At 73.1% G+C, this 42,378-nt stretch carries 44 protein-coding genes; 24 read left to right on the forward strand and 20 right to left on the reverse strand.

Annotation, left to right across the window (positions count from 1 at the left end; translation table 11 throughout):
* Window positions 1-553 precede the first annotated feature (553 nt).
* Entirely contained in the window at window positions 554-946 is a 393-nt protein-coding gene (locus ACFUC1_RS08070) for a VOC family protein (RefSeq protein WP_379118441.1), read from the forward strand.
* Here the strand turns inward: ACFUC1_RS08070 and ACFUC1_RS08075 are convergent.
* Entirely contained in the window at window positions 889-1,230 is a 342-nt protein-coding gene (locus ACFUC1_RS08075) for an ArsR/SmtB family transcription factor (RefSeq protein WP_379118443.1), read from the reverse strand. The genes ACFUC1_RS08070 and ACFUC1_RS08075 overlap by 58 nt on opposite strands.
* Before the next feature lie 77 nt (window positions 1,231-1,307).
* Between ACFUC1_RS08075 and arsM the strand changes: the two genes are divergently transcribed.
* Genes arsM through ACFUC1_RS08090 form a run of 3 tightly spaced genes read left to right on the forward strand, consistent with a single transcriptional unit; the run spans window position 1,308 to window position 3,696 of the window.
* A complete protein-coding gene (arsM, locus tag ACFUC1_RS08080) occupies window positions 1,308-2,183 on the forward strand; it encodes an arsenite methyltransferase (protein WP_379118444.1) in 876 nt (291 codons plus the stop codon).
* Complete coding sequence (gene arsB / locus ACFUC1_RS08085) at window positions 2,180-3,277, forward strand: ACR3 family arsenite efflux transporter (RefSeq protein ID WP_379118446.1); 1,098 nt, start codon at window positions 2,180-2,182, stop codon at window positions 3,275-3,277. Before arsM ends, arsB begins: the two co-directional genes overlap by 4 nt.
* The gene (locus ACFUC1_RS08090; RefSeq protein ID WP_379118448.1) at window positions 3,274-3,696 is read left to right on the forward strand and encodes an arsenate reductase ArsC; all 423 of its coding nucleotides are present in this window, start codon (window positions 3,274-3,276) and stop codon (window positions 3,694-3,696) included. Before arsB ends, ACFUC1_RS08090 begins: the two co-directional genes overlap by 4 nt.
* A 92-nt stretch (window positions 3,697-3,788) precedes the next feature.
* Here the strand turns inward: ACFUC1_RS08090 and ACFUC1_RS08095 are convergent, their stop codons facing one another.
* Both ACFUC1_RS08095 and ACFUC1_RS08100 read right to left on the reverse strand, forming a co-directional pair.
* Window positions 3,789-4,316 (reverse strand): DinB family protein, encoded by a 528-nt coding sequence (locus ACFUC1_RS08095; RefSeq protein WP_379118450.1) that lies wholly within the window; start codon window positions 4,314-4,316, stop codon window positions 3,789-3,791.
* A gap of 123 nt (window positions 4,317-4,439) precedes the next feature.
* Complete coding sequence (locus tag ACFUC1_RS08100) at window positions 4,440-5,069, reverse strand: hypothetical protein (protein ID WP_379118452.1); 630 nt, start codon at window positions 5,067-5,069, stop codon at window positions 4,440-4,442.
* 224 nt (window positions 5,070-5,293) lie between these two features.
* On the opposite strand from ACFUC1_RS08100, the gene ACFUC1_RS08105 reads away from it, so the two are divergent.
* A complete protein-coding gene (locus ACFUC1_RS08105) occupies window positions 5,294-5,608 on the forward strand; it encodes a hypothetical protein (RefSeq protein ID WP_379118454.1) in 315 nt (104 codons plus the stop codon).
* A gap of 51 nt (window positions 5,609-5,659) precedes the next feature.
* Here ACFUC1_RS08105 and ACFUC1_RS08110 read toward each other — a convergent pair whose 3' ends face one another.
* The 5 genes from ACFUC1_RS08110 to ligD all read right to left on the reverse strand — a co-directional run bounded on the left by ACFUC1_RS08110 (window position 5,660) and on the right by ligD (window position 9,822).
* On the reverse strand, window positions 5,660-6,706 hold the full coding sequence (locus ACFUC1_RS08110; RefSeq protein WP_379118456.1) for a sulfate/molybdate ABC transporter ATP-binding protein: 1,047 nt from the start codon (window positions 6,704-6,706) through the stop codon (window positions 5,660-5,662).
* Window positions 6,703-7,488 (reverse strand): ABC transporter permease, encoded by a 786-nt coding sequence (locus ACFUC1_RS08115; protein WP_379118458.1) that lies wholly within the window; start codon window positions 7,486-7,488, stop codon window positions 6,703-6,705. Before ACFUC1_RS08115 ends, ACFUC1_RS08110 begins: the two co-directional genes overlap by 4 nt.
* A 1-nt stretch (window position 7,489) precedes the next feature.
* On the reverse strand, window positions 7,490-8,335 hold the full coding sequence (gene modA, locus ACFUC1_RS08120; protein WP_379118460.1) for a molybdate ABC transporter substrate-binding protein: 846 nt from the start codon (window positions 8,333-8,335) through the stop codon (window positions 7,490-7,492).
* Complete coding sequence (locus ACFUC1_RS08125) at window positions 8,332-8,736, reverse strand: molybdopterin-binding protein (protein WP_379118462.1); 405 nt, start codon at window positions 8,734-8,736, stop codon at window positions 8,332-8,334. Before ACFUC1_RS08125 ends, modA begins: the two co-directional genes overlap by 4 nt.
* A 114-nt stretch (window positions 8,737-8,850) precedes the next feature.
* Window positions 8,851-9,822, reverse strand: coding sequence for a non-homologous end-joining DNA ligase (gene ligD, locus ACFUC1_RS08130; RefSeq protein ID WP_379118464.1), 972 nt, complete (start codon window positions 9,820-9,822; stop codon window positions 8,851-8,853).
* A gap of 138 nt (window positions 9,823-9,960) precedes the next feature.
* Here ligD and gabT point away from each other — a divergent pair, with 138 nt between their 5' ends.
* Window positions 9,961-11,292, forward strand: coding sequence for a 4-aminobutyrate--2-oxoglutarate transaminase (gene gabT, locus ACFUC1_RS08135; protein WP_379118466.1), 1,332 nt, complete (start codon window positions 9,961-9,963; stop codon window positions 11,290-11,292).
* 76 nt (window positions 11,293-11,368) lie between these two features.
* On the forward strand, window positions 11,369-11,914 hold the full coding sequence (locus ACFUC1_RS08140; protein WP_379118468.1) for a GNAT family N-acetyltransferase: 546 nt from the start codon (window positions 11,369-11,371) through the stop codon (window positions 11,912-11,914).
* 333 nt (window positions 11,915-12,247) lie between these two features.
* Here ACFUC1_RS08140 and ACFUC1_RS08145 read toward each other — a convergent pair whose 3' ends face one another.
* The 6 genes from ACFUC1_RS08145 to ACFUC1_RS08170 form a co-directional block, all read right to left on the reverse strand.
* Window positions 12,248-13,012, reverse strand: coding sequence for an SDR family NAD(P)-dependent oxidoreductase (locus ACFUC1_RS08145; protein WP_379118470.1), 765 nt, complete (start codon window positions 13,010-13,012; stop codon window positions 12,248-12,250).
* A 6-nt stretch (window positions 13,013-13,018) separates the two neighbouring features.
* Window positions 13,019-14,203, reverse strand: coding sequence for an acyl-CoA dehydrogenase family protein (locus ACFUC1_RS08150; RefSeq protein ID WP_379118472.1), 1,185 nt, complete (start codon window positions 14,201-14,203; stop codon window positions 13,019-13,021).
* A gap of 225 nt (window positions 14,204-14,428) precedes the next feature.
* Window positions 14,429-15,259 (reverse strand): SGNH/GDSL hydrolase family protein, encoded by an 831-nt coding sequence (locus ACFUC1_RS08155; protein ID WP_379118474.1) that lies wholly within the window; start codon window positions 15,257-15,259, stop codon window positions 14,429-14,431.
* A complete protein-coding gene (locus tag ACFUC1_RS08160) occupies window positions 15,256-15,933 on the reverse strand; it encodes a uracil-DNA glycosylase (protein WP_379118476.1) in 678 nt (225 codons plus the stop codon). Before ACFUC1_RS08160 ends, ACFUC1_RS08155 begins: the two co-directional genes overlap by 4 nt.
* 117 nt (window positions 15,934-16,050) lie before the next feature.
* Window positions 16,051-16,356, reverse strand: a complete 306-nt coding sequence (locus ACFUC1_RS08165; protein WP_379118478.1) for an ArsR/SmtB family transcription factor — start codon at window positions 16,354-16,356, stop codon at window positions 16,051-16,053.
* 10 nt (window positions 16,357-16,366) lie between these two features.
* The gene (locus ACFUC1_RS08170) at window positions 16,367-17,338 is read right to left on the reverse strand and encodes a DUF389 domain-containing protein (protein ID WP_379118480.1); all 972 of its coding nucleotides are present in this window, start codon (window positions 17,336-17,338) and stop codon (window positions 16,367-16,369) included.
* Between the two features lie 33 nt (window positions 17,339-17,371).
* Here ACFUC1_RS08170 and ACFUC1_RS08175 point away from each other — a divergent pair, with 33 nt between their 5' ends.
* Window positions 17,372-18,034 (forward strand): HAD family hydrolase, encoded by a 663-nt coding sequence (locus tag ACFUC1_RS08175; protein WP_379118481.1) that lies wholly within the window; start codon window positions 17,372-17,374, stop codon window positions 18,032-18,034.
* A 33-nt stretch (window positions 18,035-18,067) separates the two neighbouring features.
* Window positions 18,068-19,438, forward strand: coding sequence for a pyridoxal phosphate-dependent decarboxylase family protein (locus ACFUC1_RS08180; RefSeq protein WP_379118483.1), 1,371 nt, complete (start codon window positions 18,068-18,070; stop codon window positions 19,436-19,438).
* A gap of 18 nt (window positions 19,439-19,456) precedes the next feature.
* Here the strand turns inward: ACFUC1_RS08180 and ACFUC1_RS08185 are convergent, their stop codons facing one another.
* A complete protein-coding gene (locus ACFUC1_RS08185) occupies window positions 19,457-19,963 on the reverse strand; it encodes a MarR family winged helix-turn-helix transcriptional regulator (RefSeq protein WP_379118485.1) in 507 nt (168 codons plus the stop codon).
* A 121-nt stretch (window positions 19,964-20,084) separates the two neighbouring features.
* On the opposite strand from ACFUC1_RS08185, the gene ACFUC1_RS08190 reads away from it, so the two are divergent.
* From ACFUC1_RS08190 to ACFUC1_RS08245, 12 genes are all read left to right on the forward strand, one after another.
* Window positions 20,085-21,029: an NADP-dependent oxidoreductase gene (locus ACFUC1_RS08190; RefSeq protein WP_379118487.1), complete on the forward strand. Its 945-nt coding sequence runs from the start codon at window positions 20,085-20,087 to the stop codon at window positions 21,027-21,029.
* A gap of 65 nt (window positions 21,030-21,094) precedes the next feature.
* A complete protein-coding gene (locus ACFUC1_RS08195) occupies window positions 21,095-21,631 on the forward strand; it encodes a hypothetical protein (protein WP_379118489.1) in 537 nt (178 codons plus the stop codon).
* Window positions 21,632-21,759: 128 nt separating this feature from the next.
* Window positions 21,760-22,050 (forward strand): DUF3263 domain-containing protein, encoded by a 291-nt coding sequence (locus ACFUC1_RS08200; protein WP_310150947.1) that lies wholly within the window; start codon window positions 21,760-21,762, stop codon window positions 22,048-22,050.
* A 233-nt stretch (window positions 22,051-22,283) separates the two neighbouring features.
* Window positions 22,284-22,736 carry a GNAT family N-acetyltransferase gene (locus ACFUC1_RS08205; RefSeq protein ID WP_379118491.1) on the forward strand — a complete coding sequence of 151 codons (453 nt, stop codon included), beginning with the start codon at window positions 22,284-22,286 and terminating at the stop codon, window positions 22,734-22,736.
* The gene (locus tag ACFUC1_RS08210) at window positions 22,733-23,104 is read left to right on the forward strand and encodes a VOC family protein (protein WP_379118494.1); all 372 of its coding nucleotides are present in this window, start codon (window positions 22,733-22,735) and stop codon (window positions 23,102-23,104) included. Before ACFUC1_RS08205 ends, ACFUC1_RS08210 begins: the two co-directional genes overlap by 4 nt.
* A gap of 51 nt (window positions 23,105-23,155) precedes the next feature.
* On the forward strand, window positions 23,156-24,202 hold the full coding sequence (locus ACFUC1_RS08215; protein WP_379118497.1) for a P1 family peptidase: 1,047 nt from the start codon (window positions 23,156-23,158) through the stop codon (window positions 24,200-24,202).
* Between the two features lie 121 nt (window positions 24,203-24,323).
* Window positions 24,324-27,341: an alpha-mannosidase gene (locus tag ACFUC1_RS08220; protein WP_379118499.1), complete on the forward strand. Its 3,018-nt coding sequence runs from the start codon at window positions 24,324-24,326 to the stop codon at window positions 27,339-27,341.
* 187 nt (window positions 27,342-27,528) lie between these two features.
* Window positions 27,529-27,969, forward strand: coding sequence for a phage tail protein (locus tag ACFUC1_RS08225; protein WP_379118500.1), 441 nt, complete (start codon window positions 27,529-27,531; stop codon window positions 27,967-27,969).
* Window positions 27,970-28,210: 241 nt separating this feature from the next.
* Entirely contained in the window at window positions 28,211-29,836 is a 1,626-nt protein-coding gene (gene groL, locus ACFUC1_RS08230) for a chaperonin GroEL (protein WP_379118502.1), read from the forward strand.
* Between the two features lie 190 nt (window positions 29,837-30,026).
* Window positions 30,027-31,715, forward strand: a complete 1,689-nt coding sequence (locus ACFUC1_RS08235) for an alkaline phosphatase D family protein (protein WP_379118504.1) — start codon at window positions 30,027-30,029, stop codon at window positions 31,713-31,715.
* 147 nt (window positions 31,716-31,862) lie between these two features.
* Entirely contained in the window at window positions 31,863-32,678 is an 816-nt protein-coding gene (locus ACFUC1_RS08240) for an ABC transporter ATP-binding protein (protein ID WP_379118506.1), read from the forward strand.
* 3 nt (window positions 32,679-32,681) lie between these two features.
* Window positions 32,682-35,222, forward strand: a complete 2,541-nt coding sequence (locus ACFUC1_RS08245; protein ID WP_379118508.1) for an ABC transporter permease — start codon at window positions 32,682-32,684, stop codon at window positions 35,220-35,222.
* A gap of 57 nt (window positions 35,223-35,279) precedes the next feature.
* Here the strand turns inward: ACFUC1_RS08245 and ACFUC1_RS08250 are convergent, their stop codons facing one another.
* Together ACFUC1_RS08250 and ACFUC1_RS08255 are read right to left on the reverse strand one after the other, a co-directional pair.
* A complete protein-coding gene (locus tag ACFUC1_RS08250; RefSeq protein ID WP_379118510.1) occupies window positions 35,280-35,909 on the reverse strand; it encodes a hypothetical protein in 630 nt (209 codons plus the stop codon).
* Window positions 35,910-36,022: 113 nt separating this feature from the next.
* A complete protein-coding gene (locus tag ACFUC1_RS08255; protein ID WP_379118511.1) occupies window positions 36,023-36,313 on the reverse strand; it encodes a WXG100 family type VII secretion target in 291 nt (96 codons plus the stop codon).
* A 146-nt stretch (window positions 36,314-36,459) separates the two neighbouring features.
* Here ACFUC1_RS08255 and ACFUC1_RS08260 point away from each other — a divergent pair, with 146 nt between their 5' ends.
* Both ACFUC1_RS08260 and ACFUC1_RS08265 read left to right on the forward strand, forming a co-directional pair.
* A complete protein-coding gene (locus tag ACFUC1_RS08260) occupies window positions 36,460-37,197 on the forward strand; it encodes a DUF4031 domain-containing protein (protein ID WP_379118513.1) in 738 nt (245 codons plus the stop codon).
* The gene (locus ACFUC1_RS08265) at window positions 37,194-37,703 is read left to right on the forward strand and encodes an NUDIX hydrolase (protein WP_379118515.1); all 510 of its coding nucleotides are present in this window, start codon (window positions 37,194-37,196) and stop codon (window positions 37,701-37,703) included. Before ACFUC1_RS08260 ends, ACFUC1_RS08265 begins: the two co-directional genes overlap by 4 nt.
* 69 nt (window positions 37,704-37,772) lie before the next feature.
* Here the strand turns inward: ACFUC1_RS08265 and ACFUC1_RS08270 are convergent, their stop codons facing one another.
* Both ACFUC1_RS08270 and ACFUC1_RS08275 read right to left on the reverse strand, forming a co-directional pair.
* Entirely contained in the window at window positions 37,773-38,420 is a 648-nt protein-coding gene (locus ACFUC1_RS08270) for a hypothetical protein (RefSeq protein ID WP_379118517.1), read from the reverse strand.
* A gap of 73 nt (window positions 38,421-38,493) precedes the next feature.
* The gene (locus ACFUC1_RS08275; protein ID WP_379118519.1) at window positions 38,494-39,030 is read right to left on the reverse strand and encodes a CGNR zinc finger domain-containing protein; all 537 of its coding nucleotides are present in this window, start codon (window positions 39,028-39,030) and stop codon (window positions 38,494-38,496) included.
* A gap of 63 nt (window positions 39,031-39,093) precedes the next feature.
* On the opposite strand from ACFUC1_RS08275, the gene ACFUC1_RS08280 reads away from it, so the two are divergent.
* The gene (locus ACFUC1_RS08280; RefSeq protein ID WP_379118521.1) at window positions 39,094-40,296 is read left to right on the forward strand and encodes a hypothetical protein; all 1,203 of its coding nucleotides are present in this window, start codon (window positions 39,094-39,096) and stop codon (window positions 40,294-40,296) included.
* On the opposite strand, the gene ACFUC1_RS08285 is transcribed toward ACFUC1_RS08280, so the two are convergent.
* Entirely contained in the window at window positions 40,250-42,283 is a 2,034-nt protein-coding gene (locus ACFUC1_RS08285; protein ID WP_379118523.1) for a HelD family protein, read from the reverse strand. The genes ACFUC1_RS08280 and ACFUC1_RS08285 overlap by 47 nt on opposite strands.
* Window positions 42,284-42,378 lie beyond the last annotated feature (95 nt).

Genomic DNA, 42,378 nt, shown 5'->3' on the forward strand with positions numbered 1-42,378 from the left:
CGGGGCCCCGCGATGGGGCCCCGCGCTGCGGGCGGCGCTGGCGCGCCGTCCTCGCGCACCCCACCGCACCCCACGCCCACAGCAATGAGAGCAGCGCCCCGGACCAGTACCAGGACGCTGCTCTCAGCTCAGGCGAGCGCCACCCTCTACTGCGCTGGTGACGGCAGGGGCCGGTGCGTGCCTGGCTGCCGCAAGCCCCAGCCCTCACCTCCGGGACGGCATCCGTTCTCAGACCCGTTCGGCCGGCTCCCCCACCGGCATCGCAGCCGGACACCTTCCAGCCAGACGAGGTCGAGGTCACTGCGCAGACCCGCGTGGTTGCCAGGCACCGCAACCCATCACTTTGCCCCACGCTTTGAGCCCGAAACCGACCGAGACGTCTACGTCCTGCCGCAACAAACTGGACTGATTTCGTGCTCAGGAGCATGACCAGGACCAGGATTCGAAGCCGCCAGAACCCCCGGGCAGACAAACAGGGGGTTGTGGGTTCGAGTCCCATCGCCGGCTCTCAGACCAGCCCTACGCCTCGAGGTGCTCAGGCCTAGGGGCGCACGTGGTTCGTGACGAAGGGGAGGCCGCGATGCGCATGAAGGTGGAGCTCGTCCCGCTGCCGGTGTCGGAGGTGGACCGGGCCATCGAGTTCTACGAGGGCAGGCTCGGCTTCACCAAGGACGTCGACGTCCGCCCCGCGGACGGGATCCGCGTCGTGCAGCTGACGCCCGAGGGGTCCGCCTGCTCGGTCGGGTTCGGCACCGGTCTGGAGGTGTATGCCGGAGAGCCGGGAGGCGTCCGGGGCGTGCACCTGGTCGTCGAGGACCTCGACGCCCGACGGCAACGGCTTCGAGCTGCAGGAGATGGCCTGGCGCCGCGGGGGGCAGTTCTAGGCGGTCAGGCCTTGGACAGCAGGGCAGACAACGACTCGAGGGCCTCGGGCCGGATCCAGTAGTAGACGAAGGTGCCCCGGCGTTCGCAGTCGACCAGCCCCGCCTCGCGGAGGGTCTTCAGGTGGTGCGAGATCGTCCCCGACGACAGGTCGAAGGCCGGGGTGATCTCGCAGACGCACAGCTCGGGCCTCGCCGCGATCATCGACACCATCTGGAGCCGGACGGGGTCCCCGAGGGCCTTGAACATCGGAGCCAGGCGCTCGGCGTCCACCGCCGTCACGGGCGAGGTGGCCATGCCGCAACAGCTGGCCTCACGGACCTTCGGCTCTGACTCGACAACGGCCATGGCACTATCTTGACAGATGTCGAATCAAAGGACCATGCTGGCGCTGATTCGACAATCATCAAACCAAGGAGCGCGCCATGGCACTGCAGGAGAGGACACCGGAGCAGATGGACGACGAGCAGGTCCGTGAGGCGGTGCGGGAGCGGTATGCCGCGTCGGCGACGAGCCTGCTCACCGGCCAGCCGGAGTCGGGGTGCTGTGGCGGGGGCGGCTGCTGCGGGTCCACCGCGACGGCGGTCGACCCGATCAGCTCCAACCTGTACGAGGGGACGCAGGCCCCGTCCGAGACGGCCCTTGCCGCCTCCCTGGGGTGCGGCAACCCGACCGCACTGGCCGAGCTGAACCCCGGCGAGGACGTCCTCGACCTGGGCTCCGGAGGAGGGCTCGATGTCCTGCTGTCCGCCCGCCGCGTGGCCCCCGGCGGCACGGCATACGGGCTCGACATGACCGACGAGATGCTGGAGCTGGCGCGGCGCAACCAGGCCGAGGCAGGGGTCGAGAACGCCCGCTTCGTCAAGGGCACCATCGAGGACGTGCCGCTGCCGGACGCCTCGGTCGACGTCGTCATCTCCAACTGTGTCATCAACCTGTCCCCGGACAAGGACACGGTCCTGCGCGAGGCCTACCGGGTGCTGCGGCCGCAGGGCCGGTTCGCGGTGTCCGACATCGTGCTCCTGCGCGACATCCCGCAGGAGCTGCGTGGCGTGGTCCGGCTGTGGACGGGCTGCATCTCCGGCGCCCTGCGCGACCACGAGTTCGTCGAGAAGCTCACCGCCGCGGGCTTCGAGGACGCCTCCGTCGAGGTGACCCGGGGGTACTCCCGCGACGACCTCGAGGCGATGGCCGAGGTGACCGACGTGGCCGAGCTGCCGGACGGGATGGTGCTCCCGGCGCTGGTCGACGCACTGGACGGCGCCTTCGCCAGTGCGTTCGTGCGGGCGCGCAAGCCGTGACCGCTCCCACGCCCACCACGAGCCGCCCGCAGTCCGCGGTCGCCGCGCGGCTCTCCACGCTCGACCGCTTCCTGCCGGTGTGGATCCTCGCCGCCATGGCCGCCGGCCTGGCCCTCGGGCGCCTCGTCCCCGGTCTGCCGGGCGCGCTCTCGGCGGTGCAGGTCGACGGGGTCTCACTGCCGATCGCGGTCGGGCTGCTCGTGATGATGTACCCCGTGCTGGCCAAGGTCCGGTACGACCGGCTCGACACCGTGACGGCGGACCGGCGCATGCTCGTCTCGAGCCTCGTCCTGAACTGGCTGGTCGGTCCTGCGCTCATGTTCACCCTCGCGTGGCTGCTGCTGCCGGACCTGCCGGAGTACCGCACCGGCCTGATCATCGTCGGCCTCGCCCGGTGCATCGCGATGGTCATCATCTGGAACGACCTGGCGTGCGGCGACCGGGAGGCCGCGGCGGTGCTCGTCGCCCTCAACTCGCTGTTCCAGGTCGTCGCGTTCGCCGCGCTGGGGTGGTTCTACCTGTCCGTGCTGCCGGGGTGGCTCGGGCTGGACCAGTCGAGCCTGGACGTCTCGCCGTGGCAGATTGCCAAGAGCGTCCTGGTCTTCCTGGGCGTCCCGCTGCTCGCCGGCTACCTCAGCCGTCGCCTCGGCGAGCGACGCGTCGGGCGCGACCGCTACGAGCACTCGTTCCTTCCCCGAGTCGGCCCCTGGGCGCTCTACGGGCTGCTCTTCACCATCGTCATCCTCTTCGCGCTGCAGGGCGACCAGATCACGAGACGACCGCTCGACGTGGCCCGGATCGCCCTGCCTCTGCTGGCGTACTTCGCCCTGATGTGGGGTGGCGGCTACCTGCTGGGCAAGGCCCTCGGCCTCACCTACGAGCGCACCACGACGCTGGCGTTCACCGCCGCGGGCAACAACTTCGAGCTCGCCATCGCGGTCGCGATCGCCACCTTCGGCGTCACGTCCGGCCAGGCCCTCGCGGGCGTCGTCGGCCCGCTGATCGAGGTCCCGGTCCTGGTGGCGCTCGTCTACGTCAGCCTCGCGCTGAGGAACCGCTACCCGCACGCCACCCCCGAGGAGCCGACCCGATGAGCGACCAGCGACCGTCCGTCCTCTATGTGTGCGTCCACAACGCTGGGCGCTCGCAGATGGCCGCCGCGTACACCGACCACCTGTCAGGCGGCCGGGTGGAGGTGCGCTCGGCCGGCTCGGCGCCCGCCGACAGCATCAACCCGGCCGTGCGCGAGGCCATGCTCGAGGAGGGCATCGACCTCGCCGGCGAGACCCCGAAGCTCCTCACCCCGGAGGCGGTGCAGGCCTCGGACGTCGTGATCACCATGGGCTGCGGGGACGCCTGCCCGTTCTACCCCGGAAAGCGCTACCTCGACTGGGAGCTCGACGACCCCGCCGGCCAGGGGGTCGAGGCCGTGCGCCCCATCCGGGACGAGATCCGGACGCGGGTCACGACGTTGCTGAACGAGCTCGGCGTACCGGTGGCTCACGCGAGCTGACCCGGCGCAGCCTCACGCGAGCTGACCCGGCGCAGGCGCACGCGAGCTGACCCGGCGGGTGCCCTGTGGGGCACCCGCCACGGGCGCCCCGCTCAGGCCCGGGTCGCGTCGAGGGTGAGCTGGGACCGGTGGTGGCGGTAGTGCTTCGGCGCCCACTCCAGCACGTCGAGGCGGCTCATCCACGGGAGGAAGTACGGGTCCCACGAGACCGGCACCGACATCCCGCGCCCGAGGTCCTCCTCGGTGGCGGCGTCGCCCCACCTCACCAGCCAGTCGGTGTCCTGGTGCATCCAGTGCCGGACCCGACGCAGCGGCACGACCCTCGTGCCGGCCACCGGGGCCGCGAAGTTCACCCAGTCGTAGGGGCGGGTGAGGGCGCCGAGCAGGTGTGACCAGCCGACCGACGCCCGCGGGGGCAGCCGCGAGAAGCCGCCCAGCATCGGCACGAACGCCCGCGCGATCCGCTGCCCGAACCACATGTGGAACAGCAGCTGCTCGTTCGTCCACCGCGTCCCGTCCGTCGCGCCGGCGAGCTCGTCCAGGCGCGCGCTGCCCACGAGGGCGTCGAAGTCCTCGGCGACCCACGTGAGGTCGGCGCGCTGCTGGTCCGCAAGTGCCACCTCCCCACGGTCCACCTCGAGCGCCGTCGCGTCCATCGTAGCCGTGGCGTGGCGTGGCGTGGCGTGGCGTGGCCGGGCTCGGGTGGAGTGTGTGGTGCTCGGTTCGTCAGGCTGGGGTGGGGTTCACTTGCGCTTGTCCCAGGAACCGTTGGGGGACAGGGCCCACCACAGCCCGCCGGAGGCATTGACTCCCTGGCCGTTGACGTCGCCGGGCGACGTGTCGCCGGCGTACGTGTACACGGGGTAGCCGTCGACGCTGAGCTGCGTGGTGCCGCCGGGGCGGGTGATGCTGCCGAAGGTGGCCGTGACCCCTGCAACGGTGTGCTTCGGCGCGTCGCTCGCAGGGACCGGTGGCCAGTAGGTGGCGCAGGAGCCCGTGCAGCGGGACTGGCCACGTGGGTCGATGGCGAAGACGTACATCGTCATCCGTTGTGCCGTCACGAGGATCGTGCCGACCCGCGAGGCGCCGGTCGTCGGTGCGCCCGACGCGGCAGCGGGGCCGCTCGAACCCGCCGGCGGGTTGCCGTACCGGCCGCCCCCGGCGGAGCTGCTTGACGCGGACGTGCTCCCTGTCGACGTGCTCGATGTCGACGTGCCGGACCCGGCGTTGCCGTAGAGGCCGCCGGAGGACGACGAACCGCTCGACCCGCAGGCGGCGAGGAGGAGGACGGCGGTGAGGGCGCTGCCGGCGGCTGCTGCGCGGGTGGGGGTGCGGGTGCCGGCGTGGGTGCTGGTCGTGGATGGTCTGGACATGGGTGCCTCGAGTTCTGCTGGGCTGGTACCCGTCAGGACGCAGTGGGGTCCCTCGCCGTTCACAGGTGCCGCGCCCGCGGGGTCGTGCGGCGTCCGCCGGCCGGCTGCGGGGCGAGAGCGCGCAGAACGCCTTCCAGTTGACAGAACCGGACAAAGGGGTCAACCATCGATTGGCTTCAAGCAGTCGGGGCCCCAGACATCGTCGTCTCTCCAGGAGCCCTGCCATGACCGATTTCCTCGAGCCGTCGGTCGTCGGCACGCCGCTCCCCGACGTGAAGCCGTCGTCCGACCCCGCCTCGTGGACCGTCCGTCAGCTCGTCGCCGCGCTCGCCGAGCTCGAGGACGCGCTGCGTGACCGCCACGAGCTCACGGGTTCGACCGTGCCGCCCTACCTGCAGGCCGCCCTCGACCGTGAGCAGGCCATCCTCGCTGAGCTGCACCGCAGGTCGCCGACCCCCGACCCGCTCGTGCCGGATGACGTGGTGGGTGCCGTGGCGACCGTGGACCCTGCCGTGGACGCGGAGCCGACCCCGGCCTGAGGAGGCGGTCGGCGCCGGGCTGCGTTCGGTACTCGCGGAGGTCAGGCGCGCTCAGGCGCGGTAGACGGCCACCTCGCTGGCCTTCACCGTCAGCACGACCTCGTCGCCCGGCGCGATCCCGAGCTCGGCGAGGGCGGCCGGCGTGATGTCGGCGGACAGGTGCGAGGTGTGGACTCGCACCTGGTGGCCGTGCGGCTCCAGGTCGGTCACCGTGGCGCGGACGACGTTGCGGGGGGAGCCGTGCGGGGCCTGCCGGTAGACGCCCACCGCCGAGGGGCTGAAGACCGCGACGGAGGGCTCCCCGTCACGCGGCGGCTGCTCGGCCATCCCAGACAGGTGCAGCCCGTCGGGCCCGTCGACCCCGCCGTCACGGGCGGTGCCGCGGACGAGGTTGAGCCCGGCGATCCGCGCGGCGAAGGCGCTCGTGGGCCGGGTGAGGACCCGTGCGGTCGGTCCCCGCTCCACCACGCGGCCGCCGTCGATCACGACGACCTCGTCGGCCAGCAGCACCACGTCGAGCACGTCGTGCGTGACCAGGACCGTGGTGCGCCCGCCCAGCACCCGGCGCAGCAGCTGTCGAAGTGCCGGCGCCGTCTCGACGTCGAGGGCGGACAGCGGCTCGTCCAGCAGCAGGAGGGCGGGTTCGGTGGCCAGGGCGCGGGCGACGGCGACGCGCTGCGCCTGGCCCCCGGACAGCTGGGCCGGCCTCCGGTCGGCGAGGTCGCCGGCCTCCACCTCGGCCAGCCAGTGTGCGGCGCGAGCGCGGGCCTCGCCGCGCGGCATACCCGCACTGCGCGGCCCGAACGCGACGTTGTCGACCGCCGAGAGGTGGGGGAAGAGTCGCGCCTCCTGGGCCAGCAGCCCCACACCGCGCGCGTGAGGCGGTACCTCGCGCTGGGAGCCCTTGCCGGAGAAAAGGACCCGGTCGTCGAGCACCACCTCGCCCTCGTCCGGCCGCAGGAGTCCGGAGAGGGCGGCCAGGGTGGTCGACTTGCCGGCGCCGTTGGGTCCGAGGAGCGCGACGGTGTGCCCCGTGGGGACGTTGAGGGCCAGGTCGAGGTCGCGCTCGCGGACCCGCAGCCGCGCGTGCAGGCTCACAGGGTGCTCCGCGACCGGCGGGTGAGCGTGATGACGATCGTGGCCACCGCGACGAGGACGAGGGAGAGCGCGACGGCAGCCTGCGGGTCGGTCTCGCGCTGCAGGTAGATCTCCAGCGGCAGGGTCCGCGTCACGCCCTGGAGGGACCCGGCAAAGGTGATGGTGGCGCCGAACTCGCCCAGCGCCCGGGCGAACGCCAGCACCGCGCCCGAGGCCAGTCCCGGCAGGACGAGCGGCAGGGTGACCCGCAGGAAGACCGTGGTGGGGCGAGCGCCCAGGGTCGCGGCGACCTCCTCGTACCGTTGGCCGGAGGAGCGCAGGGCACCTTCGAGGCTGACGACGAGGAACGGCAGGGCGACGAAGGTCTGGGCCATGACCACGGCGGTCGTCGAGAAGGCCACCTGCCAGCCCAGGACGTCGAGGGTGTGGCCCAGCAGCCCGCGCCGCCCGAAGGTGTAGAGCAGCGCGATGCCACCGACGACGGGCGGCAGCACCAGCGGCAGCAGCACCAGAGACCGCACGAGGGCCTGGCCCGGGAAGCGGGTCCGCGCCAGGACGACCGCCATCGGGACCCCGAGCAGGACGCACAGCACCGTGCTCGCGACGGACGTGCGCAGGCTGAGCCACAGGGCCGCCTGGGAGGAGTCGGAGGTCACGAGGGCCGCGAACCGCGACCACCGGACCTGCGTGAGCATGGCGACCAGGGGCAGGGCGACGAAGGCCGCGCCGACGAGGGCCGGCACGAAGAGCCAGGCGGGCAGCCCGAGCCGGCGGTCGCGCACGTCAGGGCTTGCCGAACCCGGCGGCAGCCAGCGCCGACTGCCCGAGCTCGCCGGTCACGGCCTGCACGAACGCGGCGGCCAACGCGGGGTTGCGGCTGGTCTTGAGGGCGGCCACCGGGTACGTGTTGACGGCGGCCGAGGACTCGGCGAAGGGCACGCCCTGGACCGAGCCGCCGGCGCCCTTGACGTCGGTGACGTAGACCAGCCCGGCGTCGGCCTCCCCGGCGGAGACCTTGCCGAGGACGTCCGTGACCGACTGCTCCTCGCTCACCGGCTTGAGGTCGACCCTCGCCGCAGCCTCGACCTTCGCCGTCGCTCCACCGCACGGGACCGCGGGCGCGCAGACGACGACCTTGAGCCCGGGACGGGCCAGGTCGCGCAGGGAGGTGACCCTGCCGGGATTGCCGGGCGGGACGGCGATCTCGAGGGTGTTGGTGGCAAAGGCGACCGGGGTCCCCGCGGTGAGGGAGTCGGCCGTGGCCTTGGCCATGTTCCGCTCGTCGGCCGAGGCGAACACGTCGGCCGGGGCCCCCTGCTGGATCTGCGCGACGAGGTCGGAGGACCCGGCGAAGCTGAAGGTGACCCTGGTCCCGGGGTGGGCCTTCTCGAACTGCGCGCCGATCTGCGTGAACGGCTTCTTCAGGGAGGCTGCGGCGAACACGGTGAGCGTGCCGGACAGCCGCCCACCGGACGAGGCCGCCCCGGACGCACCCCCGGCGGGCGCACCCCCAGCGGACGCGTCGCCGCTCGAGCCGCCGCCCTGCGCCGCGCCGGACCCGCACGCTGCGGTCGACGCCGCCAGCACGACCACGACGGGCAGGACGAGTCGGCGCGTGACGGCCCTCATGAGGCACCTCCAGGGGTCTCGACGATGACGTTGGTGGACTTGACGACCGCGATGGCGACCGACCCCAGCTCGAGCCCGAGGTCGTCGACCGCCTCACTGCTCATGAGCGACACGACCCGGAAGGGCCCGCACTGCAGCTCCACCTGCGCCATGACGGTGTCGCGCCTGATGTCGGTCACGAGGCCGACGAACCGGTTCCGCGCCGAGCGCCCGATCTCGGACGGGTCGTCCACGGCCCGGGCGTGCTCCCGGGCGAGCAGCGCGACGCGGTAGCTGTCGACGACCTTGCGCCCGGACTCGTCCGTCTCGGCGGGCAGGGTGCCCCCGTCGACCCAGCGGCGGACGGTGTCGTCGCTGACCCCCAGGAAGGCGGCGGCGTCTCGGATCCTCATGAGCGGCACGAACGAGATCGTAATGCCGCACCTGCGGCGACAGCCAGTCCTCATAGCTGCGTGTGCAGCGGTCGGAGCTGCCCGGGTGGGGGACGCCGAGGTCACCCTCCGGCCGCCCGCGGGTTAGGAGTCCTCGGGCTCCGGCGGGTCCTGCGCGCCGTCGCGCTCGTCGCGGGCCGCCCACTCCAGCAGCGGGTCGATCTCGAACACGGCGTCGTCGATCCCGGCGTGCAGGTCGCCCTTCTCGGCGTACCGGGCGGGGACGGTGGCGATCGTGAAGTCGTCGGGCTCGACGGCGTCCACCTCGTCCCAGCCGATCGGGGTCGAGACCGTGCCGATCGGGTTGCCGCGCACGGAGTATGCCGCGGCGATGGTGTGGTCGCGCGCGTTCTGGTTGTAGTCGACGAACAGGTCGGCGGGGTCGCGGTCCTTGCGCCACCACGTGGTCGTCACGTCGTCGGGGGCGCGCCGCTCGACCTCGCGCGCGAACGCCAGCGCGGCGCGTCGGACGTCCTTGAACCCCCACTCCGGCCTGATCCGCACGTACACGTGCATGCCGGACCCGCCGCTCGTCTTCGGCCACCCGACCGCGCCCAGCTCGTCGAGGACCTCGTGCGCCACGTGGGCGACGCGCTGCACCCGCTCCCACGGGCAGTCGGGCCCGGGGTCGAGGTCGATCCGCCACTCGTCCGGCTTCTCCACGTCGGCGCGACGGCTGTTCCAGGGGTGGAACTCGACGGTGCTCATCTGCACGGCCCAGATGACGTGGGCGAGCTCGGTGACGCACAGCTCGTCCGCGGTGCGGTTGTACCGGGGGAACTTCACCCGCACGGTCTCCAGCCACGGTGGTGCGCCGTTCGGCACCCGCTTCTGGTGCACCTTCTCGCCGCTGACGCCCTCGGGGAACCGGTGCAGCATGCACGGCCGCTCGCGCAGGGCGTTGACGATCCCGGCGCCGACCGACAGGTAGTAGTTGACGAGGTCGAGCTTGGTTTCCCCGCGGGCCGGGAAGTACACGCGGTCGGGGTTGCTGATCCGCACCTCGCGGTCGCCCACCTCGACCTCGACGGCGGGGGAGCTCGCCTTGGCTGCCATGCGCCCACGCTAGAGGAGGCGTGCCGTGGGGGCATGCACGCGGCATACCGCACCATTGCGGGCGCCCGCCCCGGGGGGCCGCGGCGTCGGGCCCGCCACCCCTGTCAGGCCCGCGGGAGGCGGGCCTATGCTCGGCCCATGCTCGAGCAGAAGCGCGTCCTCGCCACGTCGATCCCCGGCCCGAAGAGCCAGGCCCTCCAGCAGCGCAAGACGGCCGCGGTGTCGGCCGGCGTCGGCACGGGCCTGCCGGTCTACGTGGAGCAGGCCAGCGGCGGCATCCTGCGTGACGTCGACGGCAACCAGCTCATCGACTTCGGCTCGGGCATCGCCGTCACCACCGTCGGCAACGGCAACCCGCGGGTCGTCGAGGCGGTGCAGAAGCAGATCGCCGACTTCACGCACACGTGCTTCATGGTCACGCCGTACGAGGAGTACGTCCTCGTCGCGGAGGCGCTGGCCGAGCTCACCCCCGGCGACCACGAGAAGCGTTCGGCCCTGTTCAACTCCGGCTCCGAGGCCGTCGAGAACGCCGTCAAGGTGGCCCGCCACTTCACCGGCCGGCAGGCGGTCGTCGCGTTCGACCACGCGTACCACGGCCGCACCAACCTGACGATGGCCCTGACTGCGAAGAGCATGCCGTACAAGCACCGCTTCGGGCCGTTCGCCTCCGAGGTCTACCGGGTGCCGATGGCCTACCCGTACCGCTGGCCCACCGGCCCCGAGGCCTGTGCGGAGGAGGCGTTCGAGACCTTCACGTCGATGGTCCACGCCCAGGTCGGCGAGTCCAACACCGCCGCCGTCATCCTCGAGCCGATCCAGGGCGAGGGCGGGTTCATCGTGCCGGCGCCGGGCTTCGTGAAGATGGTCGCCGACTGGTGCCGTGACAACGAGATCCTCTTCATCGCCGACGAGGTCCAGTCAGGCTTCTGCCGCACCGGCGACTGGTTCGCCTCCGAGCACGAGGGCGTGGTGCCGGACCTCGTGACCACCGCCAAGGGCATCGCGGGCGGTATGCCGCTGGCGGCCCTCACCGGGCGCGCGGACGTCATGGACGCCATCCACACCGGCGGCCTCGGGGGCACCTACGGCGGCAACCCGGTCGCCTGTGCCGCGGCGCTCGCCTCGATCGAGACGATGAAGGCCGACGACCTGTGCGGCCGTGCCCGCGAGGTCGAGGCGCTCTTCCGCCCGCGGCTCGAGGCGCTCGCGAGCAAGCACGGCGTGATCGGCGACATCCGCGGCCGTGGCGCCATGCTCGCGATCGAGCTCGTGTCAGACCTCGAGCGGAAGACGCCCGACGCCGACCTCGCCGGCCGCGTCAACAAGGCCTGCCACGAGCGCGGCCTCGTCACGCTGACCTGCGGCACGTTCGGCAACGTGTTCCGGTTCCTGCCCCCGCTGTCGTCCTCGGACGAGCTGCTGTCGGAGGGCCTGGACGTGCTCGAGGAGGCCTTCGCCGCGTCGGTCTGACGGCCGTCCCCCTCTGCGCCCGCTGCGTCCGGGCTCTGTACCCGGTGCGTCCGGACGCAGGTGGTTGGATGGACGGATGCCCGAGCTGGTCGAGCCCGACACGCGGTTCCACGCATCGTTCCTGCGGGCGATGGCGGGGTTCGCCGCCGAGGGCCGCGGGTCGGACGACGACGACTCGATGATCGGGCGCGACCTGCGCACCTGGGCGTCGTCGTGGGCCGACCCGGAAGGCTTCGCGGCCTACGTCGAGGAGCTCCGGGCCCAGGCGCTCGCGGACACCCGGCGACCCGCGTACATGGTCCCCTCGACCACCCTGTGGTGGGTCGAGGGCGAGGAGTGGCTGGGACGGATCCAGCTGCGGCAACGGCTCAACGAGCGGCTGCTGGCCGGTGGTGGCCACATCGGCTACGACGTGGCGCCGCAGCACCGCCGGCGCGGCCACGCGACGGCCATGGCGCGGGCGATGCTGGCGATCGCCCGGACGCGGTACGGCATCGACTCGGCACTGGTGACCTGCGACCCGGACAACCTCGCCTCGCGCCGGGTCATCGAGGCCTGCGGCGGCGCCCTCGAGGACGAGCGGGACGGCAAGCTCCGGTTCTGGGTGCCGACGGAGGCGTGACCCGCCGCGGCGAGGTGCTGACGGCGCGGCGCTGACGACGCAGTGCTGACGGCGCGGCGCTGACGGCGCAGTGCTGACGACGCAGTGCTGCCGAGGTGGCGCTCGCCCGGCGACGGACGAGAGGTTCGTCACCCGTTCACGCTCAGGACGCGTGTCGGATTCGGAACCGCCCCCGTGGTCCTGTTACAAAAGGTGAGACCCGGCCAAGTATGAGTTGGCCGGGTCTCGTGTCCCCCGAGGGGGACTGGCCTCCCGGAGGAGGTCCGCCGATCGTGCACCCCCGCCGGCTCCCCGCGCAAGGGCCCGGCGTCACGGGATGTCAGTGCGGGAGCGTCAGCGCGGAGGCATCCGCAGGGCGCCGTCGAGGCGGATGACCTCGCCGTTGAGCATCGGGTTGTCCACGACGTGCCGGACCAGGCTCGCGTACTCCACGGGCTGGCCGAGCCGCGACGGGTGCGGCACCTGCGCCTCGAGGACCGCGGTCGCCTCCTCGGGCAGTCCGGCGAGCATCGGCGTCATGAACGTCCCGGGGGCGATGGTCATGACCCGGATCGCCTTGTCCGCCAGGTCGCGGGCGGCGCTCAGGGTGAGGCCGACGACGCCGCCCTTGCTCGCGGCATACGCGGCCTGGCCGATCTGGCCGTCGTAGGCGGCGATCGACGCCGTCATGACGACGACGCCACGGTCGCCGTCGAGCGGCTCGTTCTCGAGCATCGCGGCGGCGGCGAGGCGCAGGACGTTGAAGGTGCCCACGAGGTTGATCGAGACGACGTCGGCGAAGGTCTGCAGCGGCAGCGGGCCCTTGCGGCCGACGACGCGGCCGGGGGTGCCGACGCCCGCGCAGTTGACGACGACCCGCAGGGTGCCGAGCTCGCGTGCGGCGTCGACGGCGGCCTGGACCTGCGCCTCGTCCCGGACGTCGGCGGGGGCGAACCGGGCGCGGTCGCCGAGCTCGGCCACGAGGGCCTCCCCGTTCGACGACGGGAGGTCGACCACGACGACGGCGGCGCCGTCGGCGTGCAGCCGGCGGACGGTGGCCTCGCCGAGGCCGGAGGCGCCACCGGTGACGAGGGTGACGGTGTTCTCGTTGATCTGCAAGGGGTTTCAGCCTCTCGTGGACGTGTTCTGGAGCAGCTGGCGGCTGATGACGAGCCGCTGGATCTGGTTGGTGCCCTCGAAGATCTGGGTCACCTTGGCCTCACGCATGTACCGCTCGAGCGGGAAGTCCTGCGTGTAGCCGGCCCCGCCCAGCACCTGCACCGCGTCGGTCGTGACCCGCATGGCGTTGTCGGTGGCGACGAGCTTGGCGACGGCCGCTTCCTTGGAGAACGCGCGGCCCGCTTCGCGCAGCCGGGCGGCGTGCAGGTATGCCGCGCGGGCGCTCGTGACCGCGGCCTCCATGTCGGCGAGCAGGAACGCCAGCCCCTGGAAGTCGCCGATCCGGTGGCCGAACTGCTCGCGCTCCTTGGCGTACGCGACCGCGTGGTCGAGGGCCGCCTGCGCGAGACCCGTTGCGGCAGCAGCGATCCCGAGCCGACCCGAGTCGAGGGCGGACAGCGCGATGGCCATCCCCTGGCCGGGCGCGCCGACGAGCCGGTCGGCGGCGACCTCCACCCCGTCGAAGTGCACCTCGCTGACCGGGTCGCAGTGCAGGCCCATCTTCCTCTCGGGGGTTCCGAACGACAGACCGTCCGCGTCACCGGGCACGACCAGGCAGGAGAGCCCGCGGCCGCCGTCGTCGGACGTGCGGGCGAAGGTCGTGTAGAAGTCCGCGTGCCCCGCGTGGCTGATCCACGCCTTGGTGCCCTTGAGCCGGTATGCCGTGGGGGCGGCCGGGTCGTCGGGGGTCGCCCGGGTGGTCATCGAGCCGACGTCGGAGCCGGCCGACCGCTCGGACAGGCAGTAGGCGCCGAGCTGGTCGCCGGACAGCATCCCGGGCAGCAGGCGCTCGCGCTGCTCGTCGGTGCCGAACTGTGCCACCGGGTAGCAGGTGAGCGCGTGGACGCTGACACCCACGGCCACCGACATCCAGACCGAGGCGATCTCCTCGACGATCTGGAGGTACACCTCGTAGGGCTGGCCCCCGCCGCCCAGCTCCTCGGCATACGGCAGGGAGAGGAGGCCTGCGCGGCCGAGCACCCGGAAGGCGTCCAGCGGCAGCTCGGGCGCGGTGGCGGCGCGGCGCTCGGCGTCGGCCACCCTCGGGAGGAGCTCCTTGGCGCAGATCTCCCGGGTGAGGTCGATGAGGTCCTGGCCCTCCTCGGTGGGCATGAGGCGCGTGGCAGGCATGGGGAAAGGGTAGTAGTAGGACGTCCAACTAAATGAATCGCGCAGGTCGGGGCCTGTCGGGACCGCCCGTGCAGCCCCGTCGGCTCCAACCTCTGCTAGCAGACCCTCGTGCGCTCAGCGCAGGTTCGACCCTGTGCTGGGCGCGCCAACCTCTGCTAGCAGAGGTTCGTGCCGAGGTCGACTGGCCGGGCCAGGACGCCGGCCGGTCGAGTGGGTCGACGCGGGTCAGGCGGGGTCGACCGGGCGGAGCTGGGGGCGCTTGGCCGTGACGGTGTCGCCGGAGGACTCCCCGCGCAGCCGGCGCTGCACCCAGGGCACGAGGTGGGTGCGGGCCCAGTCGGCGTTGGCGGCGGCGGCCTCGCGCCGGCCGACCGGCTCGGGCGGGGGCAGCGGCGTCGACCAGTCCTCCCGGTCGGTCTCGTGCCCGAGCGCGGAGAGGGCGTTGAGGGCGACGCGGCGGTGCCCCTCGGCCGTCATGTGGATTCGGTCCTCGGACCACAGGCGCCAGTCCTGGAGCGCGCGCATGCCCCACTGGTTGATGACGTAGCAGCCGTGCTGCTGGGCGATGCTGAAGACGTTCGCCGAGTGGATGGCGTGCCGCCCGCGCAGGTGCTTGAGCACGGGGGCGCCGACCGGGTCGGTGGGGGTGGCGAGCAGGACGTCGGCTCCGGTCGCCCGGATGCGCACGACCGCCGCCTCGAGCTGGCCGGCGATGTCGTCGAGGTCGGCCTTGGGACGCAGGATGTCGTTGCCCCCGCCGACCATGGAGACGAGGTCGGGGCCGAGGGCCAGCGCCGCGTCGAGCTGCGGGCCGACGACGTCGGCGAGCAGTCGCCCGCGCACGGCGAGGTTGGCGTAGGTGAGGTCGCCGTCCGCGAGGTCGGACAGGTGGCGCGCGAGGCGGTCGGCCCAGCCGACGTACCGGTCAGGGTGCGCGGGGTCGGCGTCGCTCATGCCCTCGGTGAACGAGTCGCCGATGGCGACGTAGCGGTGCCACACCTTGCCCCGCTCGGGCAGGTGGGTCTGGTCGGCGCGGTCGATGGCGTCGTCGCTCACGGGAGGCTCCAGTCGATCGGGTCGGCGCCCTGCCGGGCCAGCAGCTCGTTGGCCCGGCTGAACGGGCGCGAGCCGAAGAACCCGGAGTGGGCCGACAGCGGTGAGGGGTGGGCGCTCTCGACGCACGGGGTGCCGCCGAGGTGCGGGACGAGGTTGCGTGCGTCGCGGCCCCACAGGATCGCGACGAGGGGACCGCCACGCTGCACGAGCGCGGTGATGGCGGCCGCGGTCACGGTCTCCCAGCCCTTGCCGCGGTGGCTGGCTGGCTTGCCGGGGCGGACGGTAAGCACGCGGTTGAGCAGCAGGACGCCGCGGTCGGCCCACGGCGACAGGTCACCCGTCGTGGGTGCCGGGACCCCGAGGTCGGCCTGCAGCTCCTTGTAGATGTTGACCAGCGAGCGGGGGATCGGCTGGACGTCCGGGGCGACCGAGAACGACAGGCCCACGGCGTGCCCGGGCGTCGGGTACGGGTCCTGCCCCACGATGAGCACGCGCACTGCGTCCAGCGGCTGCTCGAACGCCCGCAGCACGTGCCCGCCTGCCGGCAGGTAGCCGTGCCCGGCGGCGACCTCCTGGCGCAGGAACTCGCCCAGCTCGCCGACCGTCCCCGCCACGGGCTGCAGCGCCGCCGCCCAGGAGGGGTGGACGAGCTCGGTGAGGGGAGCGGGCGGCATACCGGCAACCTAGCCCGGTGCGCCCGGGGGCACGCACCGGGCCCCGGGGCTCGGGGACGCGGGGAGCGCCGGCGCCTCGACGGGTCCGGGCGGGCGGCCGGGTATGACGGCCGGCCGTCAGTGGAAGATCGCGGCGAGGTCGTCGAGCCGGCCCGGCACCAGGTGGAACCACGCCCACGCCCCGCGGCGCTCGCGGGTGAGCAGCCCGGCCTCTGTGAGCACCCGCAGGTGGTGGCTGACCGTGGGCTGGCTGAGGCCGACGGCGGGCACGAGGTCGCGCACGCACGCCTCCTGGTCCCTGGCGGCGCCGATGATCGACAGCAGCCGGAGCCTGGCGGGGTCGGCCACGGCCTTGAGCAGCCGGGCGGTCTGCTCCGCCTGGGCAGCGTCCCAGGGCTCGCCGGTCGCGAGGGATCCGCTCACGGCATCGATGCTAGTCGATGGGGGCGGCCGGCCGGAGGCGTCGGGCCAGGCGTGCCCGACGCCGGCTCACCCGGGACCAGACGACCTGCTGCAGGGCGAGGGCCACCCACCCCGCGAGGGCCATCCCGGTCAGGTTGACGACGAGCTGCAGCGCGCTGCCCCGGACCTCGTGCCAGGCGCCGAACGCGAGCCCGAGGCCGATGTTGCCCGCGGCCGGGATGGTCGTCACGGACACGAACACGCCCGTGAGTCCCCCGACCCGCGACGACGTCATCGACAGCACGCCGGCCGCGGCCGCGACGACCGCCACGAAGAACGACCACTGGTCCGGCCGGTAGATGAACGCCGTGGCGGGCCGCGACCCGGTGAGGTCGGAGGCGGTCACCCAGCCCAGGGACCCGGCCACGAGTCCGGCGAGGAAGGTCACCGCGATCGCCGTCGCGAAGCCCAGCACCAGGGCCCGGACCGCCCGCCGCAGCAGCCCGTACCGCCGCCTGACGAGCGCGAGCCCGAGCGCGGCGATCGGCCCGAACTCGGGGCCGAGGATCATCGCCCCCACGACGAGCACCGGGGAGTCGAGCACGATCGCGACCCCGGCGATGAGGGTCGCCAGCACCATGAAGGACATGAACGTCCAGTTGGTCTCGGAGTCCTCGATGGCGCGCTGGGTCACCTGGAGCCAGACGACGGAGTCGGCTCCGCTGCCGGGCGCCAGCCGCTCCGCCTCGAGCCCGGGGCGGGACAGCCACGACGTGACGGGCTCGACGTGGATGGTGCCGTCGTCCTGCACCCCGAGCGCGCGGAGCCGGTCGATGACGTCGTTGGCCGCCTCGCGCGCGATGTCGGCGAACAGGAGGTCGCCGGCCGGCTTGATCGACGCGCCGCGGACCGCTGCCACGCTGCTCACGGCCGGGTCGTCCGCCAGCACCTGCAGGACGTCGTCGGCCAGCTCGGTCCTGACCGAGATCCGCAGCTGCAGCATGGCGTCAGTGTGCCGCAGCCTAGGCTCGGGCTCGTGACTCCGCGCTGGCCCGTCGTCCTGTTCGACTTCGACGGCACCCTGGCCGACACCATCCCGCTCATCGTGGCGAGCTACCACCACGCGATCGGGACCCTCGGCGAGGTGGCCGACGAGGCCGAGGTGCTGTCGTGGATCGGCCGGCCGCTGCAGCCGGTGCTCGAGGAGCGCTACCCCGGTCGCGGCGCCGAGCTCACGGATGTCTACCGCCGCTGGAACCTCGCCCACCACGACGACCTCATCCGCAGCGTCCAGGGCATGCCGGAGCTGCTGGCCGAGCTGCACGACCGGGGCGCCCGCACCGGCGTGGTCTCGTCCAAGAAGGCCGAGACCGTGCGGCTCGGGCTGCGCGCCGTCGGCCTCGACGACGTGATCGACGTCGTGGCCGGCCAGGACGAGACCGAGCACCACAAGCCGCACCCCGCGCCGCTGCTGTATGCCGCGGAGCGCCTCGAGGTGGCTGTCGCCGAGTGCGTCTACGTCGGCGACGCGACGGTCGACGTCCAGGCCGCGCGGGCCGCGGGCATGGGGGCCGTGGCCGTCACCTGGGGCGCCGGCGAGGAGGCCGCGCTCGCCGCCACCGGTCCGGATGCCGTCGTGGCCGACGTCGCGGGCCTGCGGGGGGCGCTGCTGCACCAGGCGGGCGTCGTCGGGCGGTAGGGGACCGGCGCGGGTCAGCCCTAGACTCGCGCCGTGCACGGCTACAGCGACAAGCAGCTCGAGGACCTCGGCGACGCGATCCTCGCCTACTCGGCGGACCGCCTCAAGCTCGACCCGGTGCCGCTCGACGGCCCCCGGACCCTGGCGGAGCTCGACGCGAAGGCCGGCCAGACGATCACCAGCGAGGGGATCGGTGGCCTCGCCGCGCTGAGGCTGTTCGAGGAGGACCTCGCCCCGGCGTGCATCTCCACCGACCACCCGCGCTACCTGTCCTTCATCCCGTGCGCCCCGACCGAGGCGTCCGCGATGTTCGACCTCGTCGTGGGGGCCTCGTCCATCTACGGCGGCTCGTGGCTCGAGGGCGCCGGCGCGGTGTATGCCGAGAACCAGGCGCTGCGCTGGATCGCCGACCTCGTGGGGCTCCCGCCGGAGGCCGGTGGCGTCTTCGTGCCCGGCGGCACCATCGGCAACCTGTCGGCCCTCGTCGCAGCCCGGCACACGGCGCGGATGGACGCCGCCCAGCAGGGGCGCACCGGCGCGGGCGGGCGGCCGTGGCGGGTCGCGGCCACGCACGGCGCCCACTCCTCGATCCAGTCGGCGTGCGACGTCATGGACGCCGAGCTCGTCGGCGTCGAGGTCGACGCCGACGGCCGCCTCACCGGTGAGGCCCTGCGCGAGCAGCTCGTCGAGCACGGGCCGGAGACGTTCTTCGCCGTGGTGGCGACCGCGGGGACGACCAACTTCGGGATCGTCGACGACCTCGCGTCAGTGGCCGCCGTGTGCCGGGAGTTCGGCATCTGGTTCCACGTCGACGGGGCCTACGGCGGGGCCGGGCTGGCGGCGCCGTCGGTGCGCCACCTGTACGAGGGCATCGAGCACTGCGACTCGTTCATCGTCGACCCGCACAAGTGGCTGTTCGCGCCGTTCGACTGCTGCGCGCTCATCTACCGGCAGCCCACCCTCGCCAGGGCCGCCCACACCCAGCACGCGTCGTACCTCGACGTCCTGACCGCCGCGCCCGACTGGAACCCCACCGACTACTCGGTGGGCCTGACCCGGCGCGCGCGGGGTCTCCCGTTCTGGTTCAGCCTGGCGACCCACGGGACCGACGCCTACCGCGACGCCGTCGAGCGGACCCTGGAGGTCACCCGGTTCGCCGCCGAGGAGATCGGGCGCCGTGACTACGTCGAGGTCGTGCGCGAGCCCGACCTGTCGGTCGTCGTGCTGCGTCGGCTCGGCTGGACGGCGGCGCAGTACCAGGAGTGGTCGGACCGGCTGCTCGCCGAGGAGTTCGCGTTCGTCGTGCCGACCTCGCACCTGGGCGAGACGCTGACCCGGTTCGCGATCGTCAACCCGAGGACGTCCGAGGAGGACATCACGGCCATCCTCGACACCATGGCCTGAGCCCGCCACCGGCGGCCGTCAGTCCTGATCCTTCCTCCGGCGGGGCGCGGCAGACCGCGGGGGCGCGGCTCGCATGTGGTCGCGCACCGGCGACAGCAGGCCCGACAGCGCCTTGGTGTCCGCACGGGAGAGCGGCTGGAACAGCTGCTGCCGAACGACCTCGGTGTGGCCGGGGAGCACGGCTGCGAGCCGGGCGCGGCCGGCGTCGGTGATCGTGACCACGACGCTGCGCTCGTCGTGCTCCGACGGTGCCCGCGCCACCAGGCCTGCCTTCTCGAGCAGGGCCGCCTGGTAGGTCAGCGCGCTGCGGCTGTAGACCACGCCGTCCGCGAGGTCGGTCATCCGCTCGCTCCCGGTCGCCGAGTCCAGGCCGAGCCGGGCCAGCAGCTGGAACTGCACGTAGCTGAGGTCGCCCGCCTCCCGCAGCTGCTGCTCCACGGCGTGCCGGAGCAGGCCCGCGACCTCCATGAGGGCGAAGTACGCCTCGAGCTGGACGTCGTCGAGCCGGGGCGGGGTGTCGGCCATGCGCCCAGCCTAGCGACTACTTCATCTTCGAAACGCTTGCTTCAACTTCGAAGCAGAGATACGGTGGTCTGGTGCTACGAATTCGAAGCACAGTCGAGCGACACGAGATGAGGTTCCTCCCATGAAGGCAGTTCGTTTCCACGAGTACGGCCAGCCCGACGTGCTGCGGTACGAGGACGTGCCGGTGCCGGTTCCCGGGCCGGGGCAGGTGAGGCTGCGGGTCGCGGCCACCACGTTCAACCCGGTCGACGGCAACATCCGCGCGGGCTTCATGCAGGAGCCCATGCCCCTGGAGCTGCCCCACGTGCCCGGGCTGGACGTCGCCGGGACGGTGGACGCCCTCGGCCCGCAGGTCGACGGCCTCCAGGTGGGGGACCGGGTGGTCGGCTTCCTGCCGTTCGTCGACGACGGTGCCTCCGCCGAGTACGTCGTCGTGTCGGCCGACGTCCTCGCCCCGGCTCCGACGTCGATCCCGCTGGCTGATGCGGCCGCCCTGCCGCTCGTCGGGCTCACCGCCTACCAGGCCCTGACCGAGCACGCTCACCTGCAGGCGGGCCAGCGGATCCTCGTCGTGGGGGCGAGCGGCGCCGTGGGCGGGTATGCCGTCCAGCTCGCGAGGGCCGCGGGTGCGCACGTCATCGCCACTGCCACCGCCCGCAGCCGGGAGCGCGTGCGCGCGTGGGGGGCCGACGAGGTCGTCGACCACACCGCGACCGACGTCGCGGACGCGGTCCGTGAGCCTGTCGACGTGCTCCTCAACCTGGCGCCGGTCTCGCCCGAGCAGCTCACCCGCCTCGTGGCCAGGGTCGCGGACGGCGGTGTGGTGGTCAGCGCCACGGTGTGGCAGCCCGCCCCCGGCGACGAGGGGCGAGGGGTGCGCGCGGTCGACATGTACGTCCGCAGCGACGCCGGCCAGCTCGCCGAGCTCGTGGAGCGGGTCGACCGGGGCGAGCTGACCGTGGACGTGGCCGAGCGCCTGCCGCTGGCCGACCTGGCGGCGGTCCACTCGCGTGCCGCGGCGGGGACGCTCGCAGGCAAGGTGGTGGTCGTCGCGCCCGGGGCCTGACGGGGACCTTGGCCCCTGCCCGCTCGCGTGGCTCGGGCGCGAGCGTGGGGCCAGGAGGTCCCGTCATGTCCGCACGCCACCGCAGCCACCTGTCCCACCGGCCCCTCACCGAACGGGTCGTCCTCACCCTCCTGCTGTTCCTGGGCATCACGGCGTCGGCCGGTGGCGCGGCCTTCGTCCTGGCCCAGGTTCTCGGCATCGACTCGTGGTTCCCGAGGCGGTGGATCGACCAGATCCCGCTCATCGACAACTGGGTCCTGCCCGGGCTGGTGCTCGGGCTCGGGTTCGGGGTGGGCTCGTTCGTCGCCCGGTGGGGCATGCGCACCCGGGTCGAGTGGGCCTGGACGGGGTGGGTCCGGCGGCTGACCGGACGGCACTGGTCGTGGCTGGCGACGGTGCTGCTGGGGCTCGGGCAGGTGGTCTGGATCGGGCTCGAGCTCGCGTGGATCGAGTTCTCCTTCTTCCACGTCGTCTACGGCGCCCTCGGCCTGGCGCTCCTGCTGCTCCCGTTCACCCCGGCGATGCGCCGCGACCTCGTGCGCGGTACGGCCCTCCCGCAGGCGCCCAGCAGGCCCCGCGAGGGGCTCCCGGGGCCCGTGTGACCTGTGGGTTTGCCGGGGCGCAGGCCGTCCGGGACTTGCCGCCAACGGAATGACAAGCGTGTGATTCGATCCGTATAGTTGTGCCCGCACGGACGGCACCACACGGCGATGAAGGACGAGACCCGAGAGTGAACGCGGCACACGAGCAGGACCACGCGAGCGCAGCCACGGAGCTGAGCGAGCGCGACCGCGAGATCATCGCCTTCGAGCGCCAGTGGTGGAAGTACGCCGGGGCCAAGGAGCAGGCCATCCGCGACCTGTTCGACATGAGCGCCACCCGCTACTACCAGGTCCTCAACAGCCTCATCGACTCCCCGGCGGCGCTCGAGGCCGACCCGATGCTCATCAAGCGGCTGCGCCGGCTGCGCGCGTCGCGCCAGCGCGCCCGCAGCGCCCGGCGGCTCGGCATCCAGCTGTAGCGCCCCCTCGGCCAGCCACGCCCGTCCCTGCAGCAGGCTGGACGGGCGTTGCTGCGTCCCGGCCCGCACACCGCGCCGCCCCCTCGGCCGGGCTCCACGGCATACCGCACCCTCCCAGGCCCTCCGCAGACCAACGGTGGTGCGGCAACCTGCGGGTTGTCGTCCCGCGGTATGCCGGACAACCGTTGGTCTGCGCGTGTCGCGGGCGGGCCGGGCGTGCTTGACTGCCGTCCGTGGGTGAGGTGCGGATCCGCAGCGCAGGGGCCGACGACGCGCTCGTCGTCGCCGCCCTCGCGCTCCAGTGCGCCATCCACCGCGGCGGGACGGGGGAACCCGGCTTCCTCGACCGGTTCGCCCGGGCCTGGCTCGCCGACCTGCGGCACCTGCCCGTGTGGGTGGCGGAGGCGGGCGACGACCACGCCGGCTTCCTCCAGGCCCGGGTGGTCGAGCCGCTGCCCGTGCCCCGCGTGGCAGGGGCGCCGGACCTGCTCGTCGAGACCTTCTTCGTCCGCCCCTCCCACCGCGGCATCGGCGTCGGGGAGCAGCTGCTGACCGAGGCGTCGCGCTGGGCGAGGGACGGCGGCTTCGCGGCGGTGCGGATGGCCGCCGGGGTCCACACCCGTCCGATGGTCGAGCGGGTCGGGTTCACCGCGGACGACGCCGCCCACCGGATGGAGCTTCGGTGAGGCCGGGACTGCGCATCGGATCGGTCGTCCTCAACGTGTCGGACGTGCCCGCCGCGACCGCCTTCTGGGGGCCGGCCCTCGGCTACCGGCCGAGGTACGCGCCCGAGCCCGACTGGGTCATCCTGACCGGCCCCGGCGACGGCCCGAACCTGTCCCTCAACGCCGGCGCCACCCGGCCCGACGAGGTCCCGCACGTGCACCTCGACCTCTACGCCCTCGACCAGGCCGCCGAGGTCGACCGGCTCGTCGGGCTCGGCGCCCGCCGTGTCGAGGACTGGCCCTACCCGCAGGACGAGGAGTACGACTACGTCGTCCTGGAGGACCCCGACGGCAACCGGTTCTGCGTCATCGACGCGAGCGACGAATGATGCGGGAGCGGCGACTGATGCGGCAAGACGACTGATGCGGCAGGGCGACTGATGCGGCCGGGACCGACGAACACCCTCACGGACGTCCCCGGCTTCCGGGTCGGGCACGCGACGCGTACCGGCGACGGCTGGCTCACCGGCACGACGGCCGTGCTGTCGCCCGAGGGCGGCGCGGTCGGCGGCGTCGACGTCCGCGGCGGTGCGCCGGGCACCCGCGAGACCGACCTGCTCGACCCGCGGAACCTCGTCGACCGGGTCGACGCCGTCGTGCTCACCGGCGGCAGCGCGTTCGGCCTCGCCGCCGCCGACGGGGTGGTGCGACGGCTGTACGCCGCGGGGCGCGGCTGGCCCATGGGCGCGCCCGGTGAGGTGGTCCCGATCGTGCCGGCCGCCGTGCTCTTCGACCTCGGCCGGGGTGGCGACTTCGCGGCGACGCCCACCGCCGAGGACGGCGCCTACGCCCACGACGTGGCGACGGCTGCACCGGTCGAGCTCGGGTGCGTGGGCGCCGGGACCGGCGCCAGGCTGGGCGGCCTCAAGGGCGGCCTCGGCTCGGCCAGTGCCGTGCTCGACGACGGGACGACGGTGGCGGCGCTCGTCGCGGTCAACGCCCTCGGCGACGCCGTGGACCCCGCGACGGGCGAGCTGTACTCCGCCCGGTGGGCGCTCGCCGACGAGTTCGCCGGCCTGGTGGCACCCGAGCGGCAGGACGTGGAGGCGGCCCGGGACCGGGCGTCCACGGCATACGCGGAACGCCCGATCCGCCCCGGCACGGCGACCACCATCGGGGTCATCGCCACCGACGCAACGCTGACCAAGGCGCAGTGCCAGAAGGTCAGCGGGCTCGGCCACGACGGGCTCGCCCGTGCAGTCCACCCGGTGCACACGCTGCTCGACGGCGACACGCTCTTCACCCTCGCCTCGGGCGTCCGGGCCGCGCCGGACCTCGTCAGCCTGCACGCGCTCATGGTCGCGGCCGGTGACTGCGTGACCCGCGCGGTCGGGCACGCGGTGCTGGCCGCGACGACCACGACGACCGCCGAGGGGGAGCTGCGGTCCTACCGGGACGCGTTCCCGTCGGCCTTCCCCGGCACCTGACGTGGCACCTGATGGGCACCTGGAGGGCGCCCGGGCGCCGCGCCCTTCCCGCCGCTGACGCCGGAGCCCCCTCCCGCCGGCGACCGTGACACGTACCCCGACCCCACCGACGAGGAGACTCATGCACGACGACCGGCTGCTGATCGAGGGTCGGCTGGCCCGCATGCTGGGGCGGGTCGCGGAGGCGGTGTGGCGCGACCCGGAGCCCGTGGAGCTCGCGTCCTGGGAGGCTCCCGGCGAGCCGGTGCCGGTGGCGGAGGGGCTCGCCGCGGCCTACGAGCCGGCGCTGGTCGGGCAGCGCTGGGGGTCGCCCTGGGGCACGACGTGGTGGCGTGTGCGCGGCACCGTGCCTGCGCGACACGAGGGGCACGCGGTCGACCTGCGGCTGGACCTCGGCTTCAACCCGGACTGGACCGGCTTCCACGCCGAGGGCCTGGTGCACCGCGCCGACGGCACCCCGGTCAAGGGCCTCAACCCGCGCACCCAGTGGGTCCGGGTGGCTGACGAGGCGACGGGTGGCGAGGAGGTCGAGCTGTTCGTCGAGTCGGCCTCGAACCCGATGCTGCTCGGCGGCCCCGGGTTCGCGTTCCAGCCGACCCCGCTCGGCGACCCGGAGACGGCCGGCGACGAGCCCCTCTACCGGGTCGAGCGCGCCGAGCTCGCCGTCTTCGAGCGGGAGGTCTGGGAGCTGCAGCAGGACCTCGAGGTCCTCGGCCAGCTCGCCGCGGAGCTGCCGCTCGAGGACGCCCGCCGCTGGGAGCTGCTGCGGGCGATCGACCGCGCGCTCGACCGGGTGGACGTCGCGGACGTCGCCGGCACGGCGGCCTCGGCGCGAGCCGAGCTCCGCGGTGCCTTGGCCGCGCCCGCGCGCGCCAGCGCCCACCGGGTGTCGGCGGTGGGCCACGCCCACATCGACTCCGCGTGGCTGTGGCCGCTGCGCGAGACCGTCCGCAAGGTCGCCCGGACCTGCGCCAACGTCGTCGACCTCATGGACAGCCACCCCGACTTCGTCTACGCGATGTCGTCGGCGCAGCAGTTCGCGTGGCTGAAGGAGCACCGGCCCGCGGTGTGGGAGCGCGTCGTGGAGCGGGTGCGCGAGGGCCGGTTCGTGCCCGTCGGCGGCATGTGGGTCGAGTCCGACACGAACATGCCGGGGGGCGAGGCGCTGGTCCGCCAGCTCAACCACGGCAAGCGGTTCTTCCTCGACGAGCTCGGGGTCGAGACGCGCGAGGTGTGGCTGCCGGACTCGTTCGGCTATACCGCCGCCATGCCGCAGCTCGTGGCACTGTCGGGCTCCCGGTGGTTTCTCACCCAGAAGATCTCCTGGAACACGACGAACCGGTTCCCGCACCACACCTTCCGCTGGGAGGGCCTCGACGGCACGAGGGTCTTCACCCACTTCCCGCCGGTCGACACGTACAACTCGGAGATCTCCGGGGGCGAACTGGCCCACGCAGCAAGGAACTTCGCCGACAAGGGCGCGGCGACGCGGTCACTCGTGCCGTTCGGCTGGGGTGACGGCGGCGGTGGGCCGACCCGCGAGATGCTCGCCCGGGCCGCGCGCCTGCGCGACCTAGACGGGTCGCCGCGGGTGGAGGTCGAGCGGCCGGACGCGTTCTTCGCGGCCGCCGAGACGGACTACCCCGACGCCCCGGTGTGGGTGGGCGAGCTCTACCTGGAGTTCCACCGCGGCACCTACACGTCGCAGGCGCGCACCAAGCAGGGCAACCGCCGCAGCGAGCACCTCCTGCGCGAAGCCGAGCTGTGGGCGGCCACGGCCGCGGTGCGCACCGGCGCGGCATACCCGCTGGAGGACCTCGACCGGCTCTGGAAGGTGGTGCTGCTCAACCAGTTCCACGACATCCTCCCCGGCTCCTCGATCGCGTGGGTGCACCGCCAGGCCGTGGAGGCGTATGCCGCGGTGGCGGCCGAGCTCGAAGGCGTCATCGCCCGCGCGCAGTCGGCCCTGGCCGGCGAGGGCGACGTCGAGGTGGCGTTCAACGCCGCGCCCCACGACCGGGCCGGCGTGCCCGCGCTCGGCGCCGCGCCCGTGGAGCCGTCCGCTGCCGACGTCGAGGTGCGGGCCGACGCGGACGGGTGGGTGCTCGACAACGGTCTGGTGACGGCCAGGGTCGACGCCCGTGGGCTGCTCGTGTCGGTCGTCGACGCGGCGTCCGGTCGCGAGGCATTGGCCCCGGGGTCGGCGGCCAACCTGTTGCAGGTCCACCCGGACACCCCCAACAAGTGGGATGCCTGGGACGTGGACGCCTTCTACCGCAACGCCGTCCGCGACCTCGACGAGGCCGAGTCGGTGGAGGTGGTCGACGGTGGCGTGCGCGTGGTGCGCCGGTTCGGGTCCTCGACGGCGACGCAGCTCGTGACGCTGCCGGTCGGCGAGCCCCGGGTCGACGTCGACACCGAGGTGGACTGGCGCGAGCGCGAGCAGATCCTCAAGGCGGCGTTCGACCTCGACGTCGCGACCGAGCGGGCGACGTCCGAGGTGCAGTTCGGGCACGTCCACCGCCCGACCCACACCAACACCTCGTGGGACGCCGCCAAGTTCGAGACCTGCGCCCACCGCTGGGTGCACGTCGGCGAGCCCGGGTACGGCGCCGCGGTCGTCAACGACTCGACCTACGGCCACGACGTCACCCGGCGCGAGCGGCAGGGCGGCGGCACGAGCACCTGCGTGCGGCTGTCGTTGCTGCGCGCGCCGCAGAGCCCCGACCCGCACGCCGACCTCGGCGTGCACCGGATGCGGTACGCCCTGGTGCCGGGCGTCGGGATCGCCGAGGCGGTGCGGGAGGGCTACCGGCTCAACCTGCCGCTCCGGGTCGTGCGGGGCGCCGGTGGCCGCGTCGACCCGCTGGTGGAGGTCGACGGGGACGGCGTGCTCGTCGAGGCGGTCAAGCTGGCCGACGACGGCTCGGGCGACGTGGTCGTCCGGCTCTACGAGGCGCTCGGTCGGCGGTGCTCGGCCCGCGTCCGTCCGGGGTTCGACCACACCGGGGCGTGTGCCGTGGACCTGCTCGAGCGACCCCTGCCCACCGACGGTGTCACCGACGAGGGCCTGGACGGGGGCGTCTCGCTCGCCCTCCGTCCTTTCCAGGTCGTCACCCTCCGCTTCGCCCGCGGCTGAGGAGTCGCGCGTCCCGCCGGACCAGGCCGCCTGCCAGCAAGTCGGGCCCTCGCGGAACCGATTGTGACGACGGCCCGGGCCAACGGTTGCGAGTCGGGCCCTCGCGGAACCGATTCCGCCAGCCACCTCGGGCCCGACGGTGCCCCGAGCTCTCGACCCGGGCGCCGTGAGGCTGCCACGCTGGGGCATGGCCGCTCCCCAGGAGCCCTTCGAGGGCTCGGACTTCACCGTCGACCTCGGCACGGGCGAGGAGGTCCGCTTCTCGCGGGTGGACCTGCCGGTCGCCCACGTGGACGAGGTCGCGCACCGGTCGGGCACCGACCGCAGCAACGAGGCGCGGATGCAGCCGGGCCTCGCCGGGTACTCCCGGCTCGTCCTCACCAGGGGCCTCACGGCCGACCTGTCGCTGTGGACGTGGTGGAAGGCCGCGCGCGACGGCGACCCGCAGGTCGACCGCGACGTCCGCGTCCGCCTCCTCGACGCGACCCGGTCCCCGGTACTGGCCTGGCGCTTCCGCAACGCGTTCCCCGCGGCATACCGCGTCTCACCGCTGGTGGCCACGTCGAGCGAGGTGGTGGCCGAGACCGTGGAGCTCGTCTTCGACTCGATGGACGTCGAGGCCACCTGACCGGCCCCTCGCCCCCTCCGGGGCCGGCGCCGCGGGCGCCCTCCGCGGACGCGTCCCGTCGTTTGCACTCTCCACCCGAGAGTGCCAATAATGGCGTTAGCACTCTCACCCTGAGAGTGACAATCCTGGCCAGTCAAGGTGAGGTCCGGGATGCGCGGATGACATGAGCCGTGCGTGCCGGTCCGTCCGTCGCGGGCACCCGCTGGCCGTCACATCGATTCGCGTGGGAGGAACCACCCGAATGGCCAAGATCATCGCCTTCGATGAAGAGGCTCGTCGCGGGCTCGAGCGGGGCATGAACACCCTCGCCGACGCCGTCCGCGTCACCCTCGGCCCGAAGGGCCGCAACGTCGTGCTCGAGAAGAAGTGGGGCGCCCCCACGATCACCAACGATGGTGTGTCCATCGCCAAGGAGATCGAGCTCGACGACCCGTACGAGAAGATCGGTGCCGAGCTCGTCAAGGAGGTCGCGAAGAAGACCGACGACGTCGCGGGCGACGGCACCACCACCGCCACCGTGCTGGCCCAGGCCCTCGTCAAGGAGGGTCTGCGCAACGTCGCGGCCGGCGCCAACCCGATGGCCCTCAAGCGCGGCATCGAGAAGGCCACCGAGGCCGTCTCCGGCCAGCTGCTCGAGATGGCCAAGGACGTCGAGACCAAGGAGCAGATCGCCTCCACCGCCTCGATCTCCGCCGCTGACCCGCAGATCGGCGAGATGATCGCCGAGGCCATGGACAAGGTCGGCAAGGAAGGCGTCATCACCGTCGAGGAGAGCAACACCTTCGGCCTCGAGCTCGAGCTCACCGAGGGCATGCGCTTCGACAAGGGCTACATCAGCCACTACTTCGTCACCGACACCGAGCGCATGGAGGCCGTGCTCGAGGACCCCTACGTCCTCGTCGTGAACTCCAAGATCTCGGGCATCAAGGACCTGCTCCCGCTGCTCGAGAAGGTCATGCAGTCCGGCAAGCCGCTGCTGATCATCTCCGAGGACGTCGAGGGCGAGGCCCTGTCGACCCTCGTGGTCAACAAGATCCGTGGCACCTTCAAGTCCGTCGCCGTCAAGGCCCCGGGCTTCGGTGACCGCCGCAAGGCCATGCTGGCCGACATCGCCATCCTCACCGGTGGCCAGGTCATCTCCGAGGAGGTCGGCCTCAAGCTCGACACCGCGGAGCTCGACCTGCTCGGCCGTGCGCGCAAGGTCGTCGTCACCAAGGACGAGACCACGATCGTCGAGGGTGCGGGCGACGCCGACCAGATCCAGGGTCGCGTCAACCAGATCCGCGCCGAGATCGAGAAGTCGGACAGCGACTACGACCGCGAGAAGCTGCAGGAGCGCCTGGCCAAGCTGGCCGGCGGTGTCGCAGTCATCAAGGCCGGCGCCGCGACCGAGGTCGAGCTCAAGGAGCGCAAGCACCGCATCGAGGACGCCGTGCGCAACGCCAAGGCTGCCGTCGAGGAGGGCATCGTCGCCGGTGGTGGCGTGGCCCTGCTCCAGGCTGGCAAGGCCGCGTTCGAGAAGCTCGAGCTCGAGGGTGACGAGGCCACCGGCGCGAACATCGTCAAGGTCGCCATCGAGGCCCCGCTCAAGCAGATCGCGATCAACGCCGGTCTCGAGGGCGGCGTCGTCGCGGAGAAGGTCTCGAACCTCCCCGCCGGCCACGGCCTCAACGCCGCCACGGGCGAGTACGTCGACCTCGTGGCCGCGGGCATCATCGACCCGGCCAAGGTGACGCGCTCCGCGCTGCAGAACGCCGCGTCGATCGCCGCGCTGTTCCTCACCACCGAGGCCGTCATCGCCGACAAGCCCGAGAAGGTCGCCGCGGCGGCCCCGGGTGGCGACGAGATGGGCGGCATGGGTTTCTGAGCCGACGCTCGGGACCTGCCGCACACGGCATACGCGCAAGGGCGGCTCACCTCCGGGTGGGCCGCCCTTCCGCATGTCCCGGGGGTGCCGCGGGCGTCCACCGGGCCGCACGTCCCGGTATGCCGCGTACCTCCCGGTCCGTCCGCGCGACTCCGGTGCCCGGGGTCGCGCGGACGTGTAGAACAGTGCGATGACCACCGACGTGCCCGAGGGGCCGCTCGTCCTCGGACCCCTGTTGCGGTACGTCGGCGAGAGCTCGGCCACGGTCTGGGTGCAGACCCGCGACCCGGGCACCGTCGAGGTCGAGGCCTTCGGGCGCACGTGGCAGGCGCGCACGTTCGGGGCGCACGGGCGGCACTACGCGCTCGTCGTCCTCCAGGGGCTCGAGGCGGGCGCGAGCAGCGACTACGTCGTGCGCATCGCCGGCGAGCAGGTCTGGCCCGAGCGCGAGCCGCGGTACGCCGGGCTGCCGGCCAGCCGGGTGCGGCTGCTGCGCCGGTCGGAGCCGACCCGCCTGACCTTCGGCTCCTGCCGCACCAGCGTCCCGCACGACAAGGAGGGCAACGCCAGCAACGGTGTCGACGCCCTGCGGGCGATGGCGTACCACCTCAGCCGGCCCGAGCGGAGGACGGAGGACTGGCCGCACCTCGTGGCCTTCCTCGGCGACCAGGTGTACGCCGACGAGACCTCTGAGGAGATGCGCGCCTACATCGCCTCGCGGCGCAGCCTCGACGAGCCGCCGGGCGGCGAGCTCAAGGACTACGACGAGTACGCCCACCTGTACCTGCTGGCGTGGTCGGACCCGCTCAACCGCTGGCTGCTGTCGACGCTGCCGAGCGCGATGATCTTCGACGACCACGACATCCGGGACGACTGGAACACCTCGCTGTCGTGGCACCGGGAGATCAACGCCACTCCGTGGTGGCACGACCGCATCGTCGGCGGGCTCGGGTCGTACTGGGTGTACCAGCACCTGGGCAACCTCTCGCCGGACGAGCTCGCGACCGACGAGCTGTGGCAGGTCGTCGCCGGCCACGCGGGTGACGACGAGGTCGACCTCACCTCGACCCTCGACGCGTTCGCGGACCGGGTCGACCGTCGGCCCGAGACCTACCGCTGGAGCTACAGCCGCGACCTCGGCGAGTCGCGCCTGGTCGTCGTCGACTCGCGCGCCGCCCGGGTGCTCCAGCCGGGCCACCGGTCGATCCTCGACGACGACGAGATGGCCTGGCTCGACGAGCAGCTGCGTGGTGACGTGGACCACCTCTTCGTGGGCACCTCGCTGCCGTTCCTCATGGCGCAGGGCATCCACGACCTCGAGGCCATCAACGAGGCGATGGCCAACGGCGCCTGGGGCCACCGCGTGGCCGTGTGGGGCGAGAAGCTGCGCCGCGCCGTCGACCTCGAGCACTGGGCAGCCTTCCAGGAGGGCTTCCTGCGCGTCATGGAGATGGTGACCGAGGTGGCCGGTGGACGCAGGGGCAGGCGGCCCGGCACCATCACCTTCCTGTCCGGCGACGTGCACAACTCCTACGTCACGGAGATCACCCCATCGAGCATGGAGCCCGGCAGCAGCAGGGTGGTGCAGCTCGTCTGCTCGCCGATCCGGAACCCGTTGCCGCGCAAGGTCCGCATCGCGCAGGCCTTCCTCGGGAAGCGGCTGGCCAGGCCGATGGAGCTCGTCGTCCGGCACACCGACAAGGTGCCGACCGCGCCCTACCCGTGGACCGTCACGCACGGCCCCTGGTTCGACAACACCCTGGCCACCCTCGAGGTCCGCGGTCGCGGGCTGGTCGTGCGGTGGGACGCCGGCGAGGTCCACGGCGACCGCTACGACGAGCCGGACACGCGGCAGGTCGCCCGGGTGGCCATCTCCTGACCCCTGCTGCGACGAACACCCCGGGAACGAAGCCGGGAGGTTCGGGGTTTCCTCAGGGTGAGGTCAGGGTCGAACCCGAGGGTCCCGGGCCGGCGCCGTCCCTACCGTGGAGGAGAAGGGGAAACCACTGTGAGCCGGGAGCTTGAGATGACATCCACCACCACGACCGAGACACCCACGGCGCAGAGCCGGCGGGATGCCCAGCCGCCTGCGGCACGGGTCGTCGACCTGACCAAGGTGTACGGGAAGGGGGAGACGGCGGTCCGCGCCCTCGACGGGGTCAGCCTCGACATCCGCCGCGGTGAGTTCACCGCGATCATGGGCCCCTCCGGGTCGGGGAAGTCGACGATGATGCACTGCGCGGCCGGTCTGGACGCGGTCACCAGTGGCCAGGTCCTCATCGGTGACGTGGACATCACGACGCTCAAGGACAAGGCCCTCACTGCCCTGCGCCGCGACCGGATCGGGTTCGTCTTCCAGGCCTTCAACCTGGTCCCCACCCTCAGCGCGCAGGAGAACATCCTGCTGCCCATGGCCATCGCCGGGCGCAGGCCGGACCGCGAGTGGTTGGACCTCGTCATCGACACCGTCGGGCTGCGCGACCGGCTCTCACACCGGCCGAGCGAGCTCTCGGGTGGCCAGCAGCAGCGCGTGGCCTGCGCCCGGGCGCTGGTGAGCCGACCCGAGATCGTCTTCGCGGACGAGCCGACGGGCAACCTGGACTCGTCGTCCGGCGCTGAGGTGCTGTCGTTCCTGCGCCGCAGCGTCGACGAGTTCGGCCAGACGATCGTCATGGTCACGCACGACCCGGTCGCCGCCTCGCACACCGACCGCGTCGTCTTCCTCGCCGACGGCCGCTTCGTCGACGAGATGCGCGACCCCACCGCCGAGCGCATCCTCGAGCGGATGGCCGAGCTGTCGGCGCACCACGCGGTGGCCCCCAGCCACCCCTCGGAGGGCTGACCCGTGCTGAGGGCCAGCTGGAAGAGCCTGCTCGGCCGCAAGCTGCGGCTGTTCATGAGCGCCTTCGCCATCATCCTGGGCGTCTCGTTCGTGTCGGGCTCGTTCATCTTCACGGACACGCTCGGCAAGGCGTTCGACGGCATCGTCAACACCGTGGGTGACGTCGTCGTCCGCCCCCAGGTCACCGGCAGCAGCTTCGAGCAGGGGCGGACCGCCAAGACGGTGCCGGGCTCCCTCGTGCGCTCGATCGCCGAGGTTCCCGGCGTCGCGCGGGCCGACGGCAACGTCAGCGACCCCACGACGTTCGTCGTCTCCACCAAGGGCAAGCTCATCGGTGGCGGTGGCCCGCCCGGGCTCGGCCTGAGCCACAACGACGCGCCGACCTCGGCCGGCGACCCGCCGGCGACCTTGTCCAGCGGCCGCTGGCCACAGGGGGACAAGGAGGTCGTGCTCGACTCCTCGACCGCAGCCCGCGCCGGCTACAAGCTCGGCGACACCGTCCAGCTGGTCACCAGCAGCGCGACCCCCAAGCTGTCGGCGAAGCTCGTGGGCATCGCCGAGTTCAAGGGCGGCACCGTCGGCGCCACCCTGGCGTTCTTCGACACGAGGACGGCCCAGCAGATCTACTACGGGGGCAAGGACCAGTACAGCAACGCCTGGGTGACGGCCAAGCCCGGCGTCTCCGCTGCGGACCTCGCGCGGGCCGTGCAGGCCAAGCTCCCGTCGGGCTACCAGGCCGTGACCGGTGACGCCGTGGCCAAGGAGTCGCAGGACTCGGTCACCAAGGCGCTGTCGTTCATCAACGTCTTCCTGCTCATCTTCGCCGGGATCGCCCTGTTCGTCGGGTCGTTCCTCATCATCAACACCTTCTCGATCCTCGTCGCCCAGCGCAGCCGCGAGCTCGCCCTGCTGCGGGCACTCGGCGCGGGACGCCGGCAGGTGACGCGGTCGGTGCTGTTCGAGGCGGTCGTCGTCGGGTTGGTGGGGTCGACCCTCGGGCTGGGCCTCGGGTTCGTCCTGGCCATCGGCATCACGAAGCTGTTCGCGCAGTTCGGGCTCGACCTCAGCGGCTCGCCGCTCGTCTTCCGCCCGACGACCGCCCTCATCGCGTATGCCGTGGGGCTGGTCGTGACCATGCTCGCCGCCTACCTGCCTGCCCGCCGGGCCGGCAAGGTGCCGCCGGTCGCCGCCATGCGCGACGACGTCGCGCTGCCCGAGTCGACGATGCGCTGGCGGCTCATGGTGGGGCTGTGCCTGTTCCTGTTCGGGCTGTGGGCCACCTGGCTCGGTGCCTTCACCAGCGCCGACCACGGGTCCTACTGGGTCGGGTCCGGTGTGTTCGGCCTGGTCATGGCGGCCATCCTGACCAGCCCGGTGATCGGTCGTCCGGTGATCGCCCTGCTGGGCACCGTCTACCGCCGGTTGTTCGGGGCCGTGGGGCTCATGGCCGAGCAGAACGCGGTCCGCAACCCGCGCCGCACGGCGGCCACCGCGTCCGCCCTCATGATCGGCCTGACCCTGGTGTCGATGATGTCCGTCTTCGGCGCCTCGGCCAAGGCGAGTGTCGACCGGTCGGTCAGCGAGAACTTCGTCGCCGACTACGTCGTCTCGAATGCCGTCGGGCAGCCGTTCTCCGCGACCATCACGCGTGAGCTCGCTGCCGTCCCGGGCGTGCAGGCGGCGGCGTCCATGCGCTACACGGGCTCCACGATCGAGGGGAACCAGTCGTGGACCGGTGCCGTCGTCCCCGACCAGTTCGCCGAGGTGGTGCCGCTGCAGATGAAGGCGGGCTCGTTCCGGGGCGCCGGCGACCGCAGCGTCTTCCTCGACGAGGACAAGGCTGCTGCGCTCGACGCCCGAGTGGGCTCGCGGGTCGACGTGGCCATCGCGGGCGGCAAGCCGCAGGCCCTCACGGTGGCGGGCATCTTCGCCAAGCAGGCCATCACTCCGCCCGTGCTCGTCACCCAGGCGGCTGCGACCGCCGCCGGCGAGCCGGCGCAGGACACGGCCACGTACATCCTGCGCAAGCCGGGTGCCTCGGCCGCTGCGGTCGAGTCGGCCCTCGCCAAGGTCGTCGACGCCCAGCCGTCGGTCACGCTCAAGGACCAGGGCGCCTTCGCCGCGGAGCAGCGCAAGCCGATCGACCAGATGCTCTACATCATCTACGCCCTGCTCGGGCTGGCCGTCGTCATCGCTGTGCTGGGCATCGTCAACACCCTGGCGTTGTCGGTGATCGAGCGCACCCGCGAGATCGGCCTGCTCCGGGCGGTGGGCCTGAGCCGGCGACAGCTGCGCAGCATGCTGCGGCTCGAGTCGGTCGCCATCGCCCTGCTGGGTGCGGTGCTCGGCGTCCTCCTCGGCCTCGGTGCCGGATGTGTGCTCCAGCGCAGCCTGGCCGACCAGGGGATCGACGTGCTGTCGATCCCGGCGGCCCAGCTGGCGGTGTTCGTGGTGCTCTCGGGGCTGGTCGGCGTCCTGGCCGCCCTGTGGCCCGGACGGCGCGCCGCCCGCCTCGACGTCCTGCGCGCGATCACCACCGAGTGACCGTTGGGCATCCAGCGAGGGTCACACCCGTGGCCCCTCGCTGGTCGACCGGCGGCATCACGCCCCCAGGAGCCGCACCTTGAGCCTCTCGAACTCGTCGCGGGTGATGTCGCCGTTGGCGAGCAGGCGCGACAGCTCGGTGAGCCCCGCGAGGGGGTCGGCAGGGGTGCCCGGGGCGGCAGCCACGGGCGTGGGTTGCACCGGTTGGTAGGGGTACGTCGGGACCATGCGCTCCCGGTGGGCCCGGATGTGGTCGTTGATGAGGGCCGTGAGGCGCTTGGCGTTGTGGATGCGCGAGTCCGACATCTTCGTGGTCACGCCTTCGGTGCGGGTCACACCGGCCGTGCCGTAGTTGAGGGCGAACCCGAAGAAGCCGTGTTGGTACCAGGCTTCGAACAGGTTGCCCCACGGGTTGTACCAGGTGAGCTTGCGCCAGGGCAGGATCCCGCGACGCACTCGCACTCCGTCCGGGGTCACGGTCCAGGAGACGCTGCGCAGCCACAGCATCCGGTAGATCGAGCGGACGACGACCAGGAAGATCACGAAGCCGACGAAGGACCTGGCGCCCCCTTCCAGCTGTGCCTCGACGAGGCCGAGGAAACCCGCCACGACCACGAGCCAGAGCCCGGTGTAGACGTACGCCACGGCGCTCTTGTGGAAGACGGTCGTCCCCGATGTCGTCGTCATGCGCTGAACGTACGACCGGGCGGCCCGAGCCGCTTCGCCCGAACTGCGTGGACGAACGCGGCATACCCGCCGAAAGCCGCCGAGGCCGCCTGCCGCCGCGGGCGACCCCTGGGTCACTGGAACATGCGCACGGTCTGGGCCTCGGTCTCGGCGTACTGCGCACCGGCCGCGGCCAGGACGCCGCCGATCGAGTCGAGCGAGGCCCGGACCTGCTTCTGCGTCGCCTGCCACTCGCCCACGAGCGACTGGAACCGCGCCGAGGCGGTGCCGGTCCACGCGTCCTGCAGGACGGTGAGCCGGCTCATCATCGCCGTCACCTGCCCGTCGATCTCCCCCGAGATGCGGGCGATGTCGCCCGACGCGGCGCTGATCCGCTCGGTGTCGACCTGGAACTGTGCGGACATGACCCCTCCTGTCGTCCCGGCGCCCCGGTGGCGCCGACTCCCAGCACGGTAGGCGGGCTGCCGGCGGCGCCTGCCGGTTGTCCACAGGCCCCTGTCGGGCCCCGGTCGGGCGCGTCGCTGGCCGGCCGCCGGGGTAGCGTCGGCCCGTGACCATCTGGATCGACCCGCCGGCCTGGCTCGCGCACGGGCGCCTGTGGTCCCACCTCGTGAGCGACCGCTCCTACGACGAGCTGCACGACTTCGCTGCGGCACAGGGCATCCCGCGCCGCGCGTTCGAGGGCGACCACTACGACGTCCCCGAGGAGCGGTATGCCGCGCTGGTCGGCGCGGGCGCGCAGCCGGTGGCCGGGCGTGACCTCGTGCGGATCCTGCGCGCGAGCGGGCTGCGCGTGCAGAAGCGCCGGCTCGAGCGGGTCGTCGCCTCCGTGCCGGACGCGGCGTGGCTGCCGCCGGGGTCACGGGCCGACGTCATCGCCTCGCGCCAGGCGGAGCCGCCCTCGACGACGGTCGTCGTCCGCCTCGCGCTGTGGCGGGGCGAGGAGCTGCTCGTCGTGGACCGCGTCTCGGGCGGGGGCCCCGACCTGCCGTCCGCCCCCGTCGGCGCCCTCGACACCGGGGCGGTGCTGGACCACCTGCACGCGGTCGTCATGGGTGGCCCGGTGCGCGCGACCGCGACCCTGCTCGGCTACGTGCGCAACACCGTCCCGCAGCCCGACGCCGACTACCCGTGGCCGGTGCCGACCGCGGCCTTCGCGGTGTGGACCGACGAGGTGGAGGCCGGGACGCAGGCCCTCGCCGGGCGCTGGGTCCACCCGGCCGAGGTCGAGGGCGAGCTGTCCACCCGGCACTGGTGGCCCTTGGTGTCGGGCGGGCCGCGCCGGTGAGCGGTCTCGTCGGCCGCGTCCCGGGTGCCCGCTTCGCCGACGGCAGCTCGTGCGACGTCGACCTCTGGCTCGACCCGGTGCCCGTCCCGCCCGGCCGCGTCTTCGCGGCCATGGTGGTGCTGCGCGACGGCGACGGCCGGTGTGCCGCCGCCTGGAGCCCGCGCCGGCAGGAGTGGGGGATCCCCGGGGGCTGGCGCGAGGACGGCGAGTCCGTGCCCGAGTGCGCGGTCCGCGAGGTGTGGGAGGAGACGGGGGTGCGCCTGCACGCGGCGGACCTGGTGCCCGTCGGGCACGAGGACTTCCACCCCATCGGCGTCCGCGGTCGCTGGCCGGCCGAGGGTGGCAGCATGCAGCTGTATGCCGCGCGGCTCGAGGCCCCGGGGCCACCCCTCGTGGCGGGGGAACCGGACGCGGTCGACCCCCAGTGGCTGGATCCTGCGGAGCTCGAAGCCCGCTCGGGCGGCCAGTTCTGGTGGCCGATGGTGGCGGGCGTCCTGGCGGGCTGACCCGGGGTCCCGGAGGTCGCGCGGGCGCAGTGGGGTGCAGGGCGCTCGCCGGTGCGGACGCGGCCTCACTCAGGCGAGCGCGCGCAGCTCCGCGGCGAGGTTCTGCCGGGCGCGCTCCTCCCACGTGTCCCGGGCGAAGGAGGTCGCGTAGACGGAGTCCCGCTCGAGGAACGGTCGGAGCACGGCGGCCCGGCCGGCGCGGAACGCCTCGTCGGGCACGGCGGCATACTCCTCGCGCACCTGCTCGGTGTACTGGGCGTACCGGTCCGGCGGTGCGGACAGGATCCACAGGTCGGCGTCGTGGAAGGCGGCAGGGAGGCCGCTGTCGGGCAGGTCGTGGGACGTCGTGGCGAGAACGAGGTCGCGCACCGTGGCGACGTCCTCCTCCTCGAGCCCGAGGGCGTGCAGGTCTCGGGTGGCCAGGTCCGCGCTGGCCCGCTCGTTGTCGCCGCCGGTGGCCGACGGGTCGTAGACCGCGTCGTGGAACCAGCCCACCAGCCGCCCCAGGGTCCCCTCGCGGGTGTCGAGCGCACCTGCCTGCTCGAGGTCCTCCAGCGCCCAGAAGACCTCCACGAGGTGGCGGGTGGTGTGGTACCTGCGGTGCGGCTCGGTCCAGCGGGCGAGCAGGTCGGCGCCGATCGCCTGGACCGCGTCCGAGTGGGCGTGCGGAGCGAGGTCGCCGAGGTCGAGCTTCCACCACGTGATGAGTGCCGGCACGGCCGGCAGTCTGGCACGGGTCGGGCGCGCGGTAGGTGATGTGGCGGGCCCCCGTCGTGCGGGAGCGGGTCGCTCAGCTCGTGCGACCGCGGTACCGGCGAACCTTGGCGCGGTCGCCGCACGTGGCCATGTCGCACCATCGGCGCTGCTTGCTGCGGGACCGGTCCAGGAACGGGTGGGTGCACCGGTCGTCGGCGCACCAGCGGACGACCGCGCCGTCGTCGCGGTCGTAGAGCTCCGTGGCGGCCCGCGCCACCGCCGCCAGGCACGCCGCCGCGGGGCCGCGGCGGACGACCGAGCCGTCCGGGCCGAGCTGCGGGACGGGTCCCGGCAGGCGCGCGAGCCGGTTGACCGCCGCCCGGCCGGCTGGCGGCGGGGCCGCACCGGCGACGAGGGCGGTCACCAGGGCGTGTAGGTGCTCGCGCAGCCGTACTGCCGCTCGCAGGTCCTCCGTCGTCACCCTCGGCGCCCGGTCGACGATGCCGGCGTCGACGAACCACTGCGCCAGCGTCGCTGCGTCGGTGAGCTCGTCGAGGTCGGTCGTGCCCCGCTCCGCGACGGTGCCGACGAGGTCGAGTGCCGGGTTGCCGGCCACGTGGACCAGGGACATGTCACCAGTTTGACAGGTGTCACGAAGTCGATCAAGGTCGTGGTAACTGGTCAAAGGGGTGTCATGCGACGGCGCGGTGTGGTCCTGTTCCTCGGTAGTGCTGTCCTGGTGCGCTCGATGGACGCCGGGGCCGGCGTCGGCCTCGTCCTGCTGTGCACCGACCGGGTGTCGCACGATCCGGTCCGTGTGGCCGGGCTGCTCGCCGCCGCGCTCACGGCGCTCCACGTCACGGGACCCCTGAGCGCACCGCTGCTCGGACGGGTCCGCGACCGCAGGTGGGTCGTGTCGATGGCGGGGCTGGTGGCATCGGCGGGTGTGGCGCTCGGCACCGTCGTGGTCGGGTCGTGGCCGATGGCCGCCGCCGTCGTGCCCTGGGCCGTGGCCGGCGCGTGCGGGCCGATGCTCACGGGCGGCCTGAGCAGCCTGCTCCCCTCCGGTGTCGGGGACGGGAGGAGGTCCCGGGCTCTCGACGCACTCACGTACGGCGCGTCGGCGACGGTGGCCCCGGCCCTGGTGGCGCTGCTCGCCACCACGTGGTCCTCCGCCGCCGCGCTGTGGGCGCTCGCCGGCTGCGGGGCCCTCGGCTCGGCGGGCGTCCTGGTCCTCCCTCGGGCCCCCGCAGCCTCGTCGGAGGAACAGCCGGTGACGTCCCGGCAGGTCGCTGCGCACCTGTGGCGCGAACCCCGGCTGCGCACGGTCGTGGCCCTCACGTGGGTGGGTGCGCTCACGGTGTCGGCAGCCCTGCTCACCGGAACGGCGCTCGCCCGCCGTCAGGGGAGCGCCGAGGCCGGATGGGTCGTCTCGGCCTTCGGGCTGGGCGGCCTGGCGGCCGGCCTGGGCCTGGCGGTCCGCCCACTGCGAGCGCGTCCCGATGCCGGGATGGTCCTCGTGACGGGGGTGCTGGGGGCCGTGCTCGCGGGGTGCGCCGTGGTGGGTGCCGACGCCCCGTTCCTGGCTGCCGGGTTCGGCGCGCTCGGGGGAGTGCTCGCGGTCCACACGCTGCTCAGCCTGTCGGCGCGTGGAGAGCTCTCGCCACCGCACCTCGCGGGGCCGGTGTTCGTCGCCGTCGGCGGGGCCAAGGTCGCCTTCTCCTCGGCCGGGACCGCGCTCGCGGGGTTCGCTGCCGCGTGGGGCGGTCAGCGCGTGCTGGCCGGGCTGGGCGTGGTGACGGTGCTGTCCGCACTCGGGATCGCACCGGGCGCCCTGCGTCGCGCCGGGTTCAGTCGGCCAGCTCGGCCGGGAGCGGTTGCGCGTGCACCACGGTGAGGGCGGAGACGGCACGCGTGAGGACGACGTAGAGACGGCGCAGACCGGTGCGGGCATCCGGCTCGGCCGCCGCGATCTCCGCAGGCTCGACCACGACGACCCGGTCGAACTCGAGGCCCTTCGCGACGCTGGCCGGGACGACGTCGACCTGGTGGTCGATGTCGCCGTGGTCCTGCCCCAGGACACCGTGCTCGATACCGTTGTCCTGCAAGGCCTTCGTGAGTGCCGGTACTGAGGCGTCGGGGGCTATGACGCCGACCGAGCCCGGCTCGGCCGACTCCGTCGCCACGACCTCGACCACCCGTGCGGCCACGTCTCCGGCCACCGGCACGAGGTCGAGCCGGCCCGGGTTGTCACGGACCGAGACCGGCGCGCCCAGTCCCTGGGCCATGTGCGGCAGGAGGCGCGCTGCATACTCGATGACCGACGCGGGCACGCGGAAGCCGCGGTCGAGCACCTCCACGTGGCTGCCCGGCTTGCCCAGGTGGGCCAGCGAGGACTCCCACGAGTCGGTGGCCCACGGTGTGGTGCCCTGTGCGATGTCGCCGAGCACCGTCGCCGCACCGGTGGAGCAGCGCCGTCCCACGGCGCGCAGCTGCATCGGCGAGAGGTCCTGCGCCTCGTCGAGCACGACGTGGCCGAGCGAGGGCGTGCGGCTGATGTGGTCGGTCAGTTCGTCGAGCAGCACGGCGTCGGCGTGGGACCAGCGCGCGGCCCCCTTGGTGCGAGGAGGGTTGTCCCACAACAGGACCCGCTGCTCGTCCTCGGTGAGGAGGCCGTCGGCGTGGCGTGCGAGGACCTCGGCGTCGGAGAGCAGGTCGAACAGCACCGCCTTGGCGTCCAGCGCCGGCCAGAGGGTGCCGACGTACTTCTTCACGACGGCCGAGCGCGCGACCGCGTCCTGCACGCGGTCGTCGGGCGAGTCCCCGGCCGCCTCCATCTTGAGCAGGACGGTGTGGGCGAGGCGTTGGGGCAGCATCTGCCGGGCGGCGTCGTAGCGCACGCCCCGCGCGCGGAGCTCCTCGACGATCTCCGCGACCTCGTATGCCGGGACGCGCCACTTGCGCACGCCGCGCGGCACGACGAGTGGCTCGGTCGCAGTGCCGACCGCCGACCACACGGCGCGGCGGAGCACCTCCGCCAGCCGGGCGTCGCCCTTGAGCACGGCCGTCTCGGTGGGGTCGGTGCCGCGGACCGGCACCGAGGCCACGAGCTCCTCGATGGTGGTGTGGCCGACGGCGACCTCACCGAGGGCCGGCAGGACGGCGCCGATGTGCTCGAGGAAGGCGCGGTTCGGCCCGATGACGAGCACCCCGGACCGGGCGAGCTTGTCGCGGAACGCGTAGAGCAGCCACGCGGCGCGGTGCAGGCCGACGGCGGTCTTGCCCGTGCCCGGAGCCCCCTGGACGCAGATGGTCCGGTCCGCGCCGGCGCGCACGATCTCGTCCTGCTCGGGCTGGATGGTGGCGACGATGTCGCGCATCGGGCCGACACGGGGCCGCTCGATCTCCTCGGCGAGGATCTGGCTGCGGACCTCGTGCTCGCCGCGGTCCTGGAGGTGCTCGTCCTCGTAGGCGGTGATGCGCCCGTGGTCGAGGCCGAACCGGCGGCGCAGCACCACGCCCATCGGGTCGGTGCGGGAGGCCCGGTAGAACGCCGTCGACATCTGGGCGCGCCAGTCGATGACCATGGGGTCACCGTGCTCGTCCGCGACGTGGCGACGGCCGATGTGCCAGCTCTCGGGTCCCTGGTCGGAGTGCGAGCCGTCGGTGTCGACCCGGCCGAAGAACAGGGTCGTCGAGGGGTCGTCCTCGAGGGAGGCCGCACGCAGGTGCAGGGTGCGGGCCAGGTGCTCGGCCGAGATCGGGTCGTGGGCCTGGACCTTGAGCGACAGGGTCTGCTCACGCATCCGCGCCAGCGCCGCCCGTGCGCGCTCGAGGTGCTCCCTCTCCCGCTCGAGCTCGTCGAGGGCGGAGGCGTCAGGCACGAGGGGCGATTCTGCCACCGGACCCCGGCTCGGCCAACCGCGTTTCCCCGTTCCGCCGCAGACGAGGCCGCGCCCCTCGGGAAGGGGACCCGAGG

Source organism: Pedococcus sp. NPDC057267, assembly GCF_042668795.1.
Taxonomy (GTDB): Bacteria; Actinomycetota; Actinomycetes; order Actinomycetales; family Dermatophilaceae; genus Pedococcus.

Excerpts from the sequence above, each read along its gene's own strand:
- ACFUC1_RS08220 (WP_379118499.1), top strand. The coding sequence starts at position 24,324 with ATGCACGACGACCGGCTGCTGATCGAGGGTCGGCTGGCCCGCATGCTG.
- ACFUC1_RS08105 (WP_379118454.1), top strand. The coding sequence starts at position 5,294 with ATGACCGATTTCCTCGAGCCGTCGGTCGTCGGCACGCCGCTCCCCGAC.
- ACFUC1_RS08185 (WP_379118485.1), bottom strand. The coding sequence starts at position 19,963 with ATGGCCGACACCCCGCCCCGGCTCGACGACGTCCAGCTCGAGGCGTAC.
- ACFUC1_RS08140 (WP_379118468.1), top strand. The coding sequence starts at position 11,369 with ATGCCCGAGCTGGTCGAGCCCGACACGCGGTTCCACGCATCGTTCCTG.
- ACFUC1_RS08215 (WP_379118497.1), top strand. The coding sequence starts at position 23,156 with ATGCGGCCGGGACCGACGAACACCCTCACGGACGTCCCCGGCTTCCGG.
- ACFUC1_RS08255 (WP_379118511.1), bottom strand. The coding sequence starts at position 36,313 with ATGTCCGCACAGTTCCAGGTCGACACCGAGCGGATCAGCGCCGCGTCG.
- arsM (WP_379118444.1), top strand. The coding sequence starts at position 1,308 with ATGGCACTGCAGGAGAGGACACCGGAGCAGATGGACGACGAGCAGGTC.
- ACFUC1_RS08280 (WP_379118521.1), top strand. The coding sequence starts at position 39,094 with ATGCGACGGCGCGGTGTGGTCCTGTTCCTCGGTAGTGCTGTCCTGGTG.
- ACFUC1_RS08250 (WP_379118510.1), bottom strand. The coding sequence starts at position 35,909 with ATGACGACGACATCGGGGACGACCGTCTTCCACAAGAGCGCCGTGGCG.
- ACFUC1_RS08190 (WP_379118487.1), top strand. The coding sequence starts at position 20,085 with ATGAAGGCAGTTCGTTTCCACGAGTACGGCCAGCCCGACGTGCTGCGG.
- ACFUC1_RS08275 (WP_379118519.1), bottom strand. The coding sequence starts at position 39,030 with ATGTCCCTGGTCCACGTGGCCGGCAACCCGGCACTCGACCTCGTCGGC.
- gabT (WP_379118466.1), top strand. The coding sequence starts at position 9,961 with ATGCTCGAGCAGAAGCGCGTCCTCGCCACGTCGATCCCCGGCCCGAAG.
- ACFUC1_RS08160 (WP_379118476.1), bottom strand. The coding sequence starts at position 15,933 with ATGCCGCCCGCTCCCCTCACCGAGCTCGTCCACCCCTCCTGGGCGGCG.
- ACFUC1_RS08150 (WP_379118472.1), bottom strand. The coding sequence starts at position 14,203 with ATGCCTGCCACGCGCCTCATGCCCACCGAGGAGGGCCAGGACCTCATC.
- ACFUC1_RS08100 (WP_379118452.1), bottom strand. The coding sequence starts at position 5,069 with ATGTCCAGACCATCCACGACCAGCACCCACGCCGGCACCCGCACCCCC.
- groL (WP_379118502.1), top strand. The coding sequence starts at position 28,211 with ATGGCCAAGATCATCGCCTTCGATGAAGAGGCTCGTCGCGGGCTCGAG.
- ACFUC1_RS08235 (WP_379118504.1), top strand. The coding sequence starts at position 30,027 with ATGACCACCGACGTGCCCGAGGGGCCGCTCGTCCTCGGACCCCTGTTG.
- ligD (WP_379118464.1), bottom strand. The coding sequence starts at position 9,822 with ATGGCAGCCAAGGCGAGCTCCCCCGCCGTCGAGGTCGAGGTGGGCGAC.
- ACFUC1_RS08075 (WP_379118443.1), bottom strand. The coding sequence starts at position 1,230 with ATGGCCGTTGTCGAGTCAGAGCCGAAGGTCCGTGAGGCCAGCTGTTGC.
- ACFUC1_RS08170 (WP_379118480.1), bottom strand. The coding sequence starts at position 17,338 with ATGCTGCAGCTGCGGATCTCGGTCAGGACCGAGCTGGCCGACGACGTC.
- modA (WP_379118460.1), bottom strand. The coding sequence starts at position 8,335 with ATGAGGGCCGTCACGCGCCGACTCGTCCTGCCCGTCGTGGTCGTGCTG.
- ACFUC1_RS08195 (WP_379118489.1), top strand. The coding sequence starts at position 21,095 with ATGTCCGCACGCCACCGCAGCCACCTGTCCCACCGGCCCCTCACCGAA.
- ACFUC1_RS08090 (WP_379118448.1), top strand. The coding sequence starts at position 3,274 with ATGAGCGACCAGCGACCGTCCGTCCTCTATGTGTGCGTCCACAACGCT.
- ACFUC1_RS08225 (WP_379118500.1), top strand. The coding sequence starts at position 27,529 with ATGGCCGCTCCCCAGGAGCCCTTCGAGGGCTCGGACTTCACCGTCGAC.
- ACFUC1_RS08240 (WP_379118506.1), top strand. The coding sequence starts at position 31,863 with ATGACATCCACCACCACGACCGAGACACCCACGGCGCAGAGCCGGCGG.